The sequence below is a fragment of the Micromonospora sp. NPDC047527 genome, assembly GCF_040643015.1.
In the GTDB taxonomy this organism is placed as follows: domain Bacteria; phylum Actinomycetota; class Actinomycetes; order Mycobacteriales; family Micromonosporaceae; genus Micromonospora.
Window position 1 is genome coordinate 1 of sequence record NZ_JBEYTK010000015.1, and the last position, 56219, is coordinate 56219.

The window sequence follows — 56219 nt, forward strand, 5'->3', positions numbered from 1 at the left end:
CTCCGCCAACCCCAACACCGCCTCCTACGACGTCACCATCGACCACCTCGCCGACTGGATCGCCACCCGCGGCTACGCCACCAGCTGACCCCACCACCACCCACCCCCGAAGGGCCGGACCCCACCAAGGGCCCGGCCCTTCGTCATGCCATTAGCCAGCGGCCAGGACGAGCCAGGCCCACCTGGCCAACCGACCGAAGGGCCGGACCCACCCAGGGCCCGGCCCTTCACCGTCATACACGTGAGCCGGCCGCGAGCACAGCCGGCACCACATGGTCCGCTGGTCCTTTGGAGCTGATGCCGTAAACGATTCAACGCGTCGGCTGTCGTGAAGCGATCCAGCGCGCCGACCGCCGCGAGAGTCCGACCCGCACCAGACAACGGCATCGCCCACGAGGCCACGTACTCGATTGGTCGCTGGCGATGGCCACCCTCTTCGGCCCACGCCCGGAGGCACCGCGCACACCCCGTAGCGCGTCCTAGGAGGCTAGGGGTGAGGAGGGGCGGCAGAGGCGGCCCGGGTTGCGTAACTAGCAAGACGGACGTACGGTTTTATTCGAGAGCGGATCGGCTGTAAGTGTTACCTAACCTCGGCGGCACCTCGGCCGGTACGACAGACTGCTCAGGACTACTCACGGTCGCTGGTGTGAAGGAGTACGACGTGGCGAGCCTCGACACCTTCGGTGCGAAGACCCAGCTACGCGTCGGAGACGCGAGCTACGAGATTTTCCGGATCGACAAGGTGGACGGCCACGATCGGCTGCCGTACAGCCTGAAGATCCTCCTGGAGAACCTGCTGCGGACCGAGGACGGCGCGAACATCACCGCCGAACACATCCGTCAGCTCGGCGGGTGGGACCCCGACGCCGCCCCGAGCGTGGAAATCCAGTTCACCCCGGCGCGGGTGCTCATGCAGGACTTCACCGGCGTGCCCTGCGTGGTCGACCTGGCCACCATGCGTGAGGCCGTGCGCGACCTCGGCGGCGACGCCACGAAGGTCAACCCCCTCGCCCCGGCCGAGCTGGTCATCGACCACTCGGTGATCGCCGACCTGTTCGGCCGCGAGGACGCGTTCGCCCGCAACGTCGAGTTGGAGTACGAGCGCAACAAGGAGCGCTACCAGTTCCTGCGCTGGGGTCAGACCGCGTTCAACGAGTTCAAGGTCGTCCCGCCGGGCACCGGCATCGTGCACCAGGTCAACATCGAGTACCTGGCCCGTACGATCATGGAGCGCAACGGCCAGGCGTACCCGGACACCGTCGTCGGCACCGACTCGCACACCACGATGGTCAACGGCCTGGGCGTGCTGGGCTGGGGCGTCGGCGGCATCGAGGCCGAGGCCGCGATGCTCGGCCAGCCCGTCAGCATGCTGATCCCCCGGGTGGTGGGCTTCAAGCTGCACGGCGAGATGCCGGCCGGCACCACCGCCACCGACCTGGTGCTGACCATCACCGAGATGCTGCGCAAGCACGGTGTGGTCGGCAAGTTCGTCGAGTTCTACGGCCCGGGCGTGAGCGCCGTGCCGCTGGCCAACCGGGCCACCATCGGCAACATGTCCCCCGAGTACGGCTCGACGGTGGCGATCTTCCCGATCGACGCGGAGACCATCCGCTACCTGGAGCTGACCGGCCGGGACGCCGCCCAGGTGGCGCTCGTCGAGGCGTACGCCAAGGAGCAGGGCATCTGGCACGACCCGGAGGCCGAGCCGGCCTACTCGGAGCGCCTGGAGCTGGATCTCAGCTCCATCGAGCCGTCGCTCGCCGGCCCGAAGCGCCCGCAGGACCGGGTGCCGCTGGGCACCGCGAAGACGCTGTTCCGCTCCGCGCTGACCGACTACGTCGCCGACGACTCCGTGGGTGAGCGCGACCTCAAGCCGGGCGTGGCCCGCGAGGAGCTGCCGCGCGGCGCCAACGGCCCGGCCGACGAGGCCAGCGCCGAGTCGTTCCCGGCCAGCGACCCGCCGGCCAACGAGTTCAGCGACCCGGCCGACGAGCCGCGCGACCTGGAAACCGCGGCGGTCGGCGCCGGCGGTCGGGCCACCAACCCGGTCCGCGTGACCGGCGCCGACGGCGTCGAGTACGAGCTGGACCACGGCGCCGTGGTGATCGCCGCGATCACCTCCTGCACCAACACGTCCAACCCGCAGGTGATGATCGGGGCGGCCCTGCTGGCCCGTAACGCCGTGGAGAAGGGCCTGACCCGCAAGCCGTGGGTGAAGACCACACTGGCTCCGGGCTCCAAGGTCGTCATGGACTACTACGAGCGGGCCGGCCTCACGCCGTACCTGAACAAGCTCGGCTTCAACCTGGTCGGGTACGGCTGCACCACCTGCATCGGCAACTCGGGTCCGCTGCCCGAGGAGGTGTCCGCCGCGGTCAACGAGCATGATCTGTCGGTCGTGTCGGTGCTCTCGGGCAACCGGAACTTCGAGGGCCGGATCAACCCGGACGTCAAGATGAACTACCTTGCGTCTCCGCCGCTGGTCGTCGCCTACGCCCTCGCCGGCACGATGGACATCGACCTGGCCAACGAGCCGATCGGTGAGGACACCGAGGGCAACCCGGTCTTCCTGCGCGAGATCTGGCCGAACAGCGCCGAGATCCAGGACGTCATCGCCCAGGCGCTCGGCGCCGCCGGGTTCAGCGCGGCGTACGCCGACGTGTTCGCCGGCGACGAGCAGTGGCAGTCGCTGCCCACCCCGACCGGCGACACGTTCGCCTGGGCCGACGACTCCACCTACGTGCGCAAGCCCCCGTACTTCGAGGGCATGCAGCGCGAGCCGCAGCCGGTCGTCGACATCTCGGGCGCCCGCGTGCTGGCCAAGCTGGGTGACTCGGTGACCACCGACCACATCTCGCCGGCCGGCTCGATCAAGGCCGACTCCCCCGCCGGTAAGTACCTGGCCGAGCACGGCGTGCCGCGGCACGAGTTCAACTCGTACGGCTCCCGGCGGGGCAACCACGAGGTGATGATCCGAGGCACGTTCGCCAACATCCGGCTGCGCAACCAGCTGGTCCCGGGTGTGGAGGGTGGCTTCACCGTCAACCACCTCACCGGCCAGCAGACCTCGATCTACGACGCCTCGGCGGCCTACCAGGAGGCCGGCATCCCGCTGGTCGTGCTGGCCGGCAAGGAGTACGGTTCCGGCTCGTCGCGGGACTGGGCGGCCAAGGGCACCATGCTGCTGGGCGTCCGGGCTGTCATCGCCGAGTCGTACGAGCGGATCCACCGCTCGAACCTGATCGGCATGGGCGTGCTGCCGCTGCAGTTCCCGGTGGACACCACCGCCGAGTCGCTCGGCCTCACCGGCACCGAGATGTTCACCATCACCGGGGTGACCGCCCTGAACGACGGCGAGACGCCGCGCACCGTGACGGTCACGACCGACAGCGGCGTGGAGTTCGAGGCCGTGGTCCGGATCGACACCCCGGGTGAGGCGGACTACTACCGGCACGGCGGCATCCTGCAGTACGTGCTGCGCCGCATGATCGCCAACTGATCGCGTACGGCTGATACAGGGCCGCTTCCCGCTCCGGCGGGGAGCGGCCCTCGTCGTACCGTGGACCATCGCAGCCGGAGCGCGACGGCGCGCAGCGCCAGGCCGGACCGCACGCGCGGTGGCCGGTCAGCGGCAGCACCACCCATGGGTACGCCGATGTCGGTGTCGGTTCGGTCATGCCTCCACCGTGCCGAGGGTGCCCGGATAATGGCACGCCTGTCGGACGCTCGCGCTACGCTGCCGCCGATTCCGACCGGCACCCCCGAGAGGCAACCCCGTGGGCATGATCTTCAACGCACGCCGGCTGTCCGCCGAGGAACTGGCGGCGGTGCTCGCCGACCCGGAGAAGGTCGGCACCCTGTTCCAGGGTGGCCCGGACGAGCTCGACCTCGACAAGGCGTGGCACGGGCTGCACTACCTGCTGACCGGCGACACGTACGAGATCCGGGGCGACGTCGGGCCGGCCATCCTGGGTGGTGACCCGATCGGCCCGGATCTCGGGATGGGCCCGGCCCGGCTGCTCACCCCGGACGTCGTCCGCGCCGTGGCCGCCGGGCTCGGCACGCTGGACGAGGCGACCCTGCGGGACCGCTACGACCCGGCCGCCCTGTCGGACGCCGAGATCTACCCGCATATCTGGGACGACGGCGACGATGAGTTCGACAACTACCTGCTGCCGCACTTCACCGCGCTGCGCGACTTCTACCGCACCGGGGCGGAGCGCGGGGAGGCCGTGCTGCTCGCAGTCACCTGAGCCGCCGGAAACCGGTGCGCGCCGCCGCCCGAGCGGCTCGCCGTGCGGATCCGGAGCCGGTCGGGCGACGACTTCGCCTACATTGTGGAGCCGCTACGCCGGCTGTGCGCGGCGTCGGTGGCCACCGGCAACCCGGTGATGTGGTGCTGACGGGCCACCCTCACCACGGGATCACGCCCGCGTCCTCGAAGTAGCCGCCGGTCGGCCCGTCGTCGGGCAGCGTCGCCAGCCGGAGCGCGATCGCCGCGCCCTGCTGCGGGGTCCGCACGCCCCGGAAGGCGTTGAGGTCGGTCGCGGTGAAACCCGGGCAGGCGGCGTTGACCAGGATGTCGGTGTCGGCCAGCGCCCGGGCGTACTGGATGGTCACCGCGTTGAGCATGGTCTTCGACGGCGCGTACGCCACGGACAGCGGCCCCGTCTGATGTTCGCCGGCCGAGGCGCTCTGCCGGGTCAGTGACCCGACGCCGCTGGACATGTTGACGATCCGGGGCGAGGCCGAGCGGCGCAGCAGCGGCAGCATCGCCTCGACCACCCGCACGACGCCGATCACGTTGACCTCCACGGCCGCCCGCACGGTCTCGATGTCCACCCCGACGGGGTGCTGCGGCTCACCACCGGTGATGCCCGCGTTGTTGACCAGCACATCGAGACCGCCGGCCTCCGTCTCCAGCAGCCTGGCGGCGGCAGCCACGCTCGCGTCGTCGGTCACGTCCAGCGGTACGCCGAACGCGTCCACGCCGCCCGCGCGCAGCTTCGCCACCGCCGTCTCCCGGCGCTGATCGTCCCGCGCGCCGACTCCCACCCGCCAGCCCAGCGCGCCCAGGCCCGCCGCGATCTCGTACCCGATGCCCTTGTTCGCGCCCGTCACCAGCGCGATCGTTCGTTCGCTCATGTCGTCGATCCTGTCCGCGCGGCATACGGGCCTCCAACACCACCTGAGTAGCGGGCGATACCCGGCGGGTATCGATCCGGCGATACGGTGGCGGGATGGAGACGCGGGAGCTTCGCTACTTCGTGGCCGTGGCCGAGGAGCTGCACTTCGGCCGAGCGGCGCGCCGCCTCGGCATCGCCCAGCCGCCGCTGTCGCGGGCGATCCGGCAACTCGAACGGCGACTCGGCGTGACCCTGCTGGAACGGGACAGCCGCAGCGTCACGCTGACCGCGGCCGGTGCGGTGCTGCTACGGGAGGGCCGAGCCGCCCTCGACGCCGTGGAGGCCGCCGACCGCCGTACCCGCCGCGCCGGTCAGGCCACGAACGGCGACCCCGGGCTGGTTCTGGTGACAAAGGCGGGCGCGTCGAGCGAGCTGCTACCGAAACTGCTCGACGCGTACGCGGCCGAGCCGGACGCGGTCCCCGTCGAGGTGCTGCTGTGCGGCATCGGCGAACAGGAACGGCTGCTGCGCGACGGGCGGGCCGACGTGGCGCTGCTGCACCTGCCGTTCGACTCGACGACCGGCCTGGACACCGAGGAACTGGTCACCGAGCAGCAGGTGGCGGTCCTGCCGGCCGGACATCCGCTGGCCCGACGGCCACACCTGCGGATGGCCGAGGTGGAGACGCTGCCCGGCCTGCCGATGCCGCGCTGGCCCCGGGCCGACGGGTCGTATCCGGACGGTCCGGGCCCCGAGGTCCGGGACCACGCCCAGTTGTTCCAGCACATCGCGCTCGGCCGCGCCGCAGTGGTGCTGCCGGAGTCCTGCCGGTCGCTGCTGCTCGCCGACTTGGCAGCCGTGCCGGTGCCGGACGCGCCCGCGGTGACCACCGTGATCGCCTGGCCGCCGCACAGCCGGTCCCGGGCGCTCGCCGGCCTCGTGCGGACCGCCACCCGCCTGTGACGGCGGCCGCTCGGCGGGCAGGTCCTCGCGCATCTGCTGGGTGACCACCCGGTAGCCGACGTCTCGTACCGAGCCGTCCCGGCCCGCGCGGTGAGCAGGCCACGCCGGGCAGGTCAGCCCGGCCGGGCGGCTACGTGGTGAGTTCGCCGGCCCGGGCCAGCAGGGCGCGACGCTCGGCCGTGGAACCCACCGCCTCTGCCGCCCGGCGGAACAGGGTGGCAGCGCGCGGCCGGTCACCCTGCCGGGCCACCAGGTCGGCCTCCACGGCCACCGCGAGGGGCTGACCGTCCAGGGCGCCCCCGGCGCGGGCCGCGTCAAGCAACGCCAACCCCACGGCCGGCCCGTACGCGTAGCCGTGCGCGACCGCCCGGTTGAGCGCGACCACCGGGGAGCGCCGGATGCCGATCAACGCGTCGTAGGCTCGCGCGATCCCCGGCCAGTCGGTGGCCTCGACGGATTCGGCGGTGGCGTGGCAGGCGGCGATGCGGGCCTGCCACGCATACGGCCCATCGTGCCGGACCCGGGCCAGCGCGGAGAGCCCTTCGGCGATGGACGCGTCGTCCCATCGGCGGCGATCCTGCCGGTCGAGCGGGACGAGGTCACCGGCGGCGTCCCGACGGGCGTCGCGCCGGGAGTGCTGAAACAGCATCAGCGCCCGCAGCGCGGCCACCTCGGAGTGCCCCGGCATCAGGGCGTCCAGCAGCCGGGCCAGCCGGACCGCCTCGTCGGCGAAGGCCGGCTCGCCGTCGGGGAGATAGCCCCGGGTGAACAGCAGGTACAGCACGGCGAGCACACCGGGCAGCCGCTCGACCAGCGCCGGCCCGGCCGGCACCCGGTACGGGATGCCGGCCTGCGCGATGCGGGTCCGTGCACGGGTCAGCCGTCGGGTCATCGTCGACTCGCTGACCAGCAGGAGGCGGGCGATGTCGGCGGTCGGCACCCCGCAGACGGTGCGCAGCGTCAACGCCACCCGGGCCTCGATGGCCAGCGCCGGGTGGCAGCAGGTGAAGATCAGCCGCAGTCGGTCGTCCACCACGTCCTGCCCCGCCTCGGGGTCGGGCTGCCCGTCGGCCGCCGTGAGCACCGCCAGATCGTGCAGCTTGCGGCGCTCCACGGCGGCCCGGCGCAGTACGTCGATCGCCCGGTTGCGCGCGACTGTCATCAGCCAGCCGCCCGGGTTGGCCGGCACGCCGTCGGCCGGCCAGCGTTCGAGGGCAGCGGTGAGCGCCTCCTGGGCGCAGTCCTCGGCCAGCGCCCAGTCGCCGGTCACCCGGATCAGGGTCGCGACGATTCGTGGGTACGCGTGGGTGCCGGCAGCCGCGACGGCCTGCGCCGTCGCGGCCACACCCCCGTTGTGGCGCCCACCGGCCCTGTCGTGCGTACCGGCGTTGTCGCGGGCGCTGGCGCTGGCGCTGACACGGACGCCACCGTTGTCATGCGCGCCGTGCCTGTCGCGGACGCCGGCCCGGTCGTGCGCGCCGGCCGGGTCGTGCGCGCCGGCCGGGTCGTGCGCGCCGGCCGGGTCGTGCGCGCCGGCCGGGTCTTCGGTCCCGGCCATCCGGTCAGTCGGGCAGGGTCATGAGCGGCCGCAACTCCAGCCGCCCCTCCCGTGCCATCGGGTGGGCGCGGGCCACCTCGATGGCCTCGTCCAGGTCGGCGCATTCGAGCAGGTCGAAGCCCACGATCACCTCCGCGGTCTCGGCGAACGGCCCCTCGGAGACGAGCAGTTCGCCGTCGCGTACCCGGACCGTGGTGGCCGCGCTGGTCGGCGCCAGCTGGTCGCCGGTGAGGCGGCGGCCCCGGGCGTCATTGTCGGCCACCCACTTCTCGACGTCGGGCAGGTCGGTCGGGTCGGTGTCCGGCTCGCTGTCGGTGCAGACGAACATCATGTACTTCATCTGGCGCTCCCTCGTGTGTCCAGGTGTCGCCAGCATGACGTTCGGCCAGGGCCGTACCGGACAGCGGGCGCCGAAAAATTTCCCCGGGCCGTCGGTCAGCCCCCGGCGGCGGCGCGGCGGCGGGCCTCGCGGGTCTTCATGGCGTGCTCCATGAGGGTGACGAGCACCTCCTTGCTGGACTCGCGCTGGCGGGCGTCACAGAGCAACACCGGCACCCCCGGGTCCAGGTTGAGAGCGGTCTGCACCTCGTCGAGCCGGTACTGCCGGGCGCCCTCGAAGCAGTTCACCGCCACCACGAACGGCGTGCCCCGACCCTCGAAGTAGTCGATCGATGGGAAGCAGTCGGCCAGCCGGCGGGTGTCGGCCAGCACCACCGCCCCGATCGCGCCCAGTGCCAGCTCGTCCCACACGAACCAGAAGCGGTCCTGACCGGGCGTGCCGAACAGGTAGAGCACCAGGTCGTCGCTGATGGTGATCCGGCCGAAGTCCATCGCCACGGTGGTGGTGGTCTTGCCCTCCACCCCGGACAGGTCGTCGATGCCGACCCCGGTCTCGGTCAGCACCTCCTCGGTGCGCAACGGCCGGGTCTCGCTCACCGCGCCGACCATGGTGGTCTTGCCCACACCGAAGCCACCGGCGACCAGGATCTTGATCGCGGTGGGCAGTGGGGTCGCTCCCGCCGGCCGGTCAGAGTGCCCGTAGTCCATTGATTACCGCCTCGAAGATGCTGTTGTCGGGAAGACCGGCCGTGGTCTGTGGTTCGCGTACCTGCACCAGGCTGCGGGCCGCGAGGTCGCCGAGGAGCACCCGGATGGTGCCCACCGGCAGGTCGAGGTGGGCGGCGATCTCGGCGACGGACTGTATTCGCTGGCACAGGCCGACGATCGCCAGGTGTTCGGGTCCGAGACCGGCCTCCGGTGTGACGTCGGCTCGGGTCGCGGTGACCAGGGAGATCAGGTCGAATGTGCCGGTGACCGGGCGGGCCCGCCCGCGTGTCACCGCGTATGGACGGACCACCGGGCCCGCATGGTCGTCCACCCACTGATGGTCCGCGGACTCTCCCTGCACCGTCATGGCCGTTACCGCTCGCCGGCCGGCTGAACGTTGTCTCGGGACGGGGAGGCCACGTACTTGCCGACCCGGGTGACAAGCATCGCCATCTCGTACGCGATCAGGCCGACGTCGGCGTCCTCGGTGGCCAGAACCGCCAGGCAGGCGTTGCGGCCGGCGGCGGTGACGAACAGGAAGGACGACTGCATCTCGATGATGGTCTGCTGCACCTGGCCGCCACCGAAGCGCTTGCCGGCGCCCCGGGCCAGGCTCTGGATTCCGGCCGCCATCGCCGCGAGGTGCTCGCCGTCGTCCCGGTTCAACCCCTGCGAGGAAGCCATCAACAGCCCGTCGGAGGAGAGCGCGACCGCGTGCTCGGCCTGCTTCACCCGCCCCACCAGATCGTCCAGCAACCACGTCAGGTCGGCACTCGAAGCCGTCTTCTGGGCCACTTCGTCGTCCTCTTCTCGCCCGGCAGTTGCGCCGTACTCGTCTTGGGTCTGACCGTCACACCGCGCGGGAACCGCAGCGCCGGCGCTCGGTCAGGTGGCTTGCGGTTCCTCGTCGGTGGGTTCGGGCGTCGCCGCAGGCGAGCCGGACGCTCCGCCGAGCAGTCGTGCCGCGTCGGTGCGACCGCGTCGGGTGCCGCTTTGGTAGGAGCTCATCATCCGGCGCACCTGGTCCGGTGGGCGTACCACGTCCTCCTCGTCGGACTCGGTCGCCGCCGGGTCGTCGCGCAGCTCGGGCACGATGTTCGCCTGCCGAATCCGGACCGGCAGGCCGGATCCGGTCCGGTCCGTCTCTGACCGGGCCGGAACCGGCCCGCCGTCAGCGCCCGGTTCGCCGGCGTCGGACGCCGGGCCCGCCCGGTCGATCGCGGGCAGGCCGGTGGCGACCGTTGGCCCCTCCAGGGCCGACTGGCCCGGGGTGCGCCGGGCCCGGGTGGGCAGCCCCGGCGTCCCGGTGGCCGGGGTGGTCCGCTGCCGGGTGGGGAGTACGACGTCCGCGTCGCCCCCGTCGACCTGCCCGGTCTCGATGGCGCTGCCGGCCACTGCCGGAGCCGCAGGGGTCACCGGCTGCGGCGCGCTCGTGCCCGGTGCCGAGTTGTCGACCGCCGGGGCGGCCAGCGCGACCGGCGAGCGGAGAGCGGGGCGGCCGGCGTCGCCACCGGGGGTCGACGCCGCCGGTAGCGCGATGGCCGGCCCGGTCGGGAGCGCGCCGGAGTCCTCCGGGCTGGCCCCGTTCTCGCTGACCAGCTCCAGCGGGATCAGCACGACGGCGGTGGTGCCGCCGTACGCCGACTCCTTGAGCCGGACCCGCACGCCGTGCCGCTCGGTCAGCCGGCTCACCACGTAGAGGCCGAGGCGGGCGGCGTTGGCGAGGTTCAGCTCGGACTGGTCGACGATGCGGTGGTTCGCCGCGGCCAGGTCCTCCTCGCTCATGCCGAGGCCCCGGTCCTCGATCTCGATGGCGAACCCGTTGGCCACCAGTTGGCCGCGGACCTCGACGGTGGTGTGCGGCGGGGAGAACGACAGGCCGTTCTCGATGAGTTCGGCGAGCAGGTGGATGATGTCGCCGACCGCCCGGCCGGCGAGGGAGACCGGCCCGAGTGGCAGCACGTTGACCCGGGTGTAGTCCTCGACCTCGGCCACCGCGCCACGCACCACGTCGACCATCGGGACGTTGCGCCGCCAGGCCCGGCCCGGGGTGGAGCCGGAGAGCACGATCAGGTTCTCGGCGTTACGCCGCATCCGGGTGGCCAGGTGGTCGACCCGGAACAGGTCCTCCAACTCCTCGGCGTCGTGCTCCCGCCGCTCCATGGCGTCGAGCAGGGTGAGCTGGCGGTGCACCAGCGCCTGGGTGCGCCGGGCCAGGCTGAGGAAGACCTCGCGGACGTTGCGGCGCAGATCGGCCTGCTCGACGGCGGTGCGCAGGGCGGTCTCCTGGACCGCGTTGAACGCCTTGCCGACCTGGCCGATCTCGTCGGTGCCGAACTCCAGCGGAGGCGCCTCGGTGGCCACGTCGACCTCCTCGCCCCGGCCGAGTCGCTCCACCACCCGGGGAAGCCGCTCGTCAGCGAGCTGCCAGGCGGCCTCCCGCAGCCGCTCCAACTGGCGGAGCAGGGTGCGGGCCGTGGTGATCGAGACGACGACGGACGCGATGACGGCGAGCAGGCCCAGGCCGGTGGCGAGCACCAACCGGACGACGACCATCACGGCGACGCCTGTCGCCCGGTCCACGATGCCCTCACCGCCGGCGACCACCACGTCGTTCACGTCGGCCAGCGCCGGCTCGACCGTGCCACGCCACTGCTCGGCGCTGATCGGCAACTGGGTGGCGGGGCGGCCCTCGCGGATGATGCTGTCCTGCACGGCGCGCAGCCGGGTGAACGCCTCGCCCTCGACGAGCTGCTGGTAGCGGCGCTGGTCGGCGTCACTGAGCCGGGACCGGGTCTCCTCGCCGAGGAACCGCTCGGAGCCGACCAGGGCGACGTAGCGCGCGTACTCCGGCCCGCTCATCCGTCCGTTGCCGAACAGGCCGCTGAGCAGCGCGTCCTCCTGGGAGACCAGCTCCTTCATCCGGTTGAGCTGGATCAGGGCGGCCGCGTCGGCGGCGATCGCCTTGTCGTCCAGGCTGCCGGTGACGTCGTAGACCTGGAAGATCGACTCGATCGCGCCGGTGTAGGCGTCGGCGGCGGAAACCCGGTCCACGGAGCGGCCGAGCACCTGCGCGCGGGTCTGCTCCAGCGAGTTGATCCGCGTGATCGTCGCGTTCAGCTGGGCGTCGAGCGCGGAGCTGCCGGCCACGTCGACCTGCCAGTTGCGGACCGAGTCGGCGAAGTCGCCCGCCAGCTTCGCGGTCTCGCGCTGCTTTGCCTCCAACGCCGCCCGCTGCTCGGCGTCGGGGTTGCTCAGGTACGCCTGGGTCAGCCGCCGTTCCAGCTGGAGCTCCCGCAGCAGCGGCTCACTGGGCGCGTAGACCCTGCTGTTGATCACCTGGACACCGAGCAGGTTGAAGCCGTCCCGCAGGGTCACCCATGCCGCGAACATCCAGAGCGCGACCAGGGAGAGCAGGAGGGCGACAACCTTGGTGCGGATACTCGTACCGCGAGAACGCATTGAACCGTCCCAGGCCGGGCGTTGACTCAGCTCATCAACGGGTGATCATGGAAGACGACGTCCCCGCCACGGCGGGGCATACGGGGCTGAGGCTCTGCGTACGCTAGCAGTGTCCACACAACCCCTCAAGTCGCTGTTTTTCTTGCCTGGTAACCACAATCCACCACCGAACGGTCGGCGCCCGCGAGGTGAACGGCTGCCAGCCGGCAGGCGGCGAGCACCGCCGAGGCGACGATGGCGGTAGGACAGTACAGCTCCTTGCCGTACCACAGTGGAGGGTGCTCGGGACCGGATGGTTGGTGCAGGTAGGCGTGCCCCCGGGCCACCGCGTCAGCGACTCGCGGCGCACCCGTCGGCGCCTCCAGCAACACCTGCAGGGCGTACGCGGTCTCCTCGGCGGTGCCGGCCCACCGTCCCCACGAGCCGTCGGCGCGTTGGTTGGCCAGCACCCAGCCGGCCGCCCGGTCCACGGCCTCGGCCGCCGCGCCACCCCGACCGAACTCGGCCAGCGCCAGCACGCAGCAGGCCGTGGCGTAGTACGGGGAGGCGTGCCAGCGGTCCTGCCAGCGGCCGTCCGGGAGTTGGTGCTCGGGTAGCACGAGGCTGAGCCGCCCGACCGTCCGGTGGTATCGCGCGTCGGCGTCGGGATACGCCGCCACGTGCTGGCCGAACGCGTCCAGCACGTGCGCGTTGGTGGTGACCGAGAAGCCGTCCTCGCTCCCCGGCCAGGTGCAGAAGCCGTCCGCCGTCTCGTACGCCCACAGCCCGGCCGGGTCGGCGGGTCGGCCGAGTCGGGCCAGCGCGTCCAGGGCCACCGAGGTGGTGTCGGCGTCGGTGGGCAGCCCTTCGCCGGTGGCCACGCCCGTCGCGGCGGTGGCGGCGGTCAGGGTGTCCAACACGGCGGCCGGCGGGTTGACCGCGACGCCGGCCCGTCTCAGCCCGCTGAGCACCCAGGCCCGTTCGAACACGGTGATCGGAGTCGGGCAGGGCACCGGGCCACGGCCGTCCCGGATCAACTCCCGCAGGAAGGCGTGGGCGCTGGGGCCGGCGTCCGGGCCGGCCGCGCTCAACCAGGCGGCGGTCGCCGCCGGTGACGCGCCGACGGCGGTGAGGGTGGGGCCGGCGTCGGTGGGCATCGCGCCCAGCACCTCGTAGAAGTGGGCCAGCTTCGTGGGCAGTGCCGCCCCGGCGGCCACCGCCGCCCGCACCGCCCGCAGCCGGTCTACCCCGAGGCCCGGGGGCAGCGTCAGCGGCGGGGTGGGCAACTGCTCCCAGGTCACCCGGTCCAGCCGGTCGTTGATCGACTCGACCAGCGCCGGGACGATGAGGTCCAGTGCCGGGGTGTCCGGCAGCGTCCGCGCGTCGGCGGCGAGCAGCCGGCCGCTGAGCACCGCCAACCCTCTGGCCGCCGGGGCGAGCAGGTGCGTACTGGTCCCTCCACCGTCGGCCAGCGCGGCGAGCAGCGCGTCGGTGGCACTCAGCGTGGGCACGAGGGCGTACCCCTCGGGTGGACCCCACGCGCCGTCCGGGCGCTGCGCGCGCAGGAGGAACCCGATCCGCTCGTCGTGCCCGGGCAGCCAGGGCGCGTCGGCGACCAGGCGGGCGCTCTCGTATACCGAGGCGGCCACCTGCCCCCACGGCCGAAGCGCCAGGCCGGCGATCAGCTCACGGGCGGCGTCGGTCGCCGGGTCGCGGCCGGTGGCGGGGTCGGCCAGGACGCGGAAGGCACCGTCACTCATCGCGTTCCCCCCAGAAGTCCGACACCTGGTAGAAGCCGCCGGTGAAGGAGATCTGCCGGTGCAGGTAGTCGGCCTGGCGGGGGCAGCGCTCGGCGAGCGCGGCCAGGTCGCGACGGGCGCGGGTGGTCAGCTCGGCCAACCGGGCGTGCACCTGCGCCGGGTCGTCGACCAGCAGCAGGGCGTTCAGGTCACCCCACTCGGCGTCCCGGCCGTGCGTGGCCAGGTCGTTGACCAGCCGCAGCACGCGCTGTACGCCACGTCCGGCGTCCAGCAGGTCGGTCAGCTGGGCAAGCGTCTTGTCGTCCCCGGTGGCGATCCAGTGGGTGACGTTGACGAAGGAGCTGCCAGAGTTGTCGGCGTTCTCCAGGTAGCGGTCCAGGTCCGGCAGGCGTCGCCCGGTGGTCGGGTCGGTCGGCAGGTTCTTCCAGTCCCACTCCCGAGCCGCAGCGGCGAGCATCCGGGCCAACTCGTCGCGCCAGATCGGGCGCAGCCGGGCGAACGCCGGCACGGTGGCCAGCTCGTCGCGCAGGTCCGCCAGCAGCCGGGCCAGGTGTCGCCCCGGCGGGGGCGCCGCGCCGTCGGCCACCGCCAGGCAGTCGGTCACCACCTGCCGGACGTCGTCCACGGACCGGGCGAGGTAGTCGATCTGCCAGTCGGCCGCGAAGACCCAGAGCACGGTACGGGTGGTGATCCGCAGTTCGGCGGCGGTGTGCCACGGCGCGATGAAGGCGACCACGGTGGCCACCGAGCTGAGCAGCGCCGGGTCGAACGGTGCCGCGTCGAACAGCTCCGGGTGGGCGGCGGTGACGCCCTGCAGATCGCGGACACCGCGCACGGCGAGCGCGCACACCCGGCCCTGCTCGGCGACCGGATCGGGACCGGTCTGCACCGGCCACGGCGCGCCCGTCACGGCACGACCGGCCGGGCGACCGGGGTGAGGATCAGCTCGGCCCGCTGCTTGGGTTGCAGCGAGGCGCCCATCCGGGGCGTCAGGTCGGCCGGTTGGCGCAGCTGGAAGCGGTAGCGGCTCAGCACGGTGCTGACGATGAGCTGCGCCTCAAGCAGGAACAGGTACTGCCCGAGGCACTGGTGCGGCCCACCGCCGAACGGGAAGTAGGAGTAGCGGTAGGGCCGCCGGGGCCGCTCCGGGGCGAAGCGCTCCGGATCGAAGCTGTTCGGGTCGTCCCAGAACGTCGACATCCGCTGGGTGACGTACGGGCTGACCAGCACGGTGCCACCGGCCTTGATCCGCACACCGCCGAGCACGTCGTCGCCGACCGCGGTCCGGGGGATCATCCAGCCCGCCGGGTAGAGCCGCAGCATCTCGTCGAGGACCATCCGGCCGTACCGCAGCTCGGGCAGGTGCTCGCGGCGGACCCGTTCGGTGCCGACCACCTGCTCGATCTCGTCGGTCATCCGCTCGGCCACGTCGGGCCGGGACGCCAGCACCGGCCAGAGCCAGGAGAGCAGGGCGATGGTGGTCTCGGTGGCGGTGGAGAACATGGCCACCACGTCGCCGCGGATCGCGTACTCGTCGGGTTCGCTGCCGTCGGCGCGCGGCCGGCAGAGGGTGGAGATGATGTCGTCGCCGTCGGTGGGTCGGGCCCGGGCCTCCCGGATGATCGGCAGCACCACCTCGTCGATGGTCCGTACCGCCTCGTTGAAGGCGCGGTCGCGGGGCATCGGCACCGCGTACGGCACGAAGGGCACCAGCAGGCGCGGGAGCATCGCGGTGGTGAGGGTGTCCAGCGCGGCGCTGATCCGCAGCGCGTCGGGCACCGAGATCCGGTCGGCGAAGAGCACCCGCATGGTGGTGCGCAGCACGATCCGGGTCAGTTCGGCGCCGCCGTCGATCGGCCGGCCCTCGCGGGCGGGTTCCAGCCACTCGTCGACGGCCTCGTTGATCGCCTCGGCCATCTTGTCGACCAGCGTCTCGGCCCGCTTCGCGGTGAACAGCGGTTGCAGCGCGCCCCGGCTGGATTCCCAGACCTCGCCCTCGGCGACCAGGATGGCGTCGCCGACGATCCGGCGGACCGGCCGCCAGAGCAGACCGTCCCCGTCGCGGGTGTAGTTGGCAACGTTGTCCCGCAGGACGCGTTGCAGATGCTCCGGATGGCTGACCAGGTAGGGGCGGAACGAGCCGAGGTTGAGCCGGACGACCTCCCCGGCGGCGTCGTCCGCGAAGCCGACCAGCGCGCCGAGCGGGTCGCGGACCAGCGCGGGCAGGACGCGACGCAGCGGGATCATCCGGGGTTCGGTGCTGACGGGGGCGGGGCCGGCATCGGACACCTGGGGCATGGCGTCTCCTCGTCGGTCCGCCGGCCTGAGTTGTCCACTTCGGCCGGTCGGAGCTGTGGAACTTTCACCTTCTGGGCGACGGACAGCATCTCACCAAATCCGGGGCACCTCTAGACCTCTGACCGGTGAGATTTCCATGCCCACGCCAGGTTCGCCACGTCGCAGACGAGGTCGTGATGTCCCTAGTGGACGGTCGTAACGCGGCTCCGGTGCAGGTCGCGCTGGTAGACCCAGGCAACCGAATCTGCCCCGAGGCCGTCCCGCCCGGCCGCCGTCCTGACCTGCGCCGCCGGTCGCCCGCGGTCCCGAGTGCCGGGACGCTGGACGCCCGGCTTCGGTGGGTGTCGCGGGCCGCCCGGCGCGACGGCCCCACCGGCCGCCCCGGCCAGCAGACCCCGGCGGGTGCGTCGGGGCGCACCGGTCCCTGCGAATCCGGGCGACGCCGGGCACCCTGTGCCAGGCTCTGTGGCATGGACGACAAGACCATCTTGAACCGGATCTCCGAACTGGTCGACGAGGAACACCGGCTGCGCGCCGAGGCCCAGGCCCACGAGTCGGGCACCGAGGGCGAGACCAGCGAGCGGCTACGCAACCTGGAGGAGTCCCTCGACCAGTGCTGGGACCTGCTGCGCCGCCGCCGGGCCGCCCGGGACACCCACGGCGACCCCGACGCACAGGGCGAACGACCCAAGCCCGAGGTGGAGCGCTACCTCCAGTGAGTGGCGCGGGCGGGTCGGGCGGCCAGGCTCGCCCGATCCGTCCCGGTCAGCGCAGGCCCGCCTCACGCAGCAGCTCCCCGGTCAGCTCGCCCGGGTCGACCTGCTCGGCGGTCAACCCCCGCGCCACGAACCAGGCGCCGACCACCCGTACGTCGCGGGCCAGGAACTCGGGCCCCTGTGGGTTCGCCACCACGTCGACCACCTGCGGCAGGTCGATCACGACCAGCCGCCCCCGATGCACGAGCAGGTTGTACGGCGACAGGTCGCCGTGCGCGTAGCCGGCCCGGGCCAGCACCCGCAGCGCCTCCACCAGCTGATCCCACAGGTCGCGTAGCGCCGACGGACCGGGCCGCAGCTGGGCCAGCCGGGGCGCGGCCTCGCCCGACTCGGCGTCACCGACGAACTCCAGCATCAGCTCGGTGCCGCGCACCTGCACCGGGTACGGCACGGCGATCCGGTCGTGCCCGCCGTTGATCTCCCAGAGCCGGGCCAGCGCGGCGAACTCGGCCGCCGCCCACTGCCCGGCGATCATCTGCCGGCCGAAGGCCGTCCGGCCGGCCATCGCCCGGTTCTCCCGGGAACGGCGCACCCGGCGGCCCTCCAGGTAGCCGGCGTCGCGGTGGAACATCCGGTGCTCGGCGTCCCGGTACCGCTTCACGGCCAGCAGGCAGGAACGGTCCGTGTCGGGCACCGCCCGGCGGACGAGGTGGACGTCCGCCTCCTTGCCGGTCTTCAGCACACCCAGCTCGGTGTCCTTGGCTGCCAGCTCGGTGACCAGCCACTGCGGGTGCGGTTCGGGCCCGTGTACGGCGTCGTCCCAGGACGACCACCGCTCGCCCGTGTCGGGGTCGGGTTCGTCGTCGGGGTCGGCGGGCAGTTCGGTGGGCCGCCCGCGCTTCAGATACTGCGGTTCGTCGTCGTCGAAGCGGCTCTTGCCGCGAGTCCGGCGCTGAAGCGCCGGAAGGTCATGATCGCGCACTGTGGTGAGGTTCCCTTGGTCGAGGCTGAGAAAGGCAGCTGGAAGCGACCTGCGAAGACGGCCATGACCGACCCCCTCTCCTCGACCGGGCGAACGCCCGGGTGCACGATGCGCCGCCCATCCTCGCGGCGACCCCGACAAACGGTCAACCGAATTACCCCGGCGCCGCACCGACCCGCCGTGGGTCAGCTCGCGAGCACCGTGGCGACCGCGGCGATCAGACCGTCCACGGTGCGGCTCGGCGCGAACCGGACGTCCGACCAGGTCCGTCCCCGGTGCAGCCAGACGCTGGGCAGCCCGACGGCCGCAGCGCCCCCGATGTCCGCCTCCGGGCTGTCGCCGACCACCCAGGCGCCCCGCAGCGGCATCCGGACCCGCTGCGCGGCGAGCGCGAAGATCCGCGGGTTGGGCTTGCTGACCCCGGCCTCCTCGGAGATCACCCAGTCGGCGACGTAGCGGTCCAGGCCGGTCCGGCGGATCTTGGCGTCCTCGACGCGAACCGTGCCGTTGCAGACCACCACCGGCACCCAGCCGGCGTCGTCGGCTATCCGCAGCGCGCAGGCGGTCAGCGAGTCGAGCCGGGTCTGCTCCACCACCCCGTCGTGCAGCTCCTCGACCAGGTCGATCGAGGGGATGCGCAGCTCGTACCGGTCCCGGATGGCATCTGCCAGATCCCAGCGGTCGGTCAGCCCGTCGGCGTCGAGGGAGATCAGCCAGTCGATGTCGGCGGGGGGCGCGCCGATGCCGTCCAGGAAGCGCTCACCCCAGCGGCGGAACGGCCCGGCCCGGTCCAGCAGGGTGTTGTCCAGGTCCAGCAGGAGCAGTGGCACTCGGGCACCCTACGGGACCGACGTGTCCGCCAACAGATGCCGTGTGTTTCGACCTGGCTCGGACTCAGCCGGTCAGCGCCACCCGTGGGCCGCCCTGGCTCGGCAGTCGATCGGCGAGCATCGAATGGGCTGCCCGGGTGGCCGCGAGCACGGCCGGGTCCAACGTCGCCAGCAGCACCGCCGCGCCCTCGTCGGCACCCCGGGCCAGGGTCCGTCCCTGCGGGTCGTAGATCGCCGCGCCGCCGTTGAACCGCCAGGGGTCGTCGCCCCCGACCGCGTTGGCGAAGACCACGAACATCGTGTTGTCCAGGGCCCGCGCCGCGTAGTACAGGTCCCGGCGGTGCTCGGAGCCGGTCAGGTAGCCGCTGGGGCACAGGTAGGCGTGCGCGCCGTCGAGCGCGGCGGCGCGGCCGTGCTCGGGGAAGCATCCGTCGTAGCAGATGCCCAACCCGAGCCGCCAGTCGTCGACGAGCAGCGTGGCGCCCCGCCCGCCGGGCGTGAACAGCTCGCGCTCGTCGCCCCACAACTGCTGCTTGTCGTACCCGACCCGCACGACGCCGGCCCGGTCGGCCACCAGCGCGCCGATGGTCCGCCGGCCGTCCGGGTGCCGGACCGCGGCCCCGACCACCACGGTGACCCCGGCCGTACGCGCCGCGTCGCGCAGCGGGTCGAGCCGGAGGTCGGCGACCGCTCCGGTCGGGTCGGCCACGACGTCGGTGCCGTTCGGGTCGGCGGCGAGGGTCGGCGGGTGGTACGCGCACAGGTACAGCTCGGGCAGGACGACCACCCGGGCGCCCTGCCCGGCCGCCTGTCGGACCAGCTCGGCGGCGGCGCTCGCGTTGCCGGCGACGTCACCGGGAGTCGGCGTGGCCTGGACGGTGGCGACGGTCAGCGGCGCGGCGGGCACGGTGGGGGCAGCGGTCACCCGGCGATGGTAACGGTGCCAACCCCGGGCGAAATACAAGCCGTACGTACGGTTTGCAAGGCGGGGCGCGACCTGCGACGATCGACGTGTGCCCAGAGTAAGCCAGGACCAGCTCGACGCGCGCCGGCAGGAGATCCTCGCCGCCGCGCGGGCGTGTTTCGCCCGGCACGGCTACGAGGGGGCCACCGTCCGCCGCCTCGAAGAGGCCACCGGGCTCTCCCGGGGCGCCATCTTCCACCACTTCCGGGACAAGGACTCGCTCTTCCTCGCTGTCGCCGAGGACGACGCCGCCGTCATGGTCGAGACGGTGGCCCGCAACGGTCTGGTGCAGGTGATGCGCGATCTGCTGGCCCGTGCGGTCTCCCCGGACACCACCGGCTGGCTCGGCAGTCAGCTGGAGGTGTCCCGCCGGTTGCGCACCGACCCGGCGTTCGCCCGGCGCTGGACGGAGCGGTCCGCCGCGATCGCCGAGGCGACCCGGGACCGGCTGGCCCGCCAGCGCGACGCCGGGGTGCTGCGCGAGGACGTACCGATCGACGTGCTGGCGCGGTTCCTGGAGCTGGCCTACGACGGCCTGGTGCTGCACCTGGCGATGGGCCGACCGGCCGGCGACCTGGGCCCGGTGCTCGACCTCGTCGAGGAGGCCGTCCGCCGCCGCTGAGCCCGTTTCGCCGCGTGGCGGTGGTGCTCCACAATGAGGCCGCCGATCCCCTGCGGCGACAGGAGCAGCCGATGATCGTCCAAGCCACGTCGGGCGACACCTGGGGTGTCGCCGGCCCGACGTTCCTCCGGTACTACCTGGTGGCGATCGCCGTGGTCGTCGCTCTCGCGGTGTGGCACCGGGTCCGCCTCGGCGCCGGGCCCGGGGACGCCTTCGCCGGCCAACTCAGCGCGCAACAGGCCGCGTACCTCAACGGTGGTCCCGCACTCGCCGTGCACGCCGCGCTCGGCGGGCTGCGGGGCAGCGGCGCGATCGGTGTCGGACCGGACCGCCGGCTGCTCACCACCGGCCCGGCGCCGACCGGCCTCACCCCGCTGGACCAGGCCATCCACTGGGCGGCCCACCAGCGCTCCCGGGCCCGGGACCTGGGCCAGGAGCAGCGGGTACGCACCGCGCTCGACCAGCTCCGCAACGGCCTCGAAGAGCGTGGTCTGCTGCCGACACCGGCCCGGCGGGCCACCGCACGGCTGTGGGTGCGGTTCCTCGCCGCCCTGCTGGTGCTCGGCGTGGTGCGGCTGGCCGCCGGCCTGTTCAACGATCGGCCGGTGGGCTACCTGGCAGCGACACTGGTCGGCGTGCTGGTGGCGGTGCTGCTGCTCTGGCGGGTGCCGCAGATCACCCGGGCCGGTCGGGCCGCGCTGCGCGACCTGCGCCGCCAGCACACCCACCTGGCTCCCGGCTCGGCCCCCGCCTACGCCACCTACGGCGCGGCCGGCGCGGCGATGGGCGTGGCCCTGTACGGCGCCGCGTCGCTCTGGGCGATCGACCCGGGCTTCGCCGAGCAGGCCGAGATCCAGCGTCAGGCCATGGCCAACGGCGGCTGGTCGTCGGGCTCCAGCAGCGGCTCGTCGGGCAGTGCCGGCAGTTCCTGCGGCAGTGGCGACTCCGGCGGTGGCGGTGGTGGTGGCTGCGGCGGTGGTGGGTGCGGCGGATGACCGGCCCGTACGGCGTCGGCATCGGCTGGCGCCCAGAGATCGCCGGTTTCGTGGCCGAGCTGCCCGGGCTGCGCTTCACCGAGGTGGTGGCCGAGTCGGTGCCCGCCACCGGGCCACTCCCGCCGGGCCTCGCGCAGCTGCGCGAGCGCGCCGTGACCGTCGTACCGCACGGGGTGCGGCTCTCCCTCGGCGGCGCCGAACCGGTCGACCCGGCCCGCGTCGCCCACCTGGCTCAGGTGGCGCAGCGGCTGGACGCCCCGCTGGTCAGCGAGCACATCGCCTTCGTCCGGGCCGGCGGGTTGGAGGCCGGGCATCTGCTGCCGCTGCCGCGCAGCCGGGAGGCGGTCGACGCGGTCTGCGCCAACGTGGCCCGCGCGCAGGCCGAGCTGCCGGTGCCGATCGCGCTGGAACCGATCGCCGCGCTGGTCGACTGGCCCGACGACGAGCTGGACGAGGCCGACTTCCTCACCGAGATCCTGGACCGCACCGGCGCGCTGCTGCTGCTGGACGTCGCCAACGTGCACGCCAACGCCCGCAACCGTGGCACCGACCCGGTCGCGCTGCTCGACCGGCTGCCGCTGGACCGGATCGGCTACGTGCACGTGGCCGGCGGGGCGGAGCACGGCGGTTTCTACCACGACACGCACACCGATGCGGTGCCGCCGGCGGTGCTGGAGCTGGTCGGCGCGCTCTGCGACCGGCAGCGACCACCGGCGCTGCTGCTGGAACGCGACGGCGGCTATCCGCCGGCCGCCGAGCTGCGCGCCGAACTCGACGCCCTGGCGTTGGCCGCGGGCTTCCCGGCCGTGACATGACCGGCGCGTCCCCGCCCACCGGCCCGCGCCCACCCGTGGGCCGTCTCGCCGAGCGGCAGGCGGAGTTGGTGGCGGCGCTGGTCGCCGGGGGTCCGCCGCCGGCCGGGTTCGCCCCCGGGCCGCTCGCCGCCACCCGGGCGGCGCTGCTGCGCAAGCGTGCCGGCGACGTGGCGCGGCACTGGCCGCTGCTCGCCGCCGGTCTCGGCAGCGCCTGGTGGCCGACCTTCGCCGAATGGGCCGCCGACCGCCCCACCGCCGGTTCCCTGCGCGACGGCTGGGACCTGGCCCAGGCCCTGCGCGAGCGGGACGCGCTGCCCCCGGCGGGCGCCGAGGAGCTGGCCGTGCGGGAGGCGGGCCAGCGCTACGACGGGCGTGCAACGCCGCGTCCGCGCCGACTGCCGGCCGTGGGCCGCGCCGGCGGCGCCGTCGCGGTGCAGATCGCCGGCCGGGTACGCCTGCTGCGCCCCGCCCCGCGCCCACCGGCCCCCGTTGAGGGCGGCGCGGCGGATGCGGCAGGATCGGCCGCATGGATCTCGGACTGACCGACCGGGTGTACGTGCTCACCGGCGCGTCCCGCGGCCTGGGCTACGCGACGGCGCAGTGCCTGGTCGCCGACGGGGCGCGGGTGGTGCTCTCCGCCCGGGACGCCGACGCGGTGGCCGCTGCCGCGCAGCAGCTGGGCGGGCCGGAGCGGGCGGTCGGGCTGGCCGCCGACCTGGCCGATCCGCAGACCCCGGCGCAGCTCGTCGAGGCGGCACGGGAGCACTTCGGCCGGCTCGACGGCGCGCTGATCTCGGTCGGCGGCCCACCGGCCGGCAACGCCGCGGCGATCAGCGACGACCAGTGGCGACACTCCTTCGAGACGGTCTTCCTCGGCACCGTCCGCGCGGCGCGCACGGTCGCCGCCGCGCTGCCCGAGGGTGGCGCGATCGGGCTGGTGCTCTCCACCTCGGCCCGTAGCCCGGTGCCTGGCCTCGGCATCTCCAACGGCCTGCGGCCCGGCCTGGTCGGCGTCGCCAAGGACATCGCGGACGACTACGGCCCGCGCGGCGTACGGGTGGTCGGTCTGCTGCCGGGCCGGATCATGACCGACCGCAACCGGGAGCTCCTGGCCGCCACCGGCGACCCCGAGCAGGCCCGCGCCGAGGCCGAGGCCACCATCCCGCTGCGGCGCATCGGTGACCCGGCCGAGTTCGGCCGGGTGGCAGCCTTCGTGCTCTCCCCCGCCGCGAGCTACCTGACCGGCCTCACCCTGCCGGTCGACGGTGGCGCGCTGCGCGGGCTGTGACAGCCGCCGGCTCGGGCGCGCATCCCCGGCCGACCCGGGCGGAGCTGGCGGCGGCCGCTGATCGGACCATCCCCGACGTCCTCGCGCCCGGCCTGACGGTGCTCTTCGTCGGCATCAACCCCGGCCTCTGGTCGGCCGCCACCGGCTGGCACTTCGCCAGACCCGGCAACCGGTTCTGGCCCGCGCTGCACCGGGGCGGGTTCACCCCCCGGCTGCTGCACCCCAGCGAACAGGACGAGCTGCCCGCACTCGGCCTCGGCATCACCAACATGGCCGCCCGGGCCAGCGCACGTGCCGACGAACTGACCACCGAGGAACTCCTCGACGGCGCCGCGATCCTGGCCGACAAGGTGGCCCGGCACCGGCCGCGCTGGGTGGCGGTGGTGGGGGTGACCGCGTACCGGATCGGCTTCGGCCGCCCGAAGGCCACCTTCGGGCCACAGCCGGAGCCCCTGGCCGGCGCGCGGCTGTGGGTGCTGCCCAACCCGAGCGGCCTGAACGCGCACTTCACCCCGGTCACGCTGGGTCTGGCGTTCGCCGAGCTGCGGGTGGCGACCGGCCTGCCGGAACGGCGCTGATCGACTCGGTTTCAAGGAAGTCGGGCTGTCGACGCGACCAAGACACCCCGACTTCCAGGAACCCGAGTCGATCAACGCACGCCACACCGGACGCGACCGGTGTCGTGGCGGGACGTCAGTTGGCTGCGGCCGGCGGCATCGCTTCGTCGGCGACGTACGTGCCCAGTGGCATGACCACCGGCTCGGTGCCGGTCGCGTCCACGAAGGGCCGGGGCGAGTCGGCGACCGCGAACTGGGTCCGGTACAGCTCGGCGTAGAGCCCGCCGACCGCGACCAACTCGTCGTGCCGCCCCCGCTCGACAATCCGCCCACCGTCGAGGACCAGGATCTGGTCGGCGTCGCGGACGGTGGAGAGCCGGTGTGCGATCACCAGCGCCGTCCGCCCGGCCAGTGCCACCGCCAGCGCCCGCTGCACCGCGGCCTCGCTCTCCGAATCCAGGTGTGCGGTCGCCTCGTCGAGGATCACGATGGACGGCGCCTTGAGCAGCAGGCGGGCGATGGCGATGCGCTGCTTCTCGCCGCCGGAGAACCGGTAGCCGCGCTCCCCCACCGTCGTGTCCAGCCCGTCGGGCAGCGACCGGACCAGGTCGGCGACCTGGGCTCCGGCGAGCGCGGCCCAGATCTCGTCGTCGGTAGCGTCCGGCTTGGCGTAGCGCAGGTTCTCGGCGATCGTCTCGTGGAACAGGTGCGAATCCTGGGTGACGACGCCGATCTCGTCGCGCAGGGAGGCGAGCGTCGCGTCGCGGACGTCCACCCCGCCGACCAGGACCTGCCCGTCGGTCACGTCGTAGATCCGCGAGATCAGCATCGACAACGTCGACTTGCCGGCGCCGGACGGGCCGACCAGGGCGACCATCTGCCCCGGCTCGACACTGAACGAGACGCCCTTGAGCACGGGCTCGTTGACCGTCCGGTCGAGCGTGGCCACCTCTTCCAGGGAGGCCAGGGAGATCTCGGCGGCGCTCGGGTAGCGGAACCGCACGTCGCGGAAGTCGACCCGGCCGGTGCCGCGCGGCACGGGCACCGCGTCGGGCTTCTCCACGATGCCCGGCTTCAGGTCGAGCACCTCGAAGACCCGGTCGAAGGAGACGAGCGCGCTCATCACGTCCACCCGGACGTTGGAGAGCGCGGTGAGCGGCCCGTACAGGCGGGTGAGCAGCAGCGCGAGCGTCACCACGGTGCCGGCGCTGACGCCTCCGGTCACCGCGAGCCAGCCACCGAGACCGTAGGTGAGCGCCTGCGCCAGTGAGGCGACAAGCAGCATCGCCACGAAGAACGTCCGCGAGTACATGGCGGACTGGATGCCGATGTCGCGGACCCGCTCGGCGCGGTCGCCGAACCGGCGGGCCTCGATCTCGGGCTGGCCGAAGAGCTTCACCAGCAGCGCGCCGGCGACGCCGAACCGCTCTGTCATGGTGGCGTTCATCTTGGCGTCGAGGTTGTACGCCTCGCGGGTGATGTCGGCCAGACGCCGGCCGACCCGGCGGGCCGGAATGATGAAGATCGGCAGCAGCACCAGCGACAGGGCGGTGATCTGCCACGAGAGGGTGAACATCACCGCAGCGGTGAGCACCAACTGGATGACGTTGCTGACCACGCCGGAGAGGGTGGAGGTGAACGCTCGCTGGGCGCCGAGCACGTCGTTGTTGAGCCGGCTGACCAGGGCGCCGGTCTGGGTGCGGGTGAAGAACTGCAACGGCATCCGCTGCACGTGGTCGTAGACCCGGGTGCGCAGGTTGAGGATGATGCCCTCGCCGATGCGGGCGGAATACCAGCGCTGGGCCAGCGAGAGCAGCGCGTCGGCGACAGCGAGCGCGGCGATGAACAGCGCCAGCCGGATCACCAGCCGGCCGGCCTCGGTGCCACCCCGGTTGATCGCGTTGATGACGTCACCGGCGAGCACCGGGGTCGCCACGCCGATGATGGCGGCCAGCACCACGGTGGCCAGGAAGACGATGATGTCGCGCCGGTAGGGCTGGGCGAACGCCACGATGCGGCGGGCCACCCCGCTCTTGAGCCGGTGGGTGGAGACCTCGTCGCGGTTGCGCATCGACCGGAGCATGCTCCACCCGGCCATGCCACCGCCGGACATGTGGTTGGACATCGCTCACCTCCGGGTCGTCGGGCGGACCGCACCGTCAGGTCAATTCTCCCGACGACTCTGACAACCTCGGTCGTAACCCGGATCTTCCCGGACGGTCCTTACTATTCTCCCCTGCCGGCGAGGTCCCGCAGTCGGCGGGTCTGTGCCTCCCGCTCGGCGCGCTGCTGGTCGGCGTGCGAGCGTCCGGCCGCGCCGGCCACCAACGCCTTGATCTCCACCACCGCGTCGCGGGCACCGGCGAGCAGGCCCGCAGTCAGGTCACTGACCGCGCCGTCCAGTTCGGCGGGCGGTACGACGAGAGTGGCCAGCCCGATCCGGTCCGCCTCGGCGGCGTCCAGCCGGCGGCCGGTCGCGCAGATCTCCAGCGCCCGGGAGTAGCCGACCAACTCGACGAGGCGCTTCGTGCCGGCCAGGTCGGGCACCAGACCGAGGGTCACCTCGGCCATCGACAGCTTCGTGTCGGTGGTCAGGACCCGCAGGTCACAGGCCAGCGCGAGCTGGAACCCGGCACCGATCGCGTGGCCCTGCACGGCCGCGACGGAGATGACATCCGGCCGGTGCAGCCAGGTGAAACCCGCTTGGAACTCGGCGATCTGGGCCGCGCACTCCTGCTCGGGCAGCGTGGCCAGCTCGGCGAACGACCCGGGGCCGGACGCGCCGGCGACCGCGAGGTCGAGGCCGGCGGAGAACGCACGCCCCTCGCCACGGACCACCACCACCCGCACGTCGCCGGGCAGGTCGCGGGAGAAGTCGCTCATCGCGCGCCACATCGCGGGCGTCTGAGCGTTGAGCACGTCGGGCCGGCACAACGTCACCGTGGCGACCGGCCCGTCGCAGGCCAGCCGAACCCCGGTCGCCTCGGCGGTCACCGGGCGGCCCGGGGCGCGGCGCTGATGGACGACGCTGGGGGGCGGGTCACGCCTTCTTGCGGCGCCGGGCGCCGCCACGCTGGCGCAGCTGCACCCCGGACTCGGTGAGCACTCGGTGGATGAATCCGTAGGATCGGCCGGTCGAGGCCGCCAATGCCCGGATGCTCTCCCCCGAGGTGTACCGCTTTACCAGGTCCTTGGCGAGCGTCTGACGCTCGGCTCCGACGATCCGGCGACCCTTCTCAGTGCTGGTGGCTGTGCCAGTGGCTGCCATACTGTGTCCTCACGTCCCAGACTGTGCGGTTCGGATACGGTCACACCTATTAGACCGCCTCGAACGATCATGCGCCAGATATCAACTCTTCGCCAACCGACACGCTATGCAATGTCAGGTTCCCGATAGAGTGATCCTCGCAATCGGCCCGCACGTACCGCTCGGGTAGGGCACACCGCCGAGCGGCGACCCGGGCCGGCGGCCCGTAGCCTTCGGTCGTGATCGACCTGTTGGGCACAGCGGCCGGCGCGGCCGTGGTCTTCGCCGCCACCAACATCGACGACGTCGTCATCCTGACGCTCTTCTTCGTCGCGGCCCGCACCACCGGTCGACCCCACACCTGGCAGATCGTCGCCGGGCAGTATCTGGGCATCAGCGCGCTCGCGCTGGCCAGCGTCGTGGTCGCCGCCGGGCTGCTGGTGGTGCCGGACCCGTGGACCGGGCTCCTCGGCCTGCTGCCGATCGCGCTGGGCGTCCGCGCGCTGCGGCCCTCCGACGACGAGGCCCCGGCGGTCGTCACCGGGATGCTCGGTGTGGCCGGGGTGACCATCGCCAACGGCGCCGACAACGTGGCCGTCTACGTACCCGTGTTCCGGACCCTCGGCGTGGCCGACAGCGCGGTGTTCCTGCTGGTCTTCGCCCTGCTCATCGCGCTGTGGTGCGCGGCCGGGGCCTGGCTGGGCGGGCGACCCCAGGTGGTCCGGCTGGTCGAGCGCGCCGGCCACTGGCTGGTGCCGGCGATCTTCGTCGGCATCGGGGTGGTGATCCTGGTCAGCTCCGGCGTGCTCGGCCGGATCGTCGACCTGCTTGGCTGAGGATCAGCCGAGCAGGCCGCCGAACGTGCTCAGGCCAGCTCGACCAACTCGAGAAGGTCGTCGCTCCAGGCGTCCTCGTCGCCGTCGGGCAGCAGGATGGCGCGATCCGGCTTGAGCGCCAGCACCGCGCCCGGGTCGTGCGTGACCAGCACGATCGCGCCCGGGTAGTTGGCGATCGCGTCGAGCACCTGCTCCCGGCTGACCGGGTCGAGGTTGTTCGTCGGCTCGTCGAGCAGCAGCACGTTGGCGCCGGAACAGACCAGGGTGGACAGGGCCAGCCGGGTCTTCTCGCCACCGGAGAGCACCCCGGCCGGCTTGTTCACGTCGTCTCCGGAGAACAGGAACGCGCCGAGGATCTTGCGCAGGTCGGTGTCGGACTGCTCGACGGCGGCGGCGCGCATGTTCTCCAGCACCGTCCGCTCCACGTCCAGCGTCTCGTGCTCCTGGGCGTAGTAGCCCAACCGCAGCCCGTGCCCGGCGTGCACCTCGCCGGTGTCCGGGGTGAGCAGGCCGCCGAGCATCCGCAGCAGGGTCGTCTTGCCTGCGCCGTTGAGCCCCAGGATGGCCACCCGGGAACCCCGGTCGACCGCCACGTTGACGTCGGTGAAGATCTCCAGCGACCCGTACGACTTGGACAGGCCGGTGGCGGTGAGTGGCGTCTTGCCACACGGCGCCGGGCTGGGGAAGCGCACCTTGGCCACCCGGTCGGCGACCCGCACCTCCTCCAGGCCGGAGATCAGCTTCTCGGCACGGCGGGCCATGTTCTGCGCCGCGACAGTCTTGGTGGCCTTGGCCCGCATCTTGTCGGCCTGCGCCATCAACGCGCCAGCCTTCTTCTCCGCGTTGGCCCGCTCCCGGCGGCGGCGCCGCTCGTCGGTCTCGCGTGCCTCCAGGTACGCCTTCCAGCCCAGGTTGTACACGTCGATCACGGAACGGGTGGCGTCGAGGAACCAGACCTTGTTGACCACCGACTCCAGCAGCGCGCCGTCGTGGGAGATCACGATCAGGCCGCCCTTGTGGTTGGCGAGGAAGCCCCGCAACCAGGTGATCGAGTCGGCGTCGAGGTGGTTCGTCGGCTCGTCGAGGAGCAGGATGCCGCCGCCGTTCTCGCCCGCGTCGCGGAACAGGATCCGGGCCAGCTCGATGCGCCGCCGCTGACCGCCGGACAGGGTGCCGATGGTCTGCGCGAGCGCGCGGTCCGGCAGGCCGAGGTTGGCGCAGATCCGGGCGGCCTCGGCTTCGGCCGCGTACCCGCCGAGGGCGGCGAACTGGTCCTCCAGCGCGCCGTAGCGACGGACCAGCTTCTCGTCCGTGTCCTCGGCGAGGCGGGCCTCGATCTCCTGCATCTGCGTCATCAGCACGTCGAGGCCGCGAGCGGAGAGCACTCGGTCGCGGCCGGTCACCTCGAGGTCGCCGGTACGCGGGTCCTGCGGCAGGTAGCCGATGGCGCTGCGCTGGTCGATCTGCCCGCCGTACGGCTGGCCCTCGCCGGCGAGCACCTTGAGGGTGGTGGTCTTGCCGGCGCCGTTGCGGCCGACCAGGCCGATCCGATCACCGGGCTGCACGCGCAGGGTGGTGTCGGACAGCAGGATCCGGGAACCGGCACGCAGTTCCAGGCCGGTGGCAGTGATCATCTGTTCGGGGCTCGCTCTCGGGGTCCGGAAGGCTGACTCGGGGCACGCGAAACGGCCGGCGGGGTCAAGAGGCCCGACGGCGCGGGGGCGGTTCAGCCTTCGCAGCGCAGCACCCGACAAGTGTACCGGGCGCCGCTGGACGCCCCTCTCGGATTACCAATCAAGATCATCGGGTATCGAAATTGCCGTCCGGACCCCATCCGGCAGTGCAATGACAGAACGACATCAAAACGACAATCACCGGCATACGGCGATCGGGGTCAGCATGGAACTCAACGAGCGGGCCGAACTCGACACGTCCCAGGTCAACGACCGGGGCCGGGGCGGTGGAGGCGGCGGTGGCCTCGGCATTCCGCTGCCCGGAGGCGGTGGGCGCGGCGGCCTGATCGGCATCGTGGTGGCCGTCCTGTTCGCGCTCCTCGGTGGCGGGTTCGGCCTGAACGCGATGACCAACGGCGACGAGGGCGGCGGGCAGGCCGGCGGCACCGACCTGGAGCAGCTGTGCTCGCGCGAGAACGCCGGGCGCTTCGACGACGTACGCTGCCGCAACGTGCTCTTCGTCAACAGCATCCAGGGCTACTGGGAGAAGGCGTACCCGGAGCTGGGCAGCGGGAAGTACGAGCCGACCGACACCAACTTCTTCCAGGCGGCGGTCAACACCGGCTGTGGGCAGGCCGACTCGGGCGTCGGCCCGTTCTACTGCCCGGCCGACCGGCAGGTGTACATCGACCTGAGCTTCTATGACGAGCTGGCCTCCCGGTTCGGCGCCAAGGGCGAGTTCGCCCAGCCCTACGTGCTCGCCCACGAGTACGGCCACCACGTCCAGAACCTGCTCGGCACCAACGAGAAGGCCGGTCGGGGCGACCAGAGCGGCCCCCGCTCCGCCTCCGTACGCCTGGAGTTGCAGGCCGACTGCTACGCCGGCGCCTGGGCCAAGTACGCCACCGAGAGCAAGGACAAGACCGGCCAGGAGCCGCTGTTCAAGTCGATCACCCAGACCGACATCAGCGAAGCCGTGCGGGCCGCCGAGGCCATCGGCGACGACAGCATCCAGCAGCGCTCCGGTGGGCAGGTCAACCCCGACCAGTTCACCCACGGCACCTCGGAGCAGCGGCAGCGCTGGTTCCAGCAGGGCTACGACCGCGGCGACCCGAAGACCTGCGACACCTTCGGCACCGACCAGCTCTGACGGGTCGATCGCGCCGACGCGGGCGCCTCGACGGCCGGGACCGGCCGTTGGGGCGCCCTTTCACATGACCGGGCGCGGGTTCGCCGCATGCGCCGGCGCCCCAGCAGGTCAGGCGGGCGGGGCGGGATCTCGGACCAACACGCGGACCGCCCGGGCAGCCGCCACCGAGGCGACCAGCACGGCGTGTCGGGGTTCGGGAACGTCGAGCAGCCTCTCGGCCCGCAGCGCGGCGAGCGGGGCCAGGCGTCGGTCGGCGAGGATGCCGTCCACCGTACGCCGATCACCTCCGGCCACCACGGCGTCGAGCGTGGCAGCCTCCGGCAGCAGCAGCCGCACCGCGAGCTCGACCGCCTCACCGAGGGCGGCCTTCGCCTGGTTGTCGCGCCGGCGGGCGAAGCGGTGCTGGGACCACCCACCCGCGGCGGTACGCCCCTGCACGTAGCGACTGTCCACCTTGGAGACCACCAGGCCCTCCCCCGCCGCCACGCCCATCGCGACCGCGCTCTTGCGCGCCAGCAACAGCCCGATCCGCCGTGGCGCGGCGGCAGCGGCGAGAAAGTCGGGCAGGTCGCCGCCAAGCTCCGCGCCGGGCGGGGCGTGCAACTCCGCGGTGGCACCGTCGGGGGCGGTGAGCAGCAGCCCGTACCCCTGGATGGTCGTGGTGGGCGGGCCGTGCCGTTCCGCGAAGCCGTCGACCCAACGACCGAGCCGGACCGGATCGACCTCCACCCAGCGACCACCACCGGCAGCGGGTCGACTCGACATAACCCGAACCTACGGCACCACCCCACCCCACCCCACACCGCCCGCCCTGCCGCGCCCGCGCCGGTGATCATGAAGTTAGCGTCGCGACACGCCGTCATCGGGGACGCTAACTTCATGATCACCGGGCCGAGAGGCGCGCGGTGAGTGCGCGGGCCGAGGGGGTAGGGGGCAGGGGCTTAGGTTTGGAGGAGGACGGTGAGCGCCAGGGCGGCGATGATGGCGCTGGAGGTGAGGGCGGTGGCGCGTCTGCCTCGGGAGCCGGTGAGGAGCCGGCCGACCAGGGTGCCGCCGCCGGCGATGAGCAGCTGCCAACTCGCCGAGGCCACGAAGGCGCCGAGCACGAACAGCACCGCCGCCGACCCACCGGAATCGACGGAATCGCCCCTGCCGAGGACCAGCGCGGCGAAGTAGACCACCGTCGCCGGGTTGAGCAGGGTCAACGCCAGGATGCCGGCGAAGGCGCGCGACGGAGTGTCCATTCCGCGACGGCTCCGCCCCTCGGTCGCTGGCGCGGGCCGAAGTGCGCGCCACCCGGTGTGCGCGGCGAGCGCGAGCAGCACCGCGGCGGCCGCTATCCGCAGCGGGCCGGCCACCGGGGCGACGACACCGGCGACAGCCGCGCCGGCGACGGCGGCGACAGCCGCGTACAGGCCGTCGGCGGTCGCTACGCCGAGCGCCCCGGCCGCGCCGACCCGAAACGAGGTACGCGCACTGAGCCCCAGGATGAGCACCGCGATCGCGCCGACCGGGATGGCGACGCCGTAGCCGGCCACGAGGCCGGCGAGGAACGCCCCGGTCACGGTCGTCGGTGCCGAGTCGAGGCGCGGCCCGCAAGCGTGCGCTGTCGACACGCGGCGATGGCCGCGCCGACAGGAAGCTGCATCCGGTACGCCTCGATCACCCGCTCATCCTGCGCGGCTCGGGCCGACTGACGCCACCGCATTTCCGCCGTCCCCTGTCCGACCGAATCAGGTTGCGCGATCATGGCTCGCTTGGGCCCGCCCGAGCGCGCCACCGGCCGGCCATCAGCCGGGCAGCGCGGCACGGGACGGCGCTCGAACGTGGCTGGAAACGCGTCGAGCGCGGCACCCAGGCTGGGTGCCGCGCTCGATGGTGCCGACCGGGGTCGGCTCAGACGTTGAAGCCGAGGGAACGGAGCTGGTCCCGGCCCTCGTCAGTGATCTTGTCAGGGCCCCACGGCGGGAGCCACACCCAGTTGATCCGGATGTCGTTGACCAGGCCGCCGCCGGGGCCGGTGGTCAGCGCCTGCCGCGTCTGGTCCTCGATCACGTCGGTCAGCGGGCAGGCCGCCGAGGTGAGCGTCATGTCCAGGGTCGCGACGTTCTCGTCGTCGACGTGCACGCCGTACACCAGGCCCAGGTCGACCACGTTGATGCCGAGCTCCGGGTCGACGACGTCCTTCATCGCCTCCTCGATGTCGGCGATCATGGCCTTGCTGACGCCGCCCGCCGGGGCGGCGGCGTCGCCGGCACCGGTCGTCACGGCACCGTCGGTCGTCAGAGCACCGTCGATCGCCGTGGCACCGTCGGTCGTCACGGCGTCGGTCTGCGGTGCCGCGGTGGCGTCACCGGCCTCCGGCGTCGCCGCGGTAGCGGTGTTCTCGCTCATGCCGTCCCTCCGCATCGCTTCGTGATGCCACAAGGCACCACAGTGTCATTCGCTCGCTGACGCACGGTCACGCCTTCACCTCCGGGCTCGCGCCCACACCGGCGCGTGCCGCGGCGTCCTTGAACGCCATCCACGGCAGCAGCGCGCACTTGACCCGGGCGGGATAGCGGGCCACGCCCGCGAATGCCACCCCGTCACCGAGTACGTCCTCGTCCGGCGTGACCTGACCACGACCGGACATCAACTCGACGAACGCCTCGTGCACCCCGAAAGCTTCCCGGGCCTCCCGGCCGCGCAGCAGTTCGTGCAACACGCTCGCCGAGGCCTGGCTGATCGAGCAGCCCATCCCGTCGTACGAGATGTCGTGCAGCACGGTGCCGTCGGTGGCGACCCGGACGGTGACCTCGTCGCCACAGGTCGGGTTGACGTGGTGCGCCTCCGCGACCTGGTCGCCCGGGTCGTCGGCGTCGCGCAGGCCACGACCGTGCGGATGCTTGTAGTGGTCCAGGATGATCTCCTGGTAGAGCTGGTCGAGCTGCACCATCAGTCGAACACCTTCCGCACCTGCTCCAGACCGCCCACCAGAGCGTCGATCTCCTCGGTGGTGGTGTAGAGGTAGAACGAGGCCCGGGTCATCGCCGGGACACCGAACCGGCTGCACACCGGCTTCGCGCAGTGGTGGCCCACCCGCACCTGCACGCCGAGCGAGTCGAGCACCTGGCCCACGTCGTGCGGGTGCACGTCACCCAGCGCGAACGAGATGGTGCCGCCCCGGCCGACCGGCACGGTCGGGCCGAAGATCCGCAGGTCGCGCACCGAGCCGAGGGCGTCCAGCGCGTACGCCGTCAGCTCCTTCTCGTGCCACTGGATGGCCTGCATGCCGATCCCGGTCAGGTAGTCCACCGCCGCGCCGAGCATGACCGCCTCGGCGATCGGCGGGGTGCCCGCCTCGAACCGGGCCGGCGGCGCGGCGAACGTCGACCGGGCCATGGTGACCGTCTCGATCATCGAGCCGCCGCCGAACACCGGCGGCATCGCCGCGAGCAGCTCACCCCGGCCCCAGAGCACACCGATGCCGGTGGGGCCGCACATCTTGTGCCCGGTGAAGACGATGTAGTCGGCGTCCAGGTCGACCACGTCGATGGGCAGGTGCGGCACCGACTGCGAGCAGTCCAGCAGCAGCAGCGCGCCCACCTCACGGACCCGCGCGGTGATCCGGGAGGTCGCGTTGACCGTTCCGAGGATGTTCGACATGTGCACCAGCGAGACGATCTTCGTCCGTTCGGTGACCAGGTCGTCCAGGCCGGACTCGTCGAGCCGGCCCTGGTCGGTGACCGGGAACCAGCGCAGGGTCGCGCCGGTCCGCTCGCAGAGCAGCTGCCACGGGACGATGTTCGAGTGGTGCTCCATCTCGGAGATCACCACCTCGTCGCCCGGGCCGAGCCGGAACCGCGGGTCACCGTCCGGGCGCAGCGAGGCGTTCGAGAAGGCGTACGCCACGATGTTGATCGCCTCGGTGGAGTTCTTGGTGAACACCACCTCGTCCGTGCTCGGCGCGTTGATGAACGCGGCGACCTTGGCCCGCGCGCCCTCGTACGCCTCGGTGGCCTCGGTGCCCAGCGTGTGCACCGAGCGCGACACGTTGGCGTTGTGCCGCGCGTAGTGCTCGGTGAGCACGTCGAGCACCTGCCGGGGCTTGTGCGAGGTGTTGGCGCTGTCGAGGTAGACCAGTGGGTGGCCGTTGATCTCCCGGTCCAGGATCGGGAAGTCGGCGCGCACCCGAGCCACGTCGAAACGCGGCACGTCGTCGTACTGCGGCATCCCCTGCGGGATCGCGATGCTGGTCATCTCGGCAGCGCCTCTCCCGCTCAGGCCTTGGCCGTGCCGGCCCCGGCGGCGTACCGCTCGTAGCCCTCGGCCTCGAGCTTGTCGGCCAGCTCAGGGCCGCCCTGCTCGACGATCCGGCCGGCCACGAAGACGTGCACGAAGTCCGGCTTGATGTAGCGCAGGATCCGCGTGTAGTGGGTGATCAGCAGCACGCCGGTGTCGCCGTTGTCGCGGACCCGGTTGACGCCCTCGCTGACCACGCGCAGCGCGTCCACGTCGAGGCCGGAGTCGGTCTCGTCGAGAATCGCGATCTTCGGCTTGAGCAGCTCCAGTTGGACGATCTCGTGCCGCTTCTTCTCACCACCGGAGAAGCCCTCGTTGACGTTGCGCTGGGCGAACGCCGGGTCCATCTGGAGGCGCTCCATCGCGCCGCGCAGCTCGCCACCCCAGGTGCGCAGCTTCGGCGCCTCGCCGTCGATGGCGGTCTTCGCGGTACGCAGGAAGTTGGCCACCGAGACGCCGGGCACCTCGACCGGGTACTGCATGGCCAGGAAGAGGCCGGCGCGGGCGCGCTCGTCGACCGTCATGGCCAGCACGTCCTCGCCGTCGAGGGTCACCGAACCACCGGTGATCTCGTACTTGGGGTGGCCGGCGATCGAGTACGCCAGGGTGGACTTGCCGGAACCGTTCGGGCCCATGATCGCGTGGGTTTGACCCGAATTGATCGTCAGGTTTACCCCATCCAGGATCGGCTTGAGCTCACCCTCGGGCAGCTTGACCGACACCTTCAGGTCGCGGATCTCCAGGGTGCTCATTATCGGGTCACTCCATTACTCGGCGTCAGGCTGAGGTAGATGTCGCCGTCGCGGACTTCGACGGGGTAGACGGGTACGGGTTCGGTGGCGGGCAGCCCGGTCGGCTCACCGGTGCGCAGGTCGAAGCGCGAGCCGTGCAGCCAACACTCCAGCGTGCAACCGTCGACCTCACCCTCGGAGAGGGCGACCGCGGCGTGCGAGCACTCGTCGTACGCGGCGTAGAACTCGCCGTCCTCGCCGTGCACCAGCGCGATCGGCGTGCCGTCGACATCCGCGCTGATCGCGGTGCCCTTCGGCACGTCCTCGGTGGAGCAGATCCGGATCATCAGGCGCCGGCCTTGGTGAGCCGGGCCTCGATCGCGTCGCCGAGGCGCTCGCGCAGCGACTCCACCGGAATCTTGTTGATCAGCTCGGCGAAGAAGCCGCGGACCACCAGGCGGCGGGCCTCGGCCTCCGGGATGCCCCGGGCCATCAGGTAGAACAGCTGCTCGTCGTCGAAGCGGCCGGTCGCGCTGGCGTGGCCGGCGCCGGCGATCTCGCCGGTCTCGATCTCCAGATTGGGTACGGAGTCCGCCCGCGCGCCGTCGGTGAGCAGCAGGTTCCGGTTGATCTCGTACGTGTCGGTGCCGGTCGCCTCGGCCTGGATGAGCACGTCGCCCACCCAGACGGTGTGGGCGTCCGCGCCCTGCAGGGCGCCCCGGTAGCCAACGTAGCTGCGGCAGTCCGGCACGTTGTGGTCGACCAGTTGCCGGTGCTCCAGGTGCTGGCCGGAGTCGGCGAAGTAGACGCCGTACAGCTCGGCCTCGCCACCGCGGCCGGTGTATTCCACGCTGGTGAACTGCCGGACCAGGTCGCCGCCGAGGGTGACCTGGATGTGCACCACCCGGGCGTCCCGACCCAGCTTGATCTTGAGGTGTTGCGCGTGCACCGCGTCCTCGGCCCAGTCGGCCACGGTGACCAGGGTCAGCTTGGCCCCGTCGGCGACCGTCACCTCGACGTTGTCGGCCAGCGTGACCGAGCCCTCCTGGGAGAACACGACAGTGGCCTCCGCGAACCGCCCCACCTGCACCTGGGTGCGGGCCAGGGAGAGCTCCTCGGGGTACGCGCCCAGCAGCCGCACGACCACCGGCTCGGACACGACGGCCTCGGCCGCCACCTCGACCAGCGCCACCCGCGCCGCCCCACCGTGGGCCAGCGCGCTGACCCGGTCGACGGGCACCAGCACCGACGCGACGCTGGCGTCGGTCGGCTCGACGAGCCGCACCGACACCCCGGCCGGCAGGTTCGGGTGCTCCACGGTGACGCCCCGACCGGTGGCCGCGGACGTGTCCGCCGTGGCCAGGCCGCGGAGGCGCTTGAGCGGGGTGAAACGCCACTCCTCCTCCAGGCCGGTGAGGGCCGGGAAGTCGGCGACGTCGTACGAGCGCAGCGCCTGCGACTTGGTGCTGGGCGGCGGCGCGGATGCCTGGGTAGTCATTTCTTCCTTGGTCTGTTCTGTTCTGCCACGACGATGTCAGGTCGGCCGGAAGGGATCAGCCGGCGTCAGCCGACCGCGCCCTCCATCTGGAGTTCGATCAGGCGGTTGAGCTCCAGGGCGTACTCCATCGGGAGTTCCTTGGCGATCGGCTCGATGAAGCCACGGACGATCATGGCCATCGCCTCGTCCTCGCTCAGGCCCCGGCTCATCAGGTAGAAGAGCTGGTCATCGCTGATCTTGGAGACGGTCGCCTCGTGCCCCATCGACACGTCGTCCTCGCGGATGTCGACGTACGGGTAGGTGTCCGAGCGGGAGATCGTGTCGACCAGCAGCGCGTCGCACTTGACCGTGCTCCGGCTGTGGTGCGAGCCCTCCAGCACCTGCACCAGACCCCGGTACGAGGTGCGGCCGCCGCCCCGGGCGATCGACTTGGAGATGATCGTCGAGGAGGTGTGCGGCGCGGCGTGCACCATCTTGGCGCCGGCGTCCTGGTGCTGGCCCTCGCCGGCCATCGCCACCGAGAGCACCTCGCCCTTGGCGTGCTCGCCGGTCATGTAGACCGCCGGGTACTTCATGGTCACCTTGGAGCCGATGTTGCCGTCGACCCACTCCATGGTCGCGCCCTCGTGACAGACGGCGCGCTTGGTGACCAGGTTGTAGACGTTGTTCGACCAGTTCTGGATGGTCGTGTAGCGGCAGCGCGCGTTCTTCTTGACGATGATCTCCACGACCGCGCTGTGCAGCGAGTCGGAGGAGTAGAGCGGCGCGGTGCAGCCCTCGACGTAGTGCACGTACGCACCCTCGTCGACGATGATCAGCGTCCGCTCGAACTGGCCCATGTTCTCCGTGTTGATCCGGAAGTAGGCCTGCAGCGGGATCTCCACCTGCACACCCTTCGGCACGTAGATGAACGAGCCACCGGACCACACGGAGGTGTTCAGCGCGGCGAACTTGTTGTCGCCGACCGGGATCACCGTGCCGAAGTACTCCTTGAAGACGTCCTCGTGCTCGCGCAGCGCCGTGTCGGTGTCCAGGAAGAGGACGCCCTGCTCCTCAAGGTCCTCACGGATCTTGTGGTAGACGACCTCGGACTCGTACTGCGCCGCGACGCCGGCGACCAGCCGCTGCTTCTCCGCCTCCGGGATGCCCAGCCGGTCGTAGGTGTTCTTGATGTCCTCGGGCAGGTCCTCCCAGCTGGTGGCCTGCTTCTCGGTGGACCGCACGAAGTACTTGATGTTGTCGAAGTCGATGCCGGTGAGGTCCGCGCCCCAGGCCGGCATCGGCTTACGGCCGAACAGCCGAAGACCCTTCAGGCGCAGGTCGAGCATCCAGGCCGGCTCGCTCTTCTTGGCCGAGATGTCCCGCACCACGGCCTCGTTGATGCCGCGCTGGGCGACCGCCCCGGCGGCGTCCGAGTCGGACCAGCCGTACTCGTAGCGGCCCAGGGCGGCGAGCTGCTCTTCCTGGGTCAGTGGCTGGACGATCTGCTCGGTCATCTATCTGTCCTCACAGTGGTGACGGGATTACCGGACTGGGCGCGGCTCGGCTGGGTCGGGATGTGCGTGGTGCACACCCCGTCGCCGTGCGCGATGGTGGCCAGGCGCTGCACGTGGGTGCCGACCAGGCGGGAGATCACCGCGGTTTCGGCCTCGCACAGCTGGGGAAACTCGGCGGCCACGTGAGCCACCGGGCAGTGGTGTTGGCAGAGCTGACCGCCGGAGGCGATCGTGGTCGCGTTGGCAGCGTAACCCTCGGAGGTGAGCGCTCCGGCGAGTGCCTCCGCCCGCGCGAGGGGGTCGTCGCCGGCGTCCTCCATGGCGGCCCGGCAGCGCGACTCCAGGGCGGACACCTGCTCGGTGGCGAACGCCTCGACCGCGTCCGAGCCACCGCTGCGGGCGATCCAGCGCAGCGCGGCGGTGGCCATGTTGTCGTAGTGGTGAGTGCCGCAGCGACCCCGGGCCGCCTCGGTCAGCATGAACACCTTGGCCGGGCGCCCCCGACCGCGGCTGCCCAGCACCGTCTGCTCACGGGACACGACGTCGCCGTCGGCGAGCATCGCGTCCAGGTGCCGGCGGATCGCCGCCGGGCTCAGGCCCAACGCCAGGCCGAGCTGCGCGGCGGTGGTGGCACCCCGCTCCAGCAGCAGCTGGGTGACCCGGTCGCGGGTGGAGACCTCGGTCGCCGCGGTGCCGCCGAACGGGCCAGGCGTGGTCACGACGGGAGCGGACGGGGCCGCACCGACGGCCACTGCGGCCGTCGGCTGTCGCCCGGAGAGCGCCGCCGCGTTTTTCACAACGCCAACGTTACGTAATTACCTGGAGGGTCGCAAACCCGGGTCCCGGTGATCCGAACCACCGAGCCGGCAGAGTCGGACGAACCTCGATCACTACGGTGCGTAGGATTTGCGCCGTGAACCGATTCGTCCGTCCGGTCTCCGGCATCCTGCTGCGCCGCCTCGCGCTCGCCTCCATCATCGCGAACGTGGGCATCGTCGTCACCGGCGGGGCCGTCCGACTGACCGCCTCGGGCCTCGGCTGCCCCACCTGGCCCCGGTGCACCGACACCTCGTACGTCAACACGGCCGAGATGGGCGTGCACGGGGTGATCGAGTTCGGCAACCGGATGCTGACCTTCGCGGTGGGCCTGATCGCGCTCGCCACCCTGCTGGCTGTGCTGGCACACCGCCCGCGCCGGCCCGGGCTGCTGGCGTTGGCCGTCGCGGTCTTCCTGGGCATTCCCGCCCAGGCGGTGCTCGGTGGCATCACCGTGCTCACCAACCTCAACCCGTGGGTGGTCGGGCTGCACTTCCTCGCCTCGATGGCGGTGATCGCCGCCGCGTACGCCCTCTGGCGACGCATCGGCGACCCGGACGGCCCGACCGTGGCCGTGGTTCCCACGCCTCTGCGCACCCTCGCCCGGATCACCACCGGCGTCAGCGTCGCCGTGCTGGTCATCGGCACCTGGGTGACCGGCAGCGGCCCGCACGCCGGCGACCACGGCGCGGCCCGCAACGGGCTCGACCCGGAGTCGATCTCCCAGGTGCATGCCGACAGCGTCTTCCTGCTGCTCGGCCTCACGGTGGCGCTGATCTTCGCGTTCCGCGCGGTCGGCGCGCAGCGGGCCACCCGGGCCGCGATCGTCCTGCTCGCGGTGGAGTTGGGCCAGGGCGTCATCGGCTTCGTGCAGTACTTCACCCACGTGCCGGCGATCCTGGTCGGCGCGCACATGCTCGGTTCGTGTCTGGTGCTGCTGGCCACCCTCTCGGTGCAGTGGTCGACGCGTGAGCGCCGTCCGGCCGCGCCGGCACCCGAGACGACCCCGACCGAATCCGCCGCCCCGGTCCCGGTCAACGCCTGACCCACGCGGGCCCGCGCCAACGTGGGCGATCCTGGACTACCGACACTCTCGGCAGCCGGCCGGCGCGGCTCAGTGGCGGCGGGACAGGTGGGTGACGATGGCCTCGGCGAGGCGATCGGGGGCACCGTCGGCGTACCCGATGAAGAGTGACGGCTCGGTCAGCTCCAGCTCGACCAGGACCGGCTCACCATCCGGGCCGGGGATCAGGTCGACCCGGGCGTAGAGCAGCCGCCGCGTGCCGCCGGGCACCGCGGCGAGGGTCTTCTCGGCCACCGCCAACTGTTCGGGTCGAGCGGTGCGGGCGCTGATCTCCTCGGCCTTGTAGAGCCCCTCCGGGCCGAGATCCGGCCCGGTCAGCATCGGGCCCTTGCGGATCGCGTGGCTGAACGTGAGCCCGTCCGGGCCGGCCAGGAAGAGCAGTGCCGTCTCGCCCTCGGTGTCGACGGCGCGCAGGTACGGCTGGACCATGGTCACCCGGCCGGCGTCGGACAGCCGGCGGACGTGCGCCGTGGCCAGGGCCCGGTGCTCCGGGTCCGCCAGGTCGTAGCGGCCGGTGTCCTGGCTGCCGACGCTGACGGCGGGCTTGAGCACGTACTCGCCGCTCTCGGCGGGCGGCTGCCAGGCCTCCCCCGGCGCCACCCAGGACGTCGGCACGGTCGGCACCCCGGAGGCGCTCAGCTCGGCCAGGTAGCGCTTGTCGGTGTTCCAGCGGACCACGTCGGCCGGGTTGAGCAGCGCTGGGACGGAGGCCGCCCAGTCGACGAACTCGTCGCGGCGCAGCGCGTAGTCCCAGGGTGAGCGGAGCACCGCCAGGTCGTAGGCGGGCCAGTCGACGTCGGGGTCGTCCCAGACCGCGGGCTCGACGGCAACGCCACGGGCGGCGAGCGGGGCGAGGACCAGCCGGTCGTCCGGGTCCAGGTCTGCCAGCTCGGCACAGGTAACGAGAGCGGCCCGGGGTTTCCCCCGGGCCGACTGGTGGTGGTTGGTCAATTCAGGTGTCTATTCAGCGGGCCATCGTGCGCCGGGCCATCGACCGCCAGAGGTCGTTGCTCGGACGCATCTGGTCCATCAGTTCACGCTCCCAGGCGTTCTCGACGGTGACTCCCGCCTTGGCGCACGCCTCCCGGGCGGTGACGGTGTCGTCGGCGAACTGGTCGCCCCACTCACCGTCGGAGCCCACGAGAACGATTCGCGCGCCACGCTTGCCGACGTACTCGATGACCGCCTTCGCGCCGCCGTGCCCGGCGGCGAACGACTTGAGGCCCGCGACCAAGCCCTGCGGTGCCTGGTCGCTGGTGGTCTGCTCGGCCGTCAGCGTCGTATCGGAACCATCTGCCATGACGCGAAGCCTAAGCAGAGTTCCACTCGTGCGGGCGAGAACCATGAAGCTTTTGTGATGCCAATTACCTACAGGTTTAAGGAAGAGCACAGGTTGTCTGCCCGGATATATCCGGACTTTTACCCGTGAACCTCCCGGTCAAATCGACCTCGACAGGCCGCAGGTTGAGTCGATCCGACTCATGGCGAAAGTTACTCTGATGTGACGTTAAACCAGGACAACTCATCCATCACCATGACTAGTAACGGGATTCCCGGCGCCGTCGAAGGCCGAGCGCGCGGGGACCGCGCGGCGCGCGTCAGATCAGCGCGTCGAGCGCGACGGCCACGAAGACGATCGTCAGGTACGTCGTCGACCAGTGGAACAGTCGCATCGGCTTGACCGCCTCGCCGCGCGTCGCCCGACGGCAGAGCCGGTGCGCCTCGACGATGAAGATGGCGCCCACCACGAGGGTCGGCACGCCGTAGATCGCGCTGAGCCCCAGCGGCCAGACGGCGAGCGAGGTGAGCACCGTGAGCCAGGCGAAGATCAGGATCTCGGCGTTCACCCGGCGGGTGGAGGCCACCACGGGCAGCATCGGGATGCCGGCCCGCGCGTAGTCGTCCTTGTACTTCATCGCGAGGGGGTAGAAGTGCGGCATCTGCCAGAAGAAGACCACCGCGAACAGCCCCCAGGCGGCCGGAGCCAGCGAGCCGGTCACCGCCGCCCACCCGATGAGCACCGGAGCGGCACCGCAGGCGCCGCCCCAGAACGTGTTCGTCGGGGTGGAGCGCTTGAGCCACATCGTGTAGACGACGTCGTAGTAGACGATCGCGGCGAGGGTCAGCCCTGCGGCGAGCAGGTTGGTGAACGCCGCCATCAGGACGATCGAGATCGCCGCCAGCACCAGACCGAAGACCAGCGCGCTGCGCGGCGACACGGTGTGCGCCGGCAGCGGCCGACGCTTGGTGCGCCGCATCAACTGGTCGATGTCCCGGTCGATGTAGCAGTTGAGCACGCTGGCCGCGCCGGCGGCGAGCGAGCCGCCGATCAGCACCACGGCCATCAGCCACAGCGACGGCAGGCCCCCCTCGGCGAGCATCATCGCCGGAATGGTGGTGACCAGCAGCAGCTCCACGATCCGCGGCTTGGTGAGCGCCACGTACGCCGAGACGACCGCGCGCACGTTCCGCCGCGCCACCGGACGCTCGCCCGAGCGCGCCGGGGGCTGCCCGGCGGGATTGCTCGCGGGGCGCTCGGTGATCATGCTCACGGATTGCCACCTTCCGGCCTCGGCCTGGGGAGATTGGTTCGGCGGACCGCTGCGGGCCTGCACACCGACCCACACACTACGCGTCGTCGTTTTGGCTGCCCGGCCGACCCGACAACGGTGCGAGCCGTCACACCACCGGGTTGAACGACTCAGCGCCCGATCCCGTACCGCAGACCATGCAGAGATCCCCGGGCGGACGTTTAGTCACGCTCGATAAGGTCACCAGTGAGGGTTCCGCCCATCTGCCGAGGAGCACAACCATCGTGGCTGCCAATCGACCCGCGCACTCCGAACTCAACTGGTCCGACCTCGATCGCCGGGCTGTCGACACCGTCCGCGTGCTGGCCATGGATGCCGTGGAGAAATCCGGCAACGGCCACCCGGGCACCGCGATGAGCCTCGCGCCCGCGGCCTACCTTCTCTTCAACCGCGTGATGCGGCACAACCCGGCCGACCCGAACTGGGCCGGCCGCGACCGGTTCGTGCTCTCCGCCGGGCACTCCAGCCTGACCCTCTACATCCAGCTGTTCCTGTCCGGCTACCCGCTGAGCCTGGACGACCTGAAGTCGCTGCGGCAGTGGGGCTCGCTCACCCCGGGTCACCCCGAGCACGGCCACACGCCGGGCGTGGAGACCACCACCGGCCCGCTCGGGCAGGGCCTCGGCAACGCGGTCGGCATGGCCATGGCGGCCCGCCGCGAGCGCGGCCTGTTCGACCCGGAGGCCGAGCCCGGCACGTCGGTCTTCGACCACGACATCTGGTGCATCGTCTCCGACGGTGACATCGAGGAGGGCATCAGCCACGAGGCCAGCGCCCTGGCCGGGCACCAGCAGCTGGGCAACCTCACCGTGGTCTACGACGACAACGAGATCTCGATCGAGGACGACACCCGGATCGCCAAGAGCGAGGACGTGGCGGCCCGCTACGAGGCGTACGGCTGGCACGTGCAAACCGTCGACTGGCGTAGCGGTGACGCCGACCAGGGTGACTACCACGAGGACGCCGAGGCCCTGCACCGGGCGCTGGTGGCGGCCAAGGCCGAGACCGGGCGTCCCTCCTTCATCGCGTTGCGCACCATCATCGGCTGGCCCGCGCCGAACAAGCAGAACACCGGCAAGATCCACGGGTCGGCGCTCGGCGCCGACGAGGTGAAGGCCACCAAGCAGATCCTCGGCTTCGACCCGGAGCAGACCTTCGAGGTCAACGAGGAGGTGCTCGGCCACGCCCGGCAGGTGATGAGCCGCGGCTCCGAGGCGCAGCAGGAGTGGACCACCGCGTTCGACGCCTGGAAGAAGGCCAACCCGGAGCGCGCGGCGCTCTACGAGCGGATGGCCGGCCGGGTGCTGCCGGACGGCTGGGCCGACGCGCTGCCCACCTTCCCCGCCGACGCCAAGGGCGTGGCCACCCGCGCCGCGTCCGGCAAGGTGCTGGAGGCTCTCGCGCCGGTGCTGCCGGAGCTGTGGGGTGGTTCGGCCGACCTGGCCGAGAGCAACAACACCACCATGAAGGGCGAGCCGTCGTTCATTCCGGCCACGCACGCCACCAAGGACTTCCCGGGCCACGAGTACGGCCGCACGCTGCACTTCGGCATCCGCGAGCACGCCATGGGCGCCATCCTGAACGGCATCGCCCTGCACGGCGGCACCCGCCCGTACGGCGGCACGTTCCTGGTGTTCAGCGACTACATGCGTCCGTCGGTGCGCCTGGCCGCGTTGATGAAGCTGCCGGTGACGTACGTCTGGACGCACGACTCGATCGGCCTGGGCGAGGACGGCCCGACCCACCAGCCGGTGGAGCACCTGACCGCGCTGCGCGCCATCCCGGGCCTGGACGTGGTCCGCCCGGCGGACGCCAACGAGACCGCCTGGGCGTGGCGGATGACGCTGGAGCACACCGACCGGCCGACCGCGCTGGCGCTGAGCCGTCAGCCGCTGCCGACCCTCGACCGGGCCGTGCTGGGTGGCGCGGACGGCGTGGCCAAGGGTGGCTACGTGCTGGCCGAGGCGTCCAACGGCAAGCCGCAGGTGATCATCGTCGGCACCGGCTCCGAGGTGCAGCTCTGCCTGACCGCCCGGGAGCGGCTGGAGGCCGACGGCACCCCGACCCGGGTGGTGTCGATGCCCTGCCAGGAGTGGTTCTACGAGCAGGATGAGGCCTACCGGGAGTCGGTCCTTCCGCGCGGGGTAAAGGCACGGGTGAGCGTGGAGGCGGGCATCGCGATGTCCTGGCGCGGCATCGTCGGTGACCTCGGCGAGAGCGTCAGCCTGGAGCACTACGGGGCGAGCGCCCCGCACACCGTGCTCTTCGAGCAGTTCGGGTTCACCCCCGACCGGATCGTGGCGGCGGCGCACGCCTCGCTGGCCCGGGTGGGCGACATCACCGGTTTCACGACCGGCAACTGAGGGAGCGTGGACGGCATGACCGACAAGCTGAACGAACTCACCGCCGCGGGCGTGGCGGTCTGGCTCGACGATCTGTCCCGGGTACGACTCAGCTCCGGTGGGCTGGACCAGCTCCGGCGGGAGAAGCACGTCGCCGGGGTCACCACCAACCCGACGATCTTCGCAAAGGCGCTGAGCGACGCAGACGAGTACAACTGGCAGTTGCGCGACCTCGCCGTCCGTGGCGTGGAGGTCGAGGAGTCGGTGCGCATGCTCACCACGTACGACGTGCGGTGGGCGTGCGACGTGATGCGCCCGTCGTACGACGGGAGCGACGGCGTGGACGGGCGGGTCTCGATCGAGGTGGACCCGCGCCTGGCGCACGAGAGTGACCGGACGGTCGCCGAGGCCAAGGCGCTGTGGTGGCTGGTCGACCGGCCCAACCTCTTCATCAAGATCCCGGCCACCGAGGCGGGGCTGCCGGCGATCACCGCCACGCTCGCCGAGGGCATCAGTGTCAACGTGACGCTGATCTTCGGACTGGACCGCTACTCGGCGGTGATGGAGGCGTTCCTGGCCGGCCTGGAGCAGGCCAAGGCCAACGGGCACGACCTGTCCACCATCGGCTCGGTGGCGTCGTTCTTCGTCTCCCGCGTCGACTCCGAGGTCGACAAGCGATTGGATCGGATGGCCGACAAGGCTTCCGACACCGCAGGCAAAGAGCGCGCGCTAGGACTGAAGGGGCGCGCCGCTGTCGCGAACGCCCAGCTGGCGTACGAGCGCTACACCGAGGTGTTCTCCTCCGACCGCTGGAAGGCGCTCGCCGCTGCCGGCGCGCACCCGCAGCGGCCGCTGTGGGCGTCCACGTCGACGAAGAACCCGGACTACCGCGACGTGATCTACGTCGAGGAGCTGATCGCCCCCGGCACGGTCAACACCATGCCGGAGTCGGTCATCCACGCGTACGCCGATCATGGCGAGACCCGCGCGGACACCATCACCGGCGCCTACGACGCGGCCCGGACGGTCTTCACGGACCTGGAGTCGGTCGGGGTGGACATGGCCGACGTGATCGCCACCCTGGAGCGCGAGGGCGTGGAGAAGTTCGAGGCCAGCTGGCAGGAGCTGCTCGACGGCGTCCGCAAGTCACTGGAGGCGGCGGCGAAGGGCACCGGCGCACCGAACAAGGCCGCCAAGGGCAACGCGAAGGCCGCGGAGAAGGCCGGTGGTAACGCATGAGTGACCTTCTCGCAGGGCCCGTGGAGGCCGCCGGTGGTCTCGCCGTCCACGGCGCGGACGCGGTGGACAAGTCCGCGCCCGCCTCGACGCGGGAAGCGCTGGTCAAGGCCGGGGTTCCGGGTCGGCTCGCGGCCAAGGACGCGGGCCTGTGGGGTCCGGACGCCGAGGCCGAGGCGAAGATCCGCCTCGGCTGGGTGGACACCCACCGGCACAGCCGGGAGCTGCTGGCGCAGCTGGCCGAGCTGACCGCGGAGCTGGCCGACCTGGACCACGTGGTGCTGGCCGGCATGGGTGGCTCGTCGCTGGCCCCCGAGGTGATCACCCGGACCCTGGGCCGGCCGCTGACCGTGCTGGACACCACCGACCCGGGCCAGGTCCGGGCCGCCCTCGGTGACCGGCTGGAGCGCACCGTCGTGGTGGTGGCCAGCAAGTCCGGCTCGACGGTGGAGACCGACAGCCACCGGCGTGCCTACTGGCAGGCGTTCCTGGACGCGGGGATGAGCGAGGCGGAGGCCGGCCGGCACTTCGTCATCGTCACCGACCCGGGCTCGCCGCTGGCGACCACCGCCACCGAGATGGGCGCGTTCACCGTGCTCGCCGACCCGAACGTGGGCGGCCGGTACTCGGCGCTTACCGCGTTCGGGCTGGTCCCCTCCGCGCTGGCCGGGGTCGAGATCGCCGAACTGCTCGACCAGGCCGACGCGCTGGCCCAGTCCCTCGCCGGGGACCGCGACAACCCGGCGCTGGCGCTGGGCGCCGCGCTCGGTGCCGCCGCGACGCTGGCCCGCGACAAGGTCGCGCTGGTGTCCGACGGCACCGGCATCGACGGGCTCGGCGACTGGGCCGAGCAACTCATCGCCGAGTCGACCGGCAAGGCCGGGGTGGGCATCCTGCCGGTGGTGGTGGAATCCCCGCAGAGCCCGGGCGCCACCGGGCCGGACGTGCTGACCGTCAGCTACGGCGGCGCGCTGGGCGCCGGTGACGTGCCTGGCGGCGGCGCCAACCCGGACGTGGCCGTGAACGGCCCGCTCGGCGCGCAGTTCCTGGCCTGGGAGTACGCCACCGCCGTGGCCGGCGTGGTGCTCGGCATCGACCCGTTCAACCAGCCGAACGTCACCGAGTCCAAGGAGAACACCAACAAGCTCCTGGCCTCGGGCCTGCCGGCGGAGTCGCCGTCGTTCACCGAGGGCGCGATCGAGGTGTACGCGCCGCAGGGCGCCCCGGGTGACCTGGCCGGCGTGCTGCGCTGGCTGCTCGACGGGCTGGGCGACGACGGCTACCTGGCCACGATGGCGTACCTGGACCGCTTCGCCGACGCCGACGCGGCCCGGCTGCGGCCGCTGCTGGCCGAGGCGAGCGGCCGTCCGGTCACCTTCGGTTGGGGGCCACGGTTCCTGCACTCCACCGGCCAGTACCACAAGGGTGGCCCGCAGGTGGGCAGCTACCTGCAGGTGACCGGCGCGGTCGCGGAGGACCTGGCGGTGCCGGGCAAGCCGTACACCTTCGGGGAGCTGCAGGCGGCGCAGGCCGCCGGGGACCGGCAGGCCCTCGCGGGCCGGGAGCGGCCCGTCCTGTGGCTGCACCTGACCGACCGGGCCGCCGGCATCGCCCAACTGCTCGACGCGGCCGGTGAGCTGCGAACGTGAGGATGGACGATGTGACTGACGCGGAGCGAGAAGGCGGCGTGAACCCGCTGCGCGACCCGCAGGACCGCCGGTTGCCCCGGATCCCCGAGCCGTGCGCTCTGGTGATCTTCGGGGTGACCGGCGACCTGGCCCGTAAGAAGCTGCTGCCCGCCGTCTACGACCTGGCGAACCGGGGGCTGCTGCCGCCGGGTTTCGTGGTGCTCGGCTTCGCCCGGCGGGACTGGGGCGACGGCGACTTCGAGACCCTCGCCTGCGAGGCGGCCCGCAAGCACGCCCGTACCCCCTGGCGGGACGAGGTCTGGGCGCGGCTGGCCGGCAACATCAAGTTCGTGGGCGGGTCCTTCGACGACGACGCCGCCTTCGACCATCTCGCGTCGACGCTTGACGAGCTGCGTCAGACCCACGGCATCACCGGCAACGCGGCGTTCTACTTCTCCATCCCGCCGGCCGCGTTCCCCGTCGTGCTCAAGCAGTTGGCCCGCACCGGGATGGCCGACAACGACAAGTCCGGCGGTTGGCGCCGGGTGGTGGTGGAGAAGCCCTTCGGCAACGACCTGCCGTCGGCCAAGGCGCTCAACGACCTGGTCGACGACGTGTTCACCCGCCAGGACGTCTTCCGGATCGACCACTACCTGGGCAAGGAGACGGTTCAGAACATCCTCGCCCTGCGGTTCGCCAACAACCTGTTCGAGCCGCTGTGGAACTCCAAGTACGTCGACTCGGTGCAGATCACCATGGCCGAGGACGTCGGCATCGGCAGCCGTGCGGGCTTCTACGACACTGTCGGCACCGCCCGCGACGTGCTCCAGAACCACCTGCTCCAACTCCTGGCTCTGGTGGCCATGGAGGAGCCGACCAGCTTCGACGCCGACGAGATCCGGGCCGAGAAGCTGAAGGTGCTCAAGGCGATCACCCTGCCGAAGGACGTGGCCCGGGACACCGTCCGCGGCCAGTACCTGCCCGGTTGGGTCGGCGGCGAGCGCGCGGTCGGTTACCTGGATGAGGACGGCGTGCCGGCCGAATCCACCACGGAGACGTACGTGGCGGTGCGGCTGGGCATCCAGAACCGCCGCTGGGCCGGGGTGCCGTTCTACATCCGGGCCGGCAAGCGGCTGCCCCGGCGGGTCACCGAGGTCGCCATCATGTTCAAGAAGGCGCCGCACCTGCCGTTCAACGACGCCGACATGGAGTCGTTGGGCAACAACCAGTTGGTGATCCGGGTGCAGCCGGACGAGGGCGTGGTGCTCAAGTTCGGCTCGAAGGTGCCCGGCACCACCATGGAGGTCCGCGACATCGCGATGGACTTCCAGTACGGCGAGGCGTTCACCGAGTCCAGCCCGGAGGCGTACGAGCGCCTGGTGCTGGACGTGCTGATCGGCGACCGCACGCTGTTCCCGGACGCGGCCGAGGTCGAGCAGAGCTGGCAGGTGATCGACCCGCTGGAGCATGCCTGGGAGGGCACCAAGCCGGAGCCGTACCGCGCCGGCGAGTGGGGGCCGCGGGCGGCTGACGAGATGCTGGCCCGCGAGGGCCGGGCGTGGCGGCGCGCGTGAGCGAGCAGACCAGGAGGCTCCAGTGATCGGGCTGTGGGACACCACCGGCAACGAGGTGGTCAAGGCGCTCGCCGCCGAGCGGCGCAGCGCCGGCGGTGTGGCCAGCGGGATGGCGCTCACCCTCATCGTGGTGGTGGACGAGAAGCGGGTGCGGGAGGCGGAGGCGGCGGCGACGATCGCTGCGGCCGCTCACCCGTGCCGACTGCTGGTGGTGGTCCGCTCCGACATCGAGCGGGACCGCAACCGGCTGGACGCGGAGATCGTGGTCGGCGGCCGGCTCGGCCCGTGCGAGGCGGTCGTCACCCGGATGTACGGGCGGCTCGCCCTGCACGCCGAGTCGGTGGTGATGCCGCTGCTGGTGCCGGACGTACCGGTGGTGACCTGGTGGCACGGTGAGCCTCCGGCGGAGATCGCCACCGACTTCCTCGGCGTGGTCGCCGACCGGCGGATCACCGACAGCGCGCAGGCGGCCGACCCGATCGCCGCGCTGCGGCAGCGGGCGCACGACTACGCGCCGGGTGACACCGATCTGGCGTGGACGCGGATCACCCCGTGGCGGACCCTCGTCGCCGGGGCGTTCGACACCACCCAGGCGAAGGTCACCGAGGCGACAGTGGTCGCGCCGTCCAGCGACCCGACCGCGGAGTTGATGGTCGGCTGGCTGTCCAGCCGGCTGGGCATCACCCCCCGCCGGGTGGACACCAACGAGTTCCCCCGGATGCGGGAGGTGCAGTTGAGCTGCGCCAACGGCGACCAGCTCACGCTGACCCGCGAGGACAGCATGGCCGTGTTCCGACGGACGGGCCAGGACGACCGGGCTCTGCCGCTGGTCCGCCGCCCGCTCGGTGACGAGCTGGCCGAGGAACTGCGCCGCCTGGACGCCGACCAGGTGTACGCGGAGGCGCTGGGCGCGACCGTCGGGTTGCGCGGGCTGGAGCAGCGCTCTCCGCAGCGGGTGCACGTCTGGAAGGATCCCGCGACCGCCCAGCGCGCGGAGGCCGGGGTGACCGCGCACACCGGCACGAGCGAGCGCTGAGCCCGGTCGTCCGGAGCACGACAGCGGGGCGGGGCCGGGACGCTCCCGGCTTCCGCCCCGGCACCTCCGGGGCAGCCCGCCCCGGCACGATGCGACAGCGACCGCCGCGTGCGGTCGGGAAACGAAGGCACAACCGATGAGTGAGGCGAGTGTCGCCGTTCACGCCGACGCCGACCTGCTGGCGCAGGCCGTGGCGGCTCGGCTGCTGGTGAAGCTGCTCGACGCCCAGGCCGACCGGGGTGAGGCCTCGGTGGTGCTCACCGGTGGGCGGGTCGCCGCGGCCGTGTACCGCGCGGTGGGGCAGCTGCCGGCCCGCGACGCGGTGGACTGGTCCCGGGTCGACGTGTGGTGGGGCGACGAGCGGTTCCTGCCCGCCGGGGATCCGGAGCGCAACGAAACCCAGGCCCGCGCCGCCCTGCTGGACATGGTGCCGCTGGACCCGGCCCGGGTGCACCCGATGCCGGCGTCCGACGGCCCGGCCGGCAACGACCCCGAGGCGGCCGCCGCCCTGTACGCGGAGGAGTTGGCCCGCGCCGCCCGGCCCGCCGCGCTGCCGCACTTCGACGTGCTGATGCTGGGCGTCGGGGAGGACGGGCACATCGCCTCGATCTTCCCGGGGCACCCGGTGCACTATGAGACCCGGCCGGTCAGCGCGGTGCGGGGCAGCCCGAAGCCGCCGCCGGTGCGGACCACGCTCACCCTGCCGACGATCAACACCGCCGAGGAGATCTGGCTCGTGGCCGGTGGCGCGGACAAGGCCCGCGCGGTGGGCATGGCGCTCGCCGGGGCCGGTCCGGTGCAGTTGCCGGCCGCCGGGGTCCACGGCGTGGACCGTACCCGTTGGCTGCTGGACCGGGCGGCGGCCGTCGACGTGCCCGCCCGCCTGCGCAGCCTGCGCTGAATCGAATCGCAGGGCCCCTCGTTCGCGAGGGGCCCTGCGTCTCACTCGCCCCGGCGGCGGCGCAGCGCGGCGAGTGCCTCGGCCAGCAGCGCCTCACCCTCCTCGGCGGTACGCCGCTCCTTCACGTACGCCAGATGGCTCTTGTACGGTTCGGCGCGCACCCGACCGGGTGGGTTCTGCTCGTCCTGGCCGGCCGGAAGCCCACAGCGGGGGCAGTCCCACACCGGCGGCGCCGCGGCCTCCGCCGCGATCCGGATGTCGGTCCGGTGGTCGTTGCGGCACCAGTAGGTGACGTCCCGTCGCGGGGCGGGATGGTGTCGCTCGTCCGGGCGGATCGGTGCGGACCCGACCCGGGCGCCTCGGATGACGTTGCCACTTGGCACGGCTGCTCGCTCCTGTCGTCGGAGGGGACCCGCCGCCGTCAGGGATGGGCGGCGGGCGACGCGGTGTGCAGCGGAGAAAAGCCTGCGCGCGGCCCGTCGAGGTGACGGACCGCGCGCAGATTGTACGGCTTGACGAGCCTGCTCAGGCAACGCCGCTCATCTGGAGGCGAAGCCAGAGCCCCAGCCCGACGATGGCAGCGAACCAGACAACGCCCACCAGAACGGTGTAACGGTCCAGGTTCTTCTCGGCGACCGAGGAGCCGGCGAGGCTGGAGCTGACGCCACCGCCGAACATGCTCGACAGACCGCCGCCCTTGCCGCGGTGCAGCAGGATGAGCAAGGTGAGCAGGATGCTCGTGATGACCAGCAACACGATCAACGTGTATGCGAACCAGATCGGCATGGCTGGGGGCAGTCCTCTCGTAGCGATCCTCGCCCGGTCTGATCGGGCACGGCGGCACCGACCGGCGGACGGGCGGTGTCAAGGATAGCGAGCGATCAGCGGGCGATGTGCTCGGGGAACCGGCAGATCTGCGCGAATTCCTCCGCGTCCAGGCTGGCGCCCCCCACGAGGGCACCGTCCACGTCCGGCTGCCCCATGATCGAGGCGACGTTGGACGCCTTGACCGAGCCGCCGTACAGGACCCTGACCTGGTCGGCGGTCTCCTGGTCGAACCGCTCGGCAAGCCGCTGACGGACCGCCGCGCAGACCTCCTGGGCGTCCTCCGGGGTGGCCGTCTTGCCGGTGCCGATCGCCCACACCGGCTCGTACGCGACCACGACCTGGCGGACCTGCTCGGCGGTGAGGCCGGCGAGGCCCCCGTCGAGCTGGTCGGAGCAGTGCGCCACGTGGGTGCCCTGCTCGCGGACGTCCAGCCCCTCCCCCACGCAGAGGATCGGGGTCAGGCCGTGCGTGAGCGCCGCCTTCACCTTGGCGTTGACCACCGTGTCGTCCTCGTGGTGGTAGGCCCGCCGCTCGGAGTGCCCGACCGCCACGTACGTGCAGCCGAGCTTGGCGAGCATCGCGCCGGAGATGTCCCCGGTGTACGCGCCCCCGGCGTGCGGGGAGAGGTCCTGCCCGCCGTAGCCGATCAGCAGCTTGTCCCCGTCCACCGCGGTCTGCACCGTGCGCAGGTCGGTGAACGGCGGCAGCACCACCGTCTCGACCTCGGTGAGCTGCTTCTCGTTCAGGCTCGCGGCCAGCTTCTGCACGAGCAGGTTGGCCTCGAGGTGGTTGAGGTTCATCTTCCAGTTGCCGGCCATCAACGGCCGACGGGTCGTGCTCGCCATTCAGTTCTCCAGGGCCGCGATGCCGGGGAGGGCCTTGCCCTCGAGATACTCCAGGGAGGCGCCGCCGCCGGTGGAGATGTGGTTGAAGCTCGACTCGTCCAGCCCGAGGGCACGCACCGCTGCGGCGGAGTCGCCGCCACCGACGACGCTGAACGCGTCCGCCTTGGTGATCGCCTCGGCGATCCCCCGGGTGCCGGCCGCGAACGCCGCCATCTCGAACACGCCCATCGGACCGTTCCAGAAGATCGTCTTCGCCTGTGACAGCGCGGCGGCGAAGCCGGCCACCGTCTCCGGGCCGATGTCCAGGCCGAGCCGGTGACTCGGGATGCCGTCGACGCGGACCGTGTCGTGCGCGGCGTCCGGCGCGAACGCGTCCGCGACCACCACGTCGACCGGAAGCATGATCTTGCCCGAGGACCGCTCCAGCAGGTTGCGGCAGGTCTCGACCATGTCCTCCTCCAGCAGCGAGGTGCCCACCTCCAGGCCCTGGGCCTTGAGGAAGGTGAAGCACATCCCGCCGCCGATGAGCAGCCGGTCGACCGTCGGCAGCAGCGCCTCGATCACCGCCAGCTTGTCGGAGACCTTGGACCCGCCGAGCACCACCACGTACGGCCGCTCGGGCTCGCTGGTGAGCGTGGAGAGCACCTCGACCTCGCGCAGCACCAGCCGACCGGCGACGTGCGGCAGCCGCGCCGGCACGTCGTAGACACTGGCGTGCTTGCGGTGCACGGCGCCGAACGCGTCGTCGACGTACGCGTCGCCGAACGCGGCGAGCTGGTCGGCGAACGCGCCCCGCTCGGCCTCGTCCTTGCTGGTCTCACCGGCGTTGAAACGCAGGTTCTCCAGCAGGGCGACCTGGCCGTCGGCCAGGCCCTCGACAGTGGAGCGGGCGGAGTCACCGACCGTGTCGGTGGCGAAGTGCACCGGCGCGCCGAGCAGCTCGCCGAGCCGCCCAGCGACCGGGCTGAGGCTGAACTGCGGGGCCGGAGCGCCCTTCGGGCGGCCCAGGTGCGAGCAGACGACCACCTTGGCGCCGGCCTCGACCAGCGCACCGAGGGTCGGCAGCACCGCGCGGATCCGGCCGTCATCGGTGATGGCACCGGTCTGCTTGTCGAGCGGGACGTTCAGGTCGGCGCGTACCAGCACGCGCCGACCCGACACCCCCTCGGCGAGCAGATCGTCGAGGGTCCGGATGCTCACAGCGAGCTACCGACCAACTTGACCAGGTCGACGAGCCGGTTGGAGTAGCCCCACTCGTTGTCGTACCAGCCGACGACCTTGACCTGGTTGCCGACCACCTTGGTCAGCGGCGCGTCGAAGATGCACGACGCCGGGTCGGTGACGATGTCGCTGGAGACGATCGGGTCCTCGTTGTAGACCAAGATGCCCTTGAGCGGGCCGTCCGCGGCGGCCTTCAGCGCGGCGTTGACCTCGTCCACGGTGGTCTCACGACCCACGTTGACGGTCAGGTCGGTGACCGAGCCGGTGGGGATCGGCACCCGCAGCGCGTACCCGTCGAGCTTGCCCTTCAGGTCCGGCAGCACCAGGCCGATGGCCTTCGCGGCGCCGGTCGAGGTCGGCACGATGTTCAGCGCGGCGGCCCGGGCCCGACGCAGGTCCGAGTGCGGCGCGTCCTGGAGGTTCTGGTCCTGGGTGTACGCGTGGATCGTCGTCATCAGACCGTGCTGGATGCCGAACGTGTCGTGCAGGACCTTCGCCATCGGAGCGAGGCAGTTGGTGGTGCACGAAGCGTTGGAGATGATGGTGTGCTTCGCCGGGTCGTAGGTGTCGTGGTTGACACCCATGACGACGGTGACGTCCTCGTTCTTCGCCGGAGCGGAGATGATGACCTTCTTGGCGCCGCCGTCGACGTGCGCCTTGGCCTTGGTGGCGTCGGTGAAGAAGCCGGTCGACTCGATGACGACGTCGACACCGAGGTCGCCCCACGGCAGCTTCGACGGGTCCCGCTCGGCGTACGCCTTGATGGTCTTGCCCCCGACGGTGATCTCGTCGGCGGTGGCCTTGACCTCGTGCGGCAGGCGACCGAGGATGCTGTCGTACTTGAGCAGGTGGGCGAGCGTGGCGTTGTCGGTCAGGTCGTTCACCGCCACGACCTCGACGTCGGCGCCCGACGCCAGCACTGCCCGGAAGAAGTTACGGCCGATCCGGCCGAAGCCGTTGATGCCAACCCGGATGGTCACAGGTCCCATCTCCTCGCGTTCTGGTCCGCCGGCTGCGACAACGGGCCGGCGAAGTGGTGTGCGCCGACCGCTGGAGCCGGCCGTTGACGGTTCATCTCGGCCACCCCGCCGCGGTCTGAGGACCTGACCGCCCGAGGCGGTAAGCACGACGAGGAGTGCCTGTGTCGGCCCCCTTGCCGTACTCAGCGACCATATCCGAGCGTGCGGGACCACGCTGCGCCGGGTCGTGCCCCGGACGCACCGTGCGGCCCTACCGCCCT

General features: G+C 72.0%; 54 protein-coding genes and 1 pseudogene. 20 read left to right on the top strand and 35 right to left on the bottom strand.

What is annotated here, in order from left to right; all coding sequences use genetic code 11:
- The 3 genes and pseudogenes from ABZ808_RS30450 to ABZ808_RS30460 all read left to right on the top strand — a co-directional run.
- Positions 1–88: pseudogene (locus ABZ808_RS30450) on the top strand (phytochelatin synthase); the annotation flags it as partial.
- A gap of 558 nt (positions 89–646) precedes the next feature.
- Positions 647–3499: an aconitate hydratase gene (locus tag ABZ808_RS30455; RefSeq protein ID WP_357012852.1), complete on the top strand. Its 2853-nt coding sequence runs from the start codon at positions 647–649 to the stop codon at positions 3497–3499.
- A gap of 283 nt (positions 3500–3782) precedes the next feature.
- Positions 3783–4253, top strand: a complete 471-nt coding sequence (locus ABZ808_RS30460) for a YfbM family protein (protein WP_357012853.1) — start codon at positions 3783–3785, stop codon at positions 4251–4253.
- A 160-nt stretch (positions 4254–4413) separates the two neighbouring features.
- Here the strand turns inward: ABZ808_RS30460 and ABZ808_RS30465 are convergent, their stop codons facing one another.
- On the bottom strand, positions 4414–5145 hold the full coding sequence (locus ABZ808_RS30465; RefSeq protein WP_357012854.1) for an SDR family NAD(P)-dependent oxidoreductase: 732 nt from the start codon (positions 5143–5145) through the stop codon (positions 4414–4416).
- Positions 5146–5240: 95 nt separating this feature from the next.
- Between ABZ808_RS30465 and ABZ808_RS30470 the strand changes: the two genes are divergently transcribed.
- A complete protein-coding gene (locus ABZ808_RS30470; protein ID WP_357012855.1) occupies positions 5241–6089 on the top strand; it encodes a LysR family transcriptional regulator in 849 nt (282 codons plus the stop codon).
- A gap of 130 nt (positions 6090–6219) precedes the next feature.
- Here ABZ808_RS30470 and ABZ808_RS30475 read toward each other — a convergent pair whose 3' ends face one another.
- The 9 genes from ABZ808_RS30475 to ABZ808_RS30515 form a co-directional block, all read right to left on the bottom strand.
- Positions 6220–7434 (bottom strand): sigma-70 family RNA polymerase sigma factor, encoded by a 1215-nt coding sequence (locus tag ABZ808_RS30475; RefSeq protein WP_357012901.1) that lies wholly within the window; start codon positions 7432–7434, stop codon positions 6220–6222.
- 217 nt (positions 7435–7651) lie between these two features.
- Positions 7652–7987 carry a YciI family protein gene (locus ABZ808_RS30480; protein WP_357012856.1) on the bottom strand — a complete coding sequence of 112 codons (336 nt, stop codon included), beginning with the start codon at positions 7985–7987 and terminating at the stop codon, positions 7652–7654.
- 95 nt (positions 7988–8082) lie between these two features.
- Entirely contained in the window at positions 8083–8694 is a 612-nt protein-coding gene (locus tag ABZ808_RS30485; RefSeq protein WP_357012857.1) for an ATP/GTP-binding protein, read from the bottom strand.
- Positions 8675–9061, bottom strand: coding sequence for a DUF742 domain-containing protein (locus ABZ808_RS30490; protein WP_053657059.1), 387 nt, complete (start codon positions 9059–9061; stop codon positions 8675–8677). The genes ABZ808_RS30485 and ABZ808_RS30490 overlap by 20 nt, the downstream gene beginning before the upstream one ends.
- A gap of 5 nt (positions 9062–9066) precedes the next feature.
- A complete protein-coding gene (locus ABZ808_RS30495; protein ID WP_357012858.1) occupies positions 9067–9489 on the bottom strand; it encodes a roadblock/LC7 domain-containing protein in 423 nt (140 codons plus the stop codon).
- A 90-nt stretch (positions 9490–9579) separates the two neighbouring features.
- Positions 9580–12156 carry a nitrate- and nitrite sensing domain-containing protein gene (locus ABZ808_RS30500; RefSeq protein WP_357012859.1) on the bottom strand — a complete coding sequence of 859 codons (2577 nt, stop codon included), beginning with the start codon at positions 12154–12156 and terminating at the stop codon, positions 9580–9582.
- Between the two features lie 125 nt (positions 12157–12281).
- Positions 12282–13895: a prenyltransferase gene (locus ABZ808_RS30505; protein ID WP_357012860.1), complete on the bottom strand. Its 1614-nt coding sequence runs from the start codon at positions 13893–13895 to the stop codon at positions 12282–12284.
- On the bottom strand, positions 13888–14805 hold the full coding sequence (locus ABZ808_RS30510; RefSeq protein WP_357012861.1) for a terpene synthase family protein: 918 nt from the start codon (positions 14803–14805) through the stop codon (positions 13888–13890). Before ABZ808_RS30510 ends, ABZ808_RS30505 begins: the two co-directional genes overlap by 8 nt.
- Positions 14802–16139, bottom strand: a complete 1338-nt coding sequence (locus tag ABZ808_RS30515; protein ID WP_357012902.1) for a cytochrome P450 — start codon at positions 16137–16139, stop codon at positions 14802–14804. Before ABZ808_RS30515 ends, ABZ808_RS30510 begins: the two co-directional genes overlap by 4 nt.
- A 524-nt stretch (positions 16140–16663) precedes the next feature.
- On the opposite strand from ABZ808_RS30515, the gene ABZ808_RS30520 reads away from it, so the two are divergent.
- The gene (locus ABZ808_RS30520; RefSeq protein ID WP_357012862.1) at positions 16664–16912 is read left to right on the top strand and encodes a DUF2630 family protein; all 249 of its coding nucleotides are present in this window, start codon (positions 16664–16666) and stop codon (positions 16910–16912) included.
- A gap of 46 nt (positions 16913–16958) precedes the next feature.
- On the opposite strand, the gene ABZ808_RS30525 is transcribed toward ABZ808_RS30520, so the two are convergent.
- The 3 genes from ABZ808_RS30525 to ABZ808_RS30535 all read right to left on the bottom strand — a co-directional run bounded on the left by ABZ808_RS30525 (position 16959) and on the right by ABZ808_RS30535 (position 19646).
- The gene (locus tag ABZ808_RS30525) at positions 16959–17891 is read right to left on the bottom strand and encodes an RIO1 family regulatory kinase/ATPase (protein ID WP_357012863.1); all 933 of its coding nucleotides are present in this window, start codon (positions 17889–17891) and stop codon (positions 16959–16961) included.
- A 185-nt stretch (positions 17892–18076) separates the two neighbouring features.
- A complete protein-coding gene (locus tag ABZ808_RS30530; protein ID WP_357012864.1) occupies positions 18077–18721 on the bottom strand; it encodes an HAD family hydrolase in 645 nt (214 codons plus the stop codon).
- A gap of 64 nt (positions 18722–18785) precedes the next feature.
- On the bottom strand, positions 18786–19646 hold the full coding sequence (locus ABZ808_RS30535; RefSeq protein WP_357012865.1) for a carbon-nitrogen hydrolase family protein: 861 nt from the start codon (positions 19644–19646) through the stop codon (positions 18786–18788).
- 88 nt (positions 19647–19734) lie between these two features.
- On the opposite strand from ABZ808_RS30535, the gene ABZ808_RS30540 reads away from it, so the two are divergent.
- The 6 genes from ABZ808_RS30540 to mug all read left to right on the top strand — a co-directional run bounded on the left by ABZ808_RS30540 (position 19735) and on the right by mug (position 23983).
- Positions 19735–20307 carry a helix-turn-helix domain-containing protein gene (locus ABZ808_RS30540; RefSeq protein WP_357012866.1) on the top strand — a complete coding sequence of 191 codons (573 nt, stop codon included), beginning with the start codon at positions 19735–19737 and terminating at the stop codon, positions 20305–20307.
- A gap of 71 nt (positions 20308–20378) precedes the next feature.
- Positions 20379–21302 (top strand): TIGR04222 domain-containing membrane protein, encoded by a 924-nt coding sequence (locus ABZ808_RS30545; protein WP_357012867.1) that lies wholly within the window; start codon positions 20379–20381, stop codon positions 21300–21302.
- Complete coding sequence (locus ABZ808_RS30550) at positions 21299–22117, top strand: DUF692 domain-containing protein (RefSeq protein WP_357012868.1); 819 nt, start codon at positions 21299–21301, stop codon at positions 22115–22117. The genes ABZ808_RS30545 and ABZ808_RS30550 overlap by 4 nt, the downstream gene beginning before the upstream one ends.
- Positions 22114–22659, top strand: a complete 546-nt coding sequence (locus tag ABZ808_RS30555; RefSeq protein ID WP_357012869.1) for a hypothetical protein — start codon at positions 22114–22116, stop codon at positions 22657–22659. The genes ABZ808_RS30550 and ABZ808_RS30555 overlap by 4 nt, the downstream gene beginning before the upstream one ends.
- A complete protein-coding gene (locus tag ABZ808_RS30560; RefSeq protein WP_357012870.1) occupies positions 22644–23405 on the top strand; it encodes an SDR family oxidoreductase in 762 nt (253 codons plus the stop codon). The genes ABZ808_RS30555 and ABZ808_RS30560 overlap by 16 nt, the downstream gene beginning before the upstream one ends.
- Entirely contained in the window at positions 23402–23983 is a 582-nt protein-coding gene (mug, locus tag ABZ808_RS30565) for a G/U mismatch-specific DNA glycosylase (protein ID WP_357012871.1), read from the top strand. The genes ABZ808_RS30560 and mug overlap by 4 nt, the downstream gene beginning before the upstream one ends.
- Before the next feature lie 115 nt (positions 23984–24098).
- On the opposite strand, the gene ABZ808_RS30570 is transcribed toward mug, so the two are convergent.
- From ABZ808_RS30570 to ABZ808_RS30580, 3 genes are all read right to left on the bottom strand, one after another.
- A complete protein-coding gene (locus ABZ808_RS30570; protein WP_357012903.1) occupies positions 24099–26075 on the bottom strand; it encodes an ABC transporter ATP-binding protein in 1977 nt (658 codons plus the stop codon).
- A gap of 113 nt (positions 26076–26188) precedes the next feature.
- On the bottom strand, positions 26189–26956 hold the full coding sequence (locus tag ABZ808_RS30575; protein WP_357012872.1) for an enoyl-CoA hydratase/isomerase family protein: 768 nt from the start codon (positions 26954–26956) through the stop codon (positions 26189–26191).
- 46 nt (positions 26957–27002) lie between these two features.
- Positions 27003–27230, bottom strand: coding sequence for a helix-turn-helix domain-containing protein (locus tag ABZ808_RS30580; RefSeq protein WP_007462679.1), 228 nt, complete (start codon positions 27228–27230; stop codon positions 27003–27005).
- A 218-nt stretch (positions 27231–27448) separates the two neighbouring features.
- Between ABZ808_RS30580 and ABZ808_RS30585 the strand changes: the two genes are divergently transcribed.
- Positions 27449–28045, top strand: a complete 597-nt coding sequence (locus tag ABZ808_RS30585) for a cadmium resistance transporter (RefSeq protein WP_357012873.1) — start codon at positions 27449–27451, stop codon at positions 28043–28045.
- A 29-nt stretch (positions 28046–28074) separates the two neighbouring features.
- Here the strand turns inward: ABZ808_RS30585 and ABZ808_RS30590 are convergent, their stop codons facing one another.
- On the bottom strand, positions 28075–29679 hold the full coding sequence (locus ABZ808_RS30590; RefSeq protein WP_357012874.1) for an ABC-F family ATP-binding cassette domain-containing protein: 1605 nt from the start codon (positions 29677–29679) through the stop codon (positions 28075–28077).
- A gap of 265 nt (positions 29680–29944) precedes the next feature.
- Here ABZ808_RS30590 and ABZ808_RS30595 point away from each other — a divergent pair, with 265 nt between their 5' ends.
- Complete coding sequence (locus ABZ808_RS30595; RefSeq protein WP_357012875.1) at positions 29945–30868, top strand: neutral zinc metallopeptidase; 924 nt, start codon at positions 29945–29947, stop codon at positions 30866–30868.
- 108 nt (positions 30869–30976) lie between these two features.
- Here ABZ808_RS30595 and ABZ808_RS30600 read toward each other — a convergent pair whose 3' ends face one another.
- The 10 genes from ABZ808_RS30600 to ABZ808_RS30645 form a co-directional block, all read right to left on the bottom strand.
- On the bottom strand, positions 30977–31633 hold the full coding sequence (locus ABZ808_RS30600) for an acVLRF1 family peptidyl-tRNA hydrolase (protein ID WP_357012876.1): 657 nt from the start codon (positions 31631–31633) through the stop codon (positions 30977–30979).
- Positions 31634–31809: 176 nt separating this feature from the next.
- Positions 31810–32433: a LysE family transporter gene (locus ABZ808_RS30605; protein ID WP_357012877.1), complete on the bottom strand. Its 624-nt coding sequence runs from the start codon at positions 32431–32433 to the stop codon at positions 31810–31812.
- Between the two features lie 331 nt (positions 32434–32764).
- Positions 32765–33262 carry a metal-sulfur cluster assembly factor gene (locus tag ABZ808_RS30610; protein ID WP_357012878.1) on the bottom strand — a complete coding sequence of 166 codons (498 nt, stop codon included), beginning with the start codon at positions 33260–33262 and terminating at the stop codon, positions 32765–32767.
- A 67-nt stretch (positions 33263–33329) separates the two neighbouring features.
- Positions 33330–33803, bottom strand: a complete 474-nt coding sequence (sufU, locus tag ABZ808_RS30615; RefSeq protein WP_357012904.1) for a Fe-S cluster assembly sulfur transfer protein SufU — start codon at positions 33801–33803, stop codon at positions 33330–33332.
- Positions 33804–33805: 2 nt separating this feature from the next.
- Positions 33806–35110: a cysteine desulfurase gene (locus ABZ808_RS30620; protein ID WP_357012879.1), complete on the bottom strand. Its 1305-nt coding sequence runs from the start codon at positions 35108–35110 to the stop codon at positions 33806–33808.
- 20 nt (positions 35111–35130) lie between these two features.
- Positions 35131–35904, bottom strand: coding sequence for a Fe-S cluster assembly ATPase SufC (gene sufC, locus ABZ808_RS30625; RefSeq protein ID WP_357012880.1), 774 nt, complete (start codon positions 35902–35904; stop codon positions 35131–35133).
- Complete coding sequence (locus ABZ808_RS30630; protein ID WP_279518066.1) at positions 35904–36230, bottom strand: non-heme iron oxygenase ferredoxin subunit; 327 nt, start codon at positions 36228–36230, stop codon at positions 35904–35906. Before ABZ808_RS30630 ends, sufC begins: the two co-directional genes overlap by 1 nt.
- On the bottom strand, positions 36230–37381 hold the full coding sequence (gene sufD, locus ABZ808_RS30635) for a Fe-S cluster assembly protein SufD (RefSeq protein ID WP_357012881.1): 1152 nt from the start codon (positions 37379–37381) through the stop codon (positions 36230–36232). The genes ABZ808_RS30630 and sufD overlap by 1 nt, the downstream gene beginning before the upstream one ends.
- 65 nt (positions 37382–37446) lie before the next feature.
- Entirely contained in the window at positions 37447–38877 is a 1431-nt protein-coding gene (gene sufB, locus ABZ808_RS30640) for a Fe-S cluster assembly protein SufB (protein ID WP_357012882.1), read from the bottom strand.
- On the bottom strand, positions 38874–39596 hold the full coding sequence (locus ABZ808_RS30645; protein ID WP_357012883.1) for a transcriptional regulator: 723 nt from the start codon (positions 39594–39596) through the stop codon (positions 38874–38876). The genes sufB and ABZ808_RS30645 overlap by 4 nt, the downstream gene beginning before the upstream one ends.
- A 176-nt stretch (positions 39597–39772) precedes the next feature.
- On the opposite strand from ABZ808_RS30645, the gene ABZ808_RS30650 reads away from it, so the two are divergent.
- A complete protein-coding gene (locus tag ABZ808_RS30650) occupies positions 39773–40738 on the top strand; it encodes a COX15/CtaA family protein (protein ID WP_357012884.1) in 966 nt (321 codons plus the stop codon).
- Between the two features lie 69 nt (positions 40739–40807).
- Here the strand turns inward: ABZ808_RS30650 and ABZ808_RS30655 are convergent, their stop codons facing one another.
- From ABZ808_RS30655 to ABZ808_RS30665, 3 genes are all read right to left on the bottom strand, one after another.
- On the bottom strand, positions 40808–41728 hold the full coding sequence (locus ABZ808_RS30655; RefSeq protein WP_357012885.1) for a hypothetical protein: 921 nt from the start codon (positions 41726–41728) through the stop codon (positions 40808–40810).
- Between the two features lie 13 nt (positions 41729–41741).
- Positions 41742–42077, bottom strand: a complete 336-nt coding sequence (locus ABZ808_RS30660) for a hypothetical protein (protein WP_357012886.1) — start codon at positions 42075–42077, stop codon at positions 41742–41744.
- 298 nt (positions 42078–42375) lie between these two features.
- Positions 42376–43329 carry a heme o synthase gene (locus tag ABZ808_RS30665; RefSeq protein WP_357012887.1) on the bottom strand — a complete coding sequence of 318 codons (954 nt, stop codon included), beginning with the start codon at positions 43327–43329 and terminating at the stop codon, positions 42376–42378.
- Positions 43330–43592: 263 nt separating this feature from the next.
- On the opposite strand from ABZ808_RS30665, the gene tkt reads away from it, so the two are divergent.
- The 6 genes from tkt to pgl all read left to right on the top strand — a co-directional run bounded on the left by tkt (position 43593) and on the right by pgl (position 52085).
- Entirely contained in the window at positions 43593–45731 is a 2139-nt protein-coding gene (gene tkt / locus ABZ808_RS30670; protein ID WP_357012888.1) for a transketolase, read from the top strand.
- 15 nt (positions 45732–45746) lie between these two features.
- A complete protein-coding gene (gene tal / locus ABZ808_RS30675) occupies positions 45747–46949 on the top strand; it encodes a transaldolase (RefSeq protein WP_357012889.1) in 1203 nt (400 codons plus the stop codon).
- Complete coding sequence (locus tag ABZ808_RS30680) at positions 46946–48595, top strand: glucose-6-phosphate isomerase (RefSeq protein WP_357012890.1); 1650 nt, start codon at positions 46946–46948, stop codon at positions 48593–48595. Before tal ends, ABZ808_RS30680 begins: the two co-directional genes overlap by 4 nt.
- Positions 48596–48597: 2 nt before the next feature.
- Positions 48598–50148, top strand: coding sequence for a glucose-6-phosphate dehydrogenase (gene zwf / locus ABZ808_RS30685; RefSeq protein ID WP_357012891.1), 1551 nt, complete (start codon positions 48598–48600; stop codon positions 50146–50148).
- Between the two features lie 22 nt (positions 50149–50170).
- Entirely contained in the window at positions 50171–51184 is a 1014-nt protein-coding gene (locus ABZ808_RS30690) for a glucose-6-phosphate dehydrogenase assembly protein OpcA (protein WP_357012892.1), read from the top strand.
- 136 nt (positions 51185–51320) lie between these two features.
- A complete protein-coding gene (gene pgl / locus ABZ808_RS30695; RefSeq protein ID WP_357012893.1) occupies positions 51321–52085 on the top strand; it encodes a 6-phosphogluconolactonase in 765 nt (254 codons plus the stop codon).
- 41 nt (positions 52086–52126) lie between these two features.
- Here pgl and ABZ808_RS30700 read toward each other — a convergent pair whose 3' ends face one another.
- From ABZ808_RS30700 to gap, 5 genes are all read right to left on the bottom strand, one after another.
- Complete coding sequence (locus tag ABZ808_RS30700) at positions 52127–52468, bottom strand: RNA polymerase-binding protein RbpA (protein ID WP_357012894.1); 342 nt, start codon at positions 52466–52468, stop codon at positions 52127–52129.
- Positions 52469–52610: 142 nt separating this feature from the next.
- The gene (gene secG / locus ABZ808_RS30705) at positions 52611–52871 is read right to left on the bottom strand and encodes a preprotein translocase subunit SecG (protein ID WP_357012895.1); all 261 of its coding nucleotides are present in this window, start codon (positions 52869–52871) and stop codon (positions 52611–52613) included.
- A 95-nt stretch (positions 52872–52966) separates the two neighbouring features.
- A complete protein-coding gene (tpiA, locus tag ABZ808_RS30710) occupies positions 52967–53758 on the bottom strand; it encodes a triose-phosphate isomerase (protein WP_357012896.1) in 792 nt (263 codons plus the stop codon).
- A complete protein-coding gene (locus ABZ808_RS30715; RefSeq protein ID WP_357012897.1) occupies positions 53759–54958 on the bottom strand; it encodes a phosphoglycerate kinase in 1200 nt (399 codons plus the stop codon). It lies immediately after the preceding gene.
- Entirely contained in the window at positions 54955–55959 is a 1005-nt protein-coding gene (gene gap / locus ABZ808_RS30720) for a type I glyceraldehyde-3-phosphate dehydrogenase (RefSeq protein WP_357012898.1), read from the bottom strand. The genes ABZ808_RS30715 and gap overlap by 4 nt, the downstream gene beginning before the upstream one ends.
- Positions 55960–56219: the final 260 nt, after the last annotated feature.

Excerpts from the sequence above, each read along its gene's own strand:
- ABZ808_RS30460 (WP_357012853.1), top strand. The coding sequence starts at position 3,783 with ATGATCTTCAACGCACGCCGGCTGTCCGCCGAGGAACTGGCGGCGGTG.
- ABZ808_RS30465 (WP_357012854.1), bottom strand. The coding sequence starts at position 5,145 with ATGAGCGAACGAACGATCGCGCTGGTGACGGGCGCGAACAAGGGCATC.
- ABZ808_RS30470 (WP_357012855.1), top strand. The coding sequence starts at position 5,241 with ATGGAGACGCGGGAGCTTCGCTACTTCGTGGCCGTGGCCGAGGAGCTG.
- ABZ808_RS30480 (WP_357012856.1), bottom strand. The coding sequence starts at position 7,987 with ATGAAGTACATGATGTTCGTCTGCACCGACAGCGAGCCGGACACCGAC.
- ABZ808_RS30485 (WP_357012857.1), bottom strand. The coding sequence starts at position 8,694 with ATGGACTACGGGCACTCTGACCGGCCGGCGGGAGCGACCCCACTGCCC.
- ABZ808_RS30490 (WP_053657059.1), bottom strand. The coding sequence starts at position 9,061 with ATGACGGTGCAGGGAGAGTCCGCGGACCATCAGTGGGTGGACGACCAT.
- ABZ808_RS30500 (WP_357012859.1), bottom strand. The coding sequence starts at position 12,156 with ATGCGTTCTCGCGGTACGAGTATCCGCACCAAGGTTGTCGCCCTCCTG.
- ABZ808_RS30505 (WP_357012860.1), bottom strand. The coding sequence starts at position 13,895 with ATGAGTGACGGTGCCTTCCGCGTCCTGGCCGACCCCGCCACCGGCCGC.
- ABZ808_RS30520 (WP_357012862.1), top strand. The coding sequence starts at position 16,664 with ATGGACGACAAGACCATCTTGAACCGGATCTCCGAACTGGTCGACGAG.
- ABZ808_RS30545 (WP_357012867.1), top strand. The coding sequence starts at position 20,379 with ATGATCGTCCAAGCCACGTCGGGCGACACCTGGGGTGTCGCCGGCCCG.
- ABZ808_RS30550 (WP_357012868.1), top strand. The coding sequence starts at position 21,299 with ATGACCGGCCCGTACGGCGTCGGCATCGGCTGGCGCCCAGAGATCGCC.
- ABZ808_RS30555 (WP_357012869.1), top strand. The coding sequence starts at position 22,114 with ATGACCGGCGCGTCCCCGCCCACCGGCCCGCGCCCACCCGTGGGCCGT.
- ABZ808_RS30560 (WP_357012870.1), top strand. The coding sequence starts at position 22,644 with ATGGATCTCGGACTGACCGACCGGGTGTACGTGCTCACCGGCGCGTCC.
- ABZ808_RS30570 (WP_357012903.1), bottom strand. The coding sequence starts at position 26,075 with ATGTCCGGCGGTGGCATGGCCGGGTGGAGCATGCTCCGGTCGATGCGC.
- ABZ808_RS30580 (WP_007462679.1), bottom strand. The coding sequence starts at position 27,230 with ATGGCAGCCACTGGCACAGCCACCAGCACTGAGAAGGGTCGCCGGATC.
- ABZ808_RS30590 (WP_357012874.1), bottom strand. The coding sequence starts at position 29,679 with ATGATCACTGCCACCGGCCTGGAACTGCGTGCCGGTTCCCGGATCCTG.
- ABZ808_RS30595 (WP_357012875.1), top strand. The coding sequence starts at position 29,945 with ATGGAACTCAACGAGCGGGCCGAACTCGACACGTCCCAGGTCAACGAC.
- ABZ808_RS30600 (WP_357012876.1), bottom strand. The coding sequence starts at position 31,633 with ATGTCGAGTCGACCCGCTGCCGGTGGTGGTCGCTGGGTGGAGGTCGAT.
- ABZ808_RS30610 (WP_357012878.1), bottom strand. The coding sequence starts at position 33,262 with ATGAGCGAGAACACCGCTACCGCGGCGACGCCGGAGGCCGGTGACGCC.
- ABZ808_RS30620 (WP_357012879.1), bottom strand. The coding sequence starts at position 35,110 with ATGACCAGCATCGCGATCCCGCAGGGGATGCCGCAGTACGACGACGTG.
- sufC (WP_357012880.1), bottom strand. The coding sequence starts at position 35,904 with ATGAGCACCCTGGAGATCCGCGACCTGAAGGTGTCGGTCAAGCTGCCC.
- ABZ808_RS30630 (WP_279518066.1), bottom strand. The coding sequence starts at position 36,230 with ATGATCCGGATCTGCTCCACCGAGGACGTGCCGAAGGGCACCGCGATC.
- sufD (WP_357012881.1), bottom strand. The coding sequence starts at position 37,381 with ATGACTACCCAGGCATCCGCGCCGCCGCCCAGCACCAAGTCGCAGGCG.
- sufB (WP_357012882.1), bottom strand. The coding sequence starts at position 38,877 with ATGACCGAGCAGATCGTCCAGCCACTGACCCAGGAAGAGCAGCTCGCC.
- ABZ808_RS30660 (WP_357012886.1), bottom strand. The coding sequence starts at position 42,077 with ATGGCAGATGGTTCCGATACGACGCTGACGGCCGAGCAGACCACCAGC.
- tal (WP_357012889.1), top strand. The coding sequence starts at position 45,747 with ATGACCGACAAGCTGAACGAACTCACCGCCGCGGGCGTGGCGGTCTGG.
- ABZ808_RS30680 (WP_357012890.1), top strand. The coding sequence starts at position 46,946 with ATGAGTGACCTTCTCGCAGGGCCCGTGGAGGCCGCCGGTGGTCTCGCC.
- zwf (WP_357012891.1), top strand. The coding sequence starts at position 48,598 with ATGGACGATGTGACTGACGCGGAGCGAGAAGGCGGCGTGAACCCGCTG.
- pgl (WP_357012893.1), top strand. The coding sequence starts at position 51,321 with ATGAGTGAGGCGAGTGTCGCCGTTCACGCCGACGCCGACCTGCTGGCG.
- secG (WP_357012895.1), bottom strand. The coding sequence starts at position 52,871 with ATGCCGATCTGGTTCGCATACACGTTGATCGTGTTGCTGGTCATCACG.
- tpiA (WP_357012896.1), bottom strand. The coding sequence starts at position 53,758 with ATGGCGAGCACGACCCGTCGGCCGTTGATGGCCGGCAACTGGAAGATG.